56 protein-coding genes, 1 tRNA gene, 1 pseudogene and 1 riboswitch are annotated in these 56,403 nt (G+C 59.4%); of the genes and pseudogenes, 33 read left to right on the forward strand and 25 right to left on the reverse strand.

Annotated features, from left to right (window positions below; genetic code table 11):
• The first annotated feature begins 62 nt into the window (after positions 1-62).
• Positions 63-872, forward strand: a complete 810-nt coding sequence (locus ACA071_RS26225; protein ID WP_497641759.1) for a PP2C family serine/threonine-protein phosphatase — start codon at positions 63-65, stop codon at positions 870-872.
• A 53-nt stretch (positions 873-925) separates the two neighbouring features.
• Here ACA071_RS26225 and ACA071_RS26230 read toward each other — a convergent pair whose 3' ends face one another.
• The 5 genes from ACA071_RS26230 to ACA071_RS26250 all read right to left on the reverse strand — a co-directional run bounded on the left by ACA071_RS26230 (position 926) and on the right by ACA071_RS26250 (position 10,668).
• Positions 926-3,664: a winged helix-turn-helix domain-containing protein gene (locus ACA071_RS26230; RefSeq protein WP_497641760.1), complete on the reverse strand. Its 2,739-nt coding sequence runs from the start codon at positions 3,662-3,664 to the stop codon at positions 926-928.
• A gap of 360 nt (positions 3,665-4,024) precedes the next feature.
• Positions 4,025-5,389, reverse strand: a complete 1,365-nt coding sequence (locus ACA071_RS26235) for a DUF1329 domain-containing protein (protein WP_497641761.1) — start codon at positions 5,387-5,389, stop codon at positions 4,025-4,027.
• A gap of 28 nt (positions 5,390-5,417) precedes the next feature.
• Positions 5,418-7,307, reverse strand: a complete 1,890-nt coding sequence (locus ACA071_RS26240) for a DUF1302 domain-containing protein (protein ID WP_497641762.1) — start codon at positions 7,305-7,307, stop codon at positions 5,418-5,420.
• A gap of 346 nt (positions 7,308-7,653) precedes the next feature.
• Positions 7,654-9,336, reverse strand: a complete 1,683-nt coding sequence (locus tag ACA071_RS26245) for a fatty acid--CoA ligase (RefSeq protein ID WP_497641763.1) — start codon at positions 9,334-9,336, stop codon at positions 7,654-7,656.
• Positions 9,337-9,483: 147 nt separating this feature from the next.
• Entirely contained in the window at positions 9,484-10,668 is a 1,185-nt protein-coding gene (locus ACA071_RS26250; RefSeq protein ID WP_497641764.1) for an MFS transporter, read from the reverse strand.
• Between the two features lie 85 nt (positions 10,669-10,753).
• Between ACA071_RS26250 and ACA071_RS26255 the strand changes: the two genes are divergently transcribed.
• Positions 10,754-11,527, forward strand: a complete 774-nt coding sequence (locus tag ACA071_RS26255) for an AraC family transcriptional regulator (RefSeq protein ID WP_497641765.1) — start codon at positions 10,754-10,756, stop codon at positions 11,525-11,527.
• A 67-nt stretch (positions 11,528-11,594) separates the two neighbouring features.
• Here ACA071_RS26255 and ACA071_RS26260 read toward each other — a convergent pair whose 3' ends face one another.
• On the reverse strand, positions 11,595-12,224 hold the full coding sequence (locus ACA071_RS26260; RefSeq protein ID WP_497641766.1) for a LysE family translocator: 630 nt from the start codon (positions 12,222-12,224) through the stop codon (positions 11,595-11,597).
• A 298-nt stretch (positions 12,225-12,522) separates the two neighbouring features.
• On the opposite strand from ACA071_RS26260, the gene ACA071_RS26265 reads away from it, so the two are divergent.
• The 4 genes from ACA071_RS26265 to ACA071_RS26280 all read left to right on the forward strand — a co-directional run bounded on the left by ACA071_RS26265 (position 12,523) and on the right by ACA071_RS26280 (position 16,013).
• The gene (locus tag ACA071_RS26265) at positions 12,523-13,488 is read left to right on the forward strand and encodes a 2-hydroxyacid dehydrogenase (protein ID WP_497641767.1); all 966 of its coding nucleotides are present in this window, start codon (positions 12,523-12,525) and stop codon (positions 13,486-13,488) included.
• A gap of 33 nt (positions 13,489-13,521) precedes the next feature.
• Entirely contained in the window at positions 13,522-14,520 is a 999-nt protein-coding gene (locus ACA071_RS26270; RefSeq protein WP_054613545.1) for a methyltransferase, read from the forward strand.
• Between the two features lie 39 nt (positions 14,521-14,559).
• A riboswitch (yybP-ykoY riboswitch) is annotated at positions 14,560-14,684 on the forward strand.
• 88 nt (positions 14,685-14,772) lie between these two features.
• On the forward strand, positions 14,773-15,357 hold the full coding sequence (locus tag ACA071_RS26275; protein WP_497641768.1) for a TMEM165/GDT1 family protein: 585 nt from the start codon (positions 14,773-14,775) through the stop codon (positions 15,355-15,357).
• A gap of 146 nt (positions 15,358-15,503) precedes the next feature.
• Positions 15,504-16,013, forward strand: a complete 510-nt coding sequence (locus ACA071_RS26280) for a hypothetical protein (protein ID WP_497641769.1) — start codon at positions 15,504-15,506, stop codon at positions 16,011-16,013.
• Between the two features lie 41 nt (positions 16,014-16,054).
• On the opposite strand, the gene ACA071_RS26285 is transcribed toward ACA071_RS26280, so the two are convergent.
• Positions 16,055-16,873, reverse strand: coding sequence for a M48 family metallopeptidase (locus tag ACA071_RS26285; RefSeq protein ID WP_497641770.1), 819 nt, complete (start codon positions 16,871-16,873; stop codon positions 16,055-16,057).
• 1,355 nt (positions 16,874-18,228) lie between these two features.
• On the opposite strand from ACA071_RS26285, the pseudogene ACA071_RS26290 reads away from it, so the two are divergent.
• A pseudogene (locus tag ACA071_RS26290) lies at positions 18,229-18,426 on the forward strand (HAMP domain-containing protein); the annotation flags it as partial.
• A 111-nt stretch (positions 18,427-18,537) separates the two neighbouring features.
• Positions 18,538-19,281 carry a methyl-accepting chemotaxis protein gene (locus ACA071_RS26295; RefSeq protein ID WP_372242364.1) on the forward strand — a complete coding sequence of 248 codons (744 nt, stop codon included), beginning with the start codon at positions 18,538-18,540 and terminating at the stop codon, positions 19,279-19,281.
• 137 nt (positions 19,282-19,418) lie between these two features.
• Here ACA071_RS26295 and ACA071_RS26300 read toward each other — a convergent pair whose 3' ends face one another.
• Genes ACA071_RS26300 through ACA071_RS26310 form a run of 3 tightly spaced genes read right to left on the reverse strand, consistent with a single transcriptional unit; the run spans position 19,419 to position 20,531 of the window.
• Positions 19,419-20,042, reverse strand: a complete 624-nt coding sequence (locus ACA071_RS26300; protein WP_497641771.1) for an SOS response-associated peptidase — start codon at positions 20,040-20,042, stop codon at positions 19,419-19,421.
• Positions 20,043-20,077: 35 nt separating this feature from the next.
• Entirely contained in the window at positions 20,078-20,338 is a 261-nt protein-coding gene (locus ACA071_RS26305) for a putative signal transducing protein (protein WP_497641772.1), read from the reverse strand.
• Positions 20,339-20,348: 10 nt separating this feature from the next.
• Positions 20,349-20,531 (reverse strand): CPXCG motif-containing cysteine-rich protein, encoded by a 183-nt coding sequence (locus tag ACA071_RS26310; RefSeq protein WP_497641773.1) that lies wholly within the window; start codon positions 20,529-20,531, stop codon positions 20,349-20,351.
• A 142-nt stretch (positions 20,532-20,673) separates the two neighbouring features.
• On the opposite strand from ACA071_RS26310, the gene ACA071_RS26315 reads away from it, so the two are divergent.
• Complete coding sequence (locus ACA071_RS26315) at positions 20,674-21,837, forward strand: 1-acyl-sn-glycerol-3-phosphate acyltransferase (protein ID WP_497641774.1); 1,164 nt, start codon at positions 20,674-20,676, stop codon at positions 21,835-21,837.
• Positions 21,838-21,941: 104 nt separating this feature from the next.
• Here the strand turns inward: ACA071_RS26315 and ACA071_RS26320 are convergent, their stop codons facing one another.
• Positions 21,942-22,226, reverse strand: coding sequence for a hypothetical protein (locus ACA071_RS26320; RefSeq protein WP_497641775.1), 285 nt, complete (start codon positions 22,224-22,226; stop codon positions 21,942-21,944).
• A 174-nt stretch (positions 22,227-22,400) separates the two neighbouring features.
• On the opposite strand from ACA071_RS26320, the gene ACA071_RS26325 reads away from it, so the two are divergent.
• Positions 22,401-22,607: a hypothetical protein gene (locus ACA071_RS26325; protein ID WP_010458215.1), complete on the forward strand. Its 207-nt coding sequence runs from the start codon at positions 22,401-22,403 to the stop codon at positions 22,605-22,607.
• A gap of 185 nt (positions 22,608-22,792) precedes the next feature.
• On the opposite strand, the gene ACA071_RS26330 is transcribed toward ACA071_RS26325, so the two are convergent.
• Positions 22,793-23,377 (reverse strand): YajG family lipoprotein, encoded by a 585-nt coding sequence (locus ACA071_RS26330; RefSeq protein ID WP_123410123.1) that lies wholly within the window; start codon positions 23,375-23,377, stop codon positions 22,793-22,795.
• 204 nt (positions 23,378-23,581) lie between these two features.
• Between ACA071_RS26330 and ACA071_RS26335 the strand changes: the two genes are divergently transcribed.
• Both ACA071_RS26335 and mqo read left to right on the forward strand, forming a co-directional pair.
• Positions 23,582-23,815, forward strand: coding sequence for a hypothetical protein (locus tag ACA071_RS26335; RefSeq protein WP_054045638.1), 234 nt, complete (start codon positions 23,582-23,584; stop codon positions 23,813-23,815).
• 737 nt (positions 23,816-24,552) lie between these two features.
• Positions 24,553-26,061: a malate dehydrogenase (quinone) gene (gene mqo / locus ACA071_RS26340; RefSeq protein WP_497641776.1), complete on the forward strand. Its 1,509-nt coding sequence runs from the start codon at positions 24,553-24,555 to the stop codon at positions 26,059-26,061.
• A 135-nt stretch (positions 26,062-26,196) separates the two neighbouring features.
• On the opposite strand, the gene ACA071_RS26345 is transcribed toward mqo, so the two are convergent.
• The 4 genes from ACA071_RS26345 to ACA071_RS26360 all read right to left on the reverse strand — a co-directional run bounded on the left by ACA071_RS26345 (position 26,197) and on the right by ACA071_RS26360 (position 28,243).
• A complete protein-coding gene (locus ACA071_RS26345; RefSeq protein ID WP_429512428.1) occupies positions 26,197-26,484 on the reverse strand; it encodes a PA4642 family protein in 288 nt (95 codons plus the stop codon).
• 63 nt (positions 26,485-26,547) lie between these two features.
• Positions 26,548-27,033, reverse strand: coding sequence for a hypothetical protein (locus tag ACA071_RS26350; protein ID WP_497641777.1), 486 nt, complete (start codon positions 27,031-27,033; stop codon positions 26,548-26,550).
• Positions 27,034-27,208: 175 nt separating this feature from the next.
• Positions 27,209-27,682, reverse strand: coding sequence for a WbuC family cupin fold metalloprotein (locus tag ACA071_RS26355; protein WP_497641778.1), 474 nt, complete (start codon positions 27,680-27,682; stop codon positions 27,209-27,211).
• A gap of 3 nt (positions 27,683-27,685) precedes the next feature.
• The gene (locus ACA071_RS26360) at positions 27,686-28,243 is read right to left on the reverse strand and encodes a hypoxanthine-guanine phosphoribosyltransferase (RefSeq protein WP_133840271.1); all 558 of its coding nucleotides are present in this window, start codon (positions 28,241-28,243) and stop codon (positions 27,686-27,688) included.
• 164 nt (positions 28,244-28,407) lie between these two features.
• Here ACA071_RS26360 and upp point away from each other — a divergent pair, with 164 nt between their 5' ends.
• Both upp and ACA071_RS26370 read left to right on the forward strand, forming a co-directional pair.
• Positions 28,408-29,046, forward strand: a complete 639-nt coding sequence (gene upp, locus ACA071_RS26365; RefSeq protein ID WP_201193530.1) for a uracil phosphoribosyltransferase — start codon at positions 28,408-28,410, stop codon at positions 29,044-29,046.
• 2 nt (positions 29,047-29,048) lie between these two features.
• Positions 29,049-30,323 carry a uracil-xanthine permease family protein gene (locus ACA071_RS26370; protein WP_121757255.1) on the forward strand — a complete coding sequence of 425 codons (1,275 nt, stop codon included), beginning with the start codon at positions 29,049-29,051 and terminating at the stop codon, positions 30,321-30,323.
• A 117-nt stretch (positions 30,324-30,440) separates the two neighbouring features.
• Here the strand turns inward: ACA071_RS26370 and hemH are convergent, their stop codons facing one another.
• Together hemH and ACA071_RS26380 are read right to left on the reverse strand one after the other, a co-directional pair.
• Positions 30,441-31,466 carry a ferrochelatase gene (hemH, locus tag ACA071_RS26375; RefSeq protein ID WP_497641779.1) on the reverse strand — a complete coding sequence of 342 codons (1,026 nt, stop codon included), beginning with the start codon at positions 31,464-31,466 and terminating at the stop codon, positions 30,441-30,443.
• Between the two features lie 13 nt (positions 31,467-31,479).
• Positions 31,480-32,382, reverse strand: coding sequence for a TIGR01777 family oxidoreductase (locus ACA071_RS26380; RefSeq protein ID WP_497641780.1), 903 nt, complete (start codon positions 32,380-32,382; stop codon positions 31,480-31,482).
• A gap of 196 nt (positions 32,383-32,578) precedes the next feature.
• On the opposite strand from ACA071_RS26380, the gene ACA071_RS26385 reads away from it, so the two are divergent.
• The 11 genes from ACA071_RS26385 to ACA071_RS26435 all read left to right on the forward strand — a co-directional run bounded on the left by ACA071_RS26385 (position 32,579) and on the right by ACA071_RS26435 (position 42,247).
• Complete coding sequence (locus ACA071_RS26385) at positions 32,579-33,565, forward strand: NAD(P)/FAD-dependent oxidoreductase (RefSeq protein ID WP_497641781.1); 987 nt, start codon at positions 32,579-32,581, stop codon at positions 33,563-33,565.
• A complete protein-coding gene (locus ACA071_RS26390) occupies positions 33,562-33,777 on the forward strand; it encodes a TIGR02450 family Trp-rich protein (RefSeq protein ID WP_497641782.1) in 216 nt (71 codons plus the stop codon). The genes ACA071_RS26385 and ACA071_RS26390 overlap by 4 nt, the downstream gene beginning before the upstream one ends.
• A 217-nt stretch (positions 33,778-33,994) precedes the next feature.
• Complete coding sequence (locus ACA071_RS26395) at positions 33,995-34,954, forward strand: YbgA family protein (RefSeq protein ID WP_497641783.1); 960 nt, start codon at positions 33,995-33,997, stop codon at positions 34,952-34,954.
• Complete coding sequence (locus ACA071_RS26400) at positions 34,955-35,896, forward strand: MerR family transcriptional regulator (protein ID WP_497641784.1); 942 nt, start codon at positions 34,955-34,957, stop codon at positions 35,894-35,896.
• 20 nt (positions 35,897-35,916) lie between these two features.
• Positions 35,917-37,362 (forward strand): deoxyribodipyrimidine photo-lyase, encoded by a 1,446-nt coding sequence (gene phrB / locus ACA071_RS26405; RefSeq protein ID WP_497641785.1) that lies wholly within the window; start codon positions 35,917-35,919, stop codon positions 37,360-37,362.
• Positions 37,355-37,777, forward strand: a complete 423-nt coding sequence (locus tag ACA071_RS26410; RefSeq protein ID WP_497641786.1) for a nuclear transport factor 2 family protein — start codon at positions 37,355-37,357, stop codon at positions 37,775-37,777. The genes phrB and ACA071_RS26410 overlap by 8 nt, the downstream gene beginning before the upstream one ends.
• Positions 37,774-38,556 (forward strand): SDR family NAD(P)-dependent oxidoreductase, encoded by a 783-nt coding sequence (locus tag ACA071_RS26415; RefSeq protein ID WP_497641787.1) that lies wholly within the window; start codon positions 37,774-37,776, stop codon positions 38,554-38,556. Before ACA071_RS26410 ends, ACA071_RS26415 begins: the two co-directional genes overlap by 4 nt.
• Entirely contained in the window at positions 38,553-39,800 is a 1,248-nt protein-coding gene (locus ACA071_RS26420) for an NAD(P)/FAD-dependent oxidoreductase (RefSeq protein ID WP_497641788.1), read from the forward strand. Before ACA071_RS26415 ends, ACA071_RS26420 begins: the two co-directional genes overlap by 4 nt.
• Positions 39,797-40,612, forward strand: a complete 816-nt coding sequence (locus ACA071_RS26425; RefSeq protein WP_497641789.1) for a DUF1365 domain-containing protein — start codon at positions 39,797-39,799, stop codon at positions 40,610-40,612. The genes ACA071_RS26420 and ACA071_RS26425 overlap by 4 nt, the downstream gene beginning before the upstream one ends.
• A complete protein-coding gene (locus tag ACA071_RS26430) occupies positions 40,599-41,870 on the forward strand; it encodes a class I SAM-dependent methyltransferase (protein WP_497641790.1) in 1,272 nt (423 codons plus the stop codon). Before ACA071_RS26425 ends, ACA071_RS26430 begins: the two co-directional genes overlap by 14 nt.
• 71 nt (positions 41,871-41,941) lie before the next feature.
• On the forward strand, positions 41,942-42,247 hold the full coding sequence (locus ACA071_RS26435) for a YkgJ family cysteine cluster protein (protein WP_497641791.1): 306 nt from the start codon (positions 41,942-41,944) through the stop codon (positions 42,245-42,247).
• Between the two features lie 99 nt (positions 42,248-42,346).
• On the opposite strand, the gene ACA071_RS26440 is transcribed toward ACA071_RS26435, so the two are convergent.
• The 6 genes from ACA071_RS26440 to hemA all read right to left on the reverse strand — a co-directional run bounded on the left by ACA071_RS26440 (position 42,347) and on the right by hemA (position 47,715).
• Positions 42,347-42,865, reverse strand: coding sequence for an acyloxyacyl hydrolase (locus tag ACA071_RS26440; protein WP_497641792.1), 519 nt, complete (start codon positions 42,863-42,865; stop codon positions 42,347-42,349).
• A gap of 120 nt (positions 42,866-42,985) precedes the next feature.
• Positions 42,986-43,777, reverse strand: a complete 792-nt coding sequence (gene murI, locus ACA071_RS26445) for a glutamate racemase (protein ID WP_497641793.1) — start codon at positions 43,775-43,777, stop codon at positions 42,986-42,988.
• Positions 43,770-44,525 (reverse strand): molybdopterin-synthase adenylyltransferase MoeB, encoded by a 756-nt coding sequence (locus ACA071_RS26450; protein ID WP_497641794.1) that lies wholly within the window; start codon positions 44,523-44,525, stop codon positions 43,770-43,772. The genes murI and ACA071_RS26450 overlap by 8 nt, the downstream gene beginning before the upstream one ends.
• Positions 44,519-45,349 carry a peptide chain release factor N(5)-glutamine methyltransferase gene (gene prmC, locus ACA071_RS26455; protein ID WP_497641795.1) on the reverse strand — a complete coding sequence of 277 codons (831 nt, stop codon included), beginning with the start codon at positions 45,347-45,349 and terminating at the stop codon, positions 44,519-44,521. The genes ACA071_RS26450 and prmC overlap by 7 nt, the downstream gene beginning before the upstream one ends.
• The gene (prfA, locus tag ACA071_RS26460) at positions 45,350-46,432 is read right to left on the reverse strand and encodes a peptide chain release factor 1 (RefSeq protein WP_497641796.1); all 1,083 of its coding nucleotides are present in this window, start codon (positions 46,430-46,432) and stop codon (positions 45,350-45,352) included.
• A complete protein-coding gene (hemA, locus tag ACA071_RS26465; protein WP_497641797.1) occupies positions 46,429-47,715 on the reverse strand; it encodes a glutamyl-tRNA reductase in 1,287 nt (428 codons plus the stop codon). Before hemA ends, prfA begins: the two co-directional genes overlap by 4 nt.
• 182 nt (positions 47,716-47,897) lie before the next feature.
• Between hemA and ACA071_RS26470 the strand changes: the two genes are divergently transcribed.
• From ACA071_RS26470 to ychF, 8 genes are all read left to right on the forward strand, one after another.
• Complete coding sequence (locus tag ACA071_RS26470) at positions 47,898-49,622, forward strand: tetratricopeptide repeat protein (RefSeq protein ID WP_497641798.1); 1,725 nt, start codon at positions 47,898-47,900, stop codon at positions 49,620-49,622.
• A 4-nt stretch (positions 49,623-49,626) separates the two neighbouring features.
• Complete coding sequence (gene lolB / locus ACA071_RS26475) at positions 49,627-50,244, forward strand: lipoprotein insertase outer membrane protein LolB (protein ID WP_497641799.1); 618 nt, start codon at positions 49,627-49,629, stop codon at positions 50,242-50,244.
• Between the two features lie 2 nt (positions 50,245-50,246).
• Positions 50,247-51,098: a 4-(cytidine 5'-diphospho)-2-C-methyl-D-erythritol kinase gene (gene ispE, locus ACA071_RS26480; protein WP_497645389.1), complete on the forward strand. Its 852-nt coding sequence runs from the start codon at positions 50,247-50,249 to the stop codon at positions 51,096-51,098.
• A 36-nt stretch (positions 51,099-51,134) separates the two neighbouring features.
• Positions 51,135-51,209 (forward strand) — tRNA-Gln (locus ACA071_RS26485).
• Positions 51,210-51,255: 46 nt separating this feature from the next.
• Positions 51,256-52,197 (forward strand): ribose-phosphate pyrophosphokinase, encoded by a 942-nt coding sequence (locus ACA071_RS26490; RefSeq protein ID WP_003208392.1) that lies wholly within the window; start codon positions 51,256-51,258, stop codon positions 52,195-52,197.
• A 141-nt stretch (positions 52,198-52,338) separates the two neighbouring features.
• Positions 52,339-52,941, forward strand: a complete 603-nt coding sequence (locus ACA071_RS26495; protein ID WP_497645390.1) for a 50S ribosomal protein L25/general stress protein Ctc — start codon at positions 52,339-52,341, stop codon at positions 52,939-52,941.
• 170 nt (positions 52,942-53,111) lie between these two features.
• A complete protein-coding gene (gene pth / locus ACA071_RS26500) occupies positions 53,112-53,696 on the forward strand; it encodes an aminoacyl-tRNA hydrolase (RefSeq protein ID WP_008153430.1) in 585 nt (194 codons plus the stop codon).
• A gap of 22 nt (positions 53,697-53,718) precedes the next feature.
• Positions 53,719-54,819: a redox-regulated ATPase YchF gene (gene ychF / locus ACA071_RS26505; protein ID WP_497641800.1), complete on the forward strand. Its 1,101-nt coding sequence runs from the start codon at positions 53,719-53,721 to the stop codon at positions 54,817-54,819.
• Positions 54,820-54,902: 83 nt separating this feature from the next.
• Here the strand turns inward: ychF and ACA071_RS26510 are convergent, their stop codons facing one another.
• Positions 54,903-56,120, reverse strand: coding sequence for an MFS transporter (locus tag ACA071_RS26510; RefSeq protein WP_497641801.1), 1,218 nt, complete (start codon positions 56,118-56,120; stop codon positions 54,903-54,905).
• Between the last annotated feature and the right edge of the window lie 283 nt (positions 56,121-56,403).

The raw sequence follows: 56,403 nt of genomic DNA on the forward strand, positions 1-56,403 counted from the left end.
TGCCATGCAAGACGACTATCTCTTTCGCCAGGAAGACCTCGCCGAAAACCCAGGCCTGAACCATGCCTGAGCACCCGATCGACTTCACCTGTAAAACCGCCTGTGCGTTTGTGGCAGGAAGCTCACACCTCAAGACTCAGACACCGTGCCAGGACTATGTCGCGGCCAGAGAGTCGAACGAGGTAACGTGCATTTCATTGGCCGACGGGGCGGGCTCCAGAGCCCGATCCGAAGTCGGTGCCCAGGTCGCGGTCACCGCGACCCTGGCGTTTGTCTGCAAAAACTTTGAAAGCCTCTGGCAAAACATGGACAAACACAACGCGAAGGCAGCCCAACGCCTGGTTAATCGCGGCCTTGACGCGTTCAGACGCAAATCAGCGAAACTCGGCTGCGAGATCAGCGACCTGGCCTGCACTCTGTCGTTCGTCGCTTATTCAAAAGGCCGCTATCTGGCAGGCCATTTGGGCGACGGCATCATCGCAAGCGTTGATCTGGACGGGCAACTACAGACCCTTTCCCCTCCAGAAAACGGCGAGTTCGCCAATACCACGCTGTTTCTGACAGATCCTAAAGCAGCGTCACGGCTCAGGCTGTACCGAGGGCCAATCGAAGCAACGGCTGGCTTTGCGATCATGAGCGACGGCTCCGCAGAAAGCCTTTATCACAAATCCAGCGGCACACCCGCCCCGGCCATTCAGAAACTGCTGGAGTGGAATGCGACGTTACCCAGAAAGAAAATCAAGGATGTGTTGGGCGACAACCTGCGACAGTCCATCGCCAGCAAAACCGGAGATGACTGCTCCATCGGTTTACTGTCGATCCTGAAACGCGACGGACACATACAAAGCGCGGGTATTACCGAAGAGAAGTGAGCGATAGCCTCTGACTCAAGGCCCGCCTTGCACCGGAGGTTTTCAAGCGTTAGTTACTGCAATACCCCTAACGCCTTCGCCCGCGCCACCGCTTGCGTGCGCCGCTCAACCCCAAGTTTGCTATTGATGTGGCTGGCATGGGTCTTCACGGTATGCAGCGAGATAAATAGCTGATCGCTGATCTCCTGGTTAGAACAACCTTGAGCGATCAACTGCAGGACGGCCAGCTCGCGGGTGCTGAGCGTTTCCGCACCTGTGGATAACTCCAATGCCGGACGTGAGGGTGCGACAGGGAGTTTTTCCATGAGGTTTTGCGAAACAGCATTCGGGGCGCTGAGTTGCAGTTGGCCCCGCAACCAATCCGAATGCTCCGCCAACAACCCGTCAAACGGTTGCAGCACGCCACCCGCCGCCGCTTCCAGCGCTTGCGTCAACGCCTTACGCGCCTCGGGCTCACGCCCACCCGCCAGCAATAATGTGATTTTCTGCGTCAGCGCCATCACGCTGAGCATCTGCCGCCCTGTCTGTTGCCCATGCTCCAGCAGTGCATTCAATCGCCCTTCCGCCAGCATCGGTTGCCCCTGGATCACTTCCAGCTGGGCTTGCTGCAATTCAATGTGCAGCGGTAGCTGTGGATGGAATTCCGGTGGGGCTGCCGGGTGTTCGCCATTGTAGGTCTGGCCCAACCGCGCCAGCCACGCTTCGGCCAGATCGATGCGGCCCTGGGCCAGCCAGAGTTCGCATTTGACCAGGGTGATCATTGCCAGATAGTAAATCGGCGGGACGTCCCAGATGTGCATCAGCCGTTCGGCTTCGGCCAGTTCGGCGAAGGCCTTGGCAAACTCGCCGCTGCTGCCCTCGAGCCTGGCGATCACGCAGTGGCCGATCAATACGCTGATATCGCGACAGGCCCGGGCTTCGCCCAAACCGGCTTGCAAACGTAACCGGGCGGCCTGGGGCTGCGAGCGCAGCGCCAGCAAGAAGCCTTCGTACAAGATCAGCCGGGCGCGTACCGCATAAAGCCGTTGCGGCGACAAGCCGTGCAGGCGTTGCAGGCCCTGACGGACTTCATCCAGCGAGCGCAGGATCTCCCCCCGCGCCTGCAACACCCGGGCACGGTCGTAATGGGCCAAGGCTTCGAATAACGGATTGCCGACGCGCTGCGCCAACTCCAGGGACTCACGATTCAACCCCCGGGCACGCCACAGGTCGCCGTCGGCAATGGCCAGGTTGGACAAGGTCGAGAGGCACATCAGGCGCTGGCCGTAACGCTTGGCGGGCAGGCTCTCCAGCGCTTCGGTGCAATAGAGCAGCGTCAGTTCACGATTGCCGCGTCCACGGGCGATGATGCCGCTCAGGGCCAGCCATTGCGCCAGCATGGACTTCTGCGCCGTGGCCGACGGCGCTGGCAGGAAGCGGCTCAAGTGATTGGCCAGTTCCTCGGCCGCGTCCAGTTGGCAGGCCAGCCCTAACGCCCAACTGTAGAGCACGATCAGCCGTGGCGTGCTGATCAGCAGGCTGTCGGGCAAGTCCATTTTCCAGCGCAGCAGCATGCCGACGTTCTGCTCGGCCAGCAGTTGTTCTTCCGAGAGGTTTTGCACCAGGTTCGCCGCGACATCCAGGTGCCCGGCGCGCAAGGCCTGCTCCACCGCTTCATCGAGCAGTCCCTGGGCATTGAACCAGCGGCAGGCGCGCAAATGCAGGCTGGCGGCCGGCACCAGGGCCTGGGTCTTGGGCCGCGTGCGCAGCAAGTCGGAAAACAGGTGGTGATAGCGGTACCAGTGACCGTGCTCATCCAGCGGTACCAGAAAGACCTGATGGGCCAACAGGAAACGCAGGATTTCGGCGCTGTCATGGGCCTCGCGCACGGCGTCGCACAGTTCGCTGCAAAAACGCTCCTGAGGCGCCGTGTCATAGAGGAATGCCTGTACCTCGGCGGGCAAACAGTCGATGACTTCTTCCAGCAGGTAATCGCGGATCAGCCCTTCCCCGCCATGCAGTGACTGCGGCAACGCGCCATCGCTGCCGGCTTCGGAAGCGGCCAGCAGCCAGAAACGCAGGCCGGCCACCCAACCTTCACTTCGCTGGATCAGATTCTCCAGCGCTTCGCCGCGCAATGAACTGCTGTGGCGATCGAGCAGAGTCAAGGCTTCGTCGTGGGTCAGGCGCAGGTCTTGCTCATGCAGTTCGAGCAATTGCCGCGACAGGCGCAGACGCGCCAGGTGCCAGTCCGGACGTTGCCGACTGGTGACCATGACCAACAGGCCATCAGGCAGGTGATTAAGGAAAAATTGCAGACAGCGATCGAGCACCGGCCCTTGGGCCAAGTGGTAGTCATCCAGCACCAGCAACAAGGGCGAACCCGGTGACAGGTGCACGACCAGTTCATCGAGCAAACCGTCCAGCCATTCCTCGAACGCAAAGGGTTGATGGCGTTGACGCATTTTCAGCAGCCCGAGCGCCTTGCTGCCCAACGGCGGAAAATAGTCCTGAAGGCCTTCGAGCAGACGCTCAAGGAAGCGCCCCGGATCATTGTCACGCGGGCTCAACCCCAGCCACAGGCTTTGCCAGTGCGCCGGCAAGCCCTGACAGAACTCCACCGCCAACGAACTCTTGCCGAAGCCTGCCGGAGCACTGACCAACAACAATCGACCACCCAGCCCGGCACTCAGGCGCTCGCACAAGCGCGGCCGCAGCACATGGCCATCAGGCAGCGGTGGCCGAAAGAAACGCCCGTCCAGTGCCGCGACGGCAACGCTTGCAGGACCCGGAAGTGGGGACAGATCAGTCATGGCCGGCTCTTGTTTGAAATGCTGTTGGCGGCGTTACAGATGTCCGCAGACTAGCGGTAAACGGAGCGCTATTGAAGGTTGTTGCTACAAATGGCTACAAAAAGACTACAACCCGATAACCGCACCGAATCTGAATCCCTTGTAGCAGCGCGAGGCTGCGTTCGGCTGTGAAGCAGTCGTGAGACCAGGCGACGCGGTGCATCAGGAAGACCGTGCACTCAGGTTTTACGACTGCTTCGCAGCCGAACGCAGCCTCGCGCTGCTCGGCAGCTGCTACGACAGGCCGTTACGGACTTCCAAAAAAAACGCCCCGAACCAGTCGGGGCGTTTTTCGAGGATGCGGCCTCTGTCTACAGCCTGTTAGCGAACACCATCCTGACGCAGGGCTGCCGGGGTGAAGTCGCTGGTGGTGGCGGTGAAACCGAAGTCATACGCCGATTTTTCTTCGTTCTTCATGCCCAGGGCCAGGTAGCGACCCGATTGCAGGTCATACAGGGTTTCCAGGGCGTACCACGGCACTTGCTTGTCGTAGTAGTTCTCGGCGTGGGCTTCTGCAACGCGCCACAGCTGATTACGACCGTCGTAGTGATCGATCACCGCAGCCTGCCAGGTGTCTTCGTCGATGTAGAAGTCACGCTTGGCATAGATGTGGCGCTGACCTTCCTTCAGGGTTGCAACTACATGCCAGACCCGGCGCAGCTCATAGCGAGCCAGGTCCTGGTTGATGTGGCCGGCCTTGATGATGTCGGCGTATTTCAGCTTCGGATCGTCGAGTTTGTAGCTATCGGAGGCGATGTACATCTCTTTCTTGCCTTCGAGTTTCCAGTCGTAGCGATCCGGCGCACCGTTGTACATGTCAAGGTTGTCGGAGGTACGCAGGCCATCGGCGGCAGTACCCGGCCCGTCATAGGACACTTGCGGGGCACGACGTACACGACGCTGACCGGCGTTGTAGACCCACGCCGAACGCGGTTCCTTCACTTGGTCGAGGGTTTCGTGCACCAGCAGCACACCACCGGCCAGACGTGCCGGCGCGGTCACTTTCTGCTTGAAGTAGAACAGGATGTTGCCCGGGTTTTTCGGGTCGTAATCCTTCATCTTGTCGCGGAACACGAACTGGTCCTGGAAGTACACCAGGCTGTACGAGCCGTTCGGCTGCGGCGTGGCCTGGGTGACCAGGCGGGTCACGCTGCCGCCGCGATAGCGGGTGATGTGGTTCCAGATGACTTCGACACCGGTTTTTGGAATCGGGAACGGTACGGCGGTTTCGAAGTTTTCCAGACCGTTGCCGCCGGACACCAGGTTAGTCGCGGTGGCGTTTTTCTTGATGGCAGCGAACACGTCATCCGGCACGGTGGCACCGCGATGGGACGGGTAGACCGGCATCTTGAAGGTTTCCGGGTAGCGCTTGAACATCGCGTACTGGCCCGGGGCAAGCTTCTCTTTGTACTGGTCGACGTTCTGCGCAGTGATGGTGAACAGCGGTTTTTCACCGGCGTACGGGTCGGACAGGAAGCCCTTGCTATCGACGGTGCCGGCATTTTTCGCCAGGGGTTTCCAGGCCGGGATCGAACCGTCGGCATTGCCCGCCATCTCGGCGCCCATTGGGGTCAGGCTCTTGCCCAGTTTGTCCGCTTCAGCGGCAGGCACCGCCGCCATGACGCTTGTCGCCAACAGCGACAGCCCCAGAACACCGGCGTGGAACAGACTCTTTGTTATTTTCATATGTGTGTTCGTCCTGAAAAAACAGTGCTTAGAAGTTCACGCCGAAGCTGAGCGCAACGAAGTCGCGGTCATCAACGGTGGTGTACTTGCCATCAAAGAAGTTGGTGTAGGCCAGGCTCGCGGTGTAGGTGTTCTGGTATTCGGCATCGACGCCCAGGCTCACCGCTTTACGACCTTCTTCGAAGTTGCCGCCAGGGCCTGGCGAGTAACCGCTCACGTCATGGGACCAGGCCACGTTCGGCTTGAGGTTCACCCCGGCGAACACGTCGTTGTATTCCCAGATGGCACGACCGCGGTAGCCCCACGAGGTGGCCGTGGTGAAGCCTTCATCGTTGCAGTTGCGGCTGCGGTTGTTCTGCGGCGAACCCGGGCCGGCGCCGTTGATGGTGCTGGCGTTGAGGATGTTGGCGCAGGTGTTGGCGCCGCCAGTGGCGGGCAATTCACCCGGGCCGTAGACCGGGTCACGGCCGTAACGGACATCGGACGTGCTTTCCAGGCCGCCGACGTGGGTCACGCCCACTTCGCCCACCAGGGTCAGACGGCTGGCGCCCATGACCTGGTCGAAGAAGTGCGTCAGGGTGGTCTGGAACTGGGTGATTTCCTTGCGGCGATAACCGTGCAGGTCCTGGCCCGGCACGCCGGTCAGCAGCGAAGCATTGGACAGCGCGCCACCGATAGGACGTACGCCAGCGAACAGGATGTCGGTGGAGTTCAGTTGCACCGGTGCGTTCGGACGGTAGCTGATTTCACCGCTCCACGCCGTACCGGTAGGCAGGGTGGTGGAGAAGCTCAAACCGTAGAGACGGATGTCTTCCGGGTATTCAACAAAGTATTCCGAGTTGCCGGCTACCAGCAGCGGTGCGAGTGCCGCGAACGGCCCTGGCAGCGCCCGTGCAGTGTTATAGACCGACTGCGGAGCACCGGTGGCGCTGAAGATCGGTGCACGGCTGTGGTAGTTCATGAAATAGGCGCCGAACTCGGTGTCCAGCGGGTCGAACATGTATTTCAGGGACGCGCCCCACTGGCCGCTGTCACGCGCATCGCGATCGCCACCGCGACGCACCAGTACGCCTTCTTCGTTGACATCGACGCCATTGGCAGCCAATGGGCCCAATGCCACGGCCGGAATCTGCGAACGCTTGTTCAGCACGCGCAGGTTGTTGTCGCAACCGTCGGCAATGATGTCTGCCTGAGAGAAGAATGTGCCGCAGTTATCGACGACGGTCTGGTCCCACTCGAGCTGGTAGAAGGCCTCGGCCGAGAGGCTATCGGTCAGGCTCTGGGACACGTAGAACATGTTGACCGGAATCAGGCCTTCCTTGATCTCGGCACCCGGACGACGGAACGCAGACACGTCGATCGGGTTGATCGAGTTGATACCGCCGCCGATGAAGGTACTTTCACCCCAGCTCACTACTTGTTTGCCCAGACGCACGGAGCCCGGCTGATCGGCAATGGAGTAGTTGTGGTAGACGAAGGCGTCGAGGATCTGCCCACCGGCGGACTTGGCGCCTTCCTTGCGGTTGTTGTCGCTGATGTCCTTGAACTCGCGACTTTCGTCTTTCAGTTCAAAGTCGTACCAGTATTTGCCGCGGACGAAGACTCCGGTATCGCCGTATTTCAATTCGAGGTCGTGGATGCCCTTGAAGATTTTCGAGAAGGTTTCCCCGCTCTTGAAGTTTGCGTGACCGTCATCGGACGTCTGCGACAGGCCGTGGCCGCCATTGTTGACGCCGATGAGGTTCTTGTTGGGACTCTGAGTAGACCAACTGGCACCGATCGACAGGGATGAGTCGAACTGACCTTCGATTTCACCGACGTTGAAACTGACGCCGAATGCAGGCCCGGCGAGCGAAGAGGCGAGACTGACCGCCAGGGGCAGTTTCGCCCGGCGCCAGAACTGGTTTACTGATGTCATCGACGCTACTCCATGTGCATTATTGTTATGGCAGTGAGTACTTTTAAAAACGTTGTGGCTGACCGGGAGCCAAGAGATCCCGACGTCAATCCAAATGTGCATCGCCCCGTTTGTGCGTTTGCTCCGTTCTTAAAAATCCTTGAGCGGACTATAGCCAGCAGGTAGTACTGCTTGATCCCTCTAAAGTGTGATTTGCAGCTGCCGGCCACTCTGGAACAGTCCTTTCGCCAGTCCGACACATGTCGGCACGGCAAGGATGGCTGAAAATTCGGATTTCACAAGCCAAGCGCTTGCTTGGTGGGGCTGGCGTGCCTTTTCGGGCACGCCTGGGGAGGTCAGATCACGCTTAAAGCGTGGAGAGGAAGGTGCTGTTGTTGGCCTGCCATTCAGTGATGTCGAGGCGGATACGCTTCTTGTCGAGCTTGCCGACGCTGGTCTTGGGAATTTCAGTAACAAGGGCGATCTGGCTCGGGATGGCCCACTTGCTCAGGTGCCCCAACTCGACGAACGGCTTGAGGTGTTCCTTGAGTTCACGAGCCCCGATCTCATGCCCTTCGCGGATCACCAGCAGCGCAAATGGCCGCTCGCCCCACTGCGGGTCGGCAATCCCCACCACTGCTACTTCGCGTACCGCTACGTGACGGCTGATCAAATCTTCAAGGTCCAGGGACGAGATCCACTCGCCGCCAGTCTTGATCACGTCCTTGATCCGGTCGCGAATGTCGATCACGCCCATGCTGTCCAGGGTTGCCACGTCGCCGGTGTGCAGCCAGCCGCCGGCCCAGAGCTCGGCGCCCTTCTGCGGCTCGTTGAAATAACCTTCGGTGAGCCACGGCGCACGCAGCACCAGTTCGCCCTGGGTCTCGCCATCGGCAGGCAGGAAGTTGCCGTCGGTGTCGACGATCGCCGCCTCCACCAGTGGCCCCGGCACGCCGGCCTTGATCCGGTAGGTGGTGCGTTCGTCTTCGGTGCCGGCCATCAACTCGTCATTGAGGTGAGCGCAGGACACCAGCGGACCGGTTTCCGACATGCCGTAAGCGGCGGTCAATTGAATGCCCTTGGCCTTGGCGGCTTCGTACAACGCACGGTTCAGCGCACTGCCGCCGATGACGATTTTCCAGCCGCCGAAATCGGTGTTCTGCGCCGCCTTGGCGTTGAGGACCATTTGCAGGATGGTCGGCACGCAGTGGGAGAAGGTGACCTTCTCTTTGCGCCACAACTCCACCAGGTATTCCGGGTCGTAGCGACCGGGATAAACCTGCTTGAGCCCGAGCATCGTTGCCACGTACGGCAAGCCCCAAGCGTGCACATGGAACATCGGAGTGATCGGCATATAGACATCGTTGGTGCCCAACAGCCGCACGCTGTCGATGGCGCCCATGATGGTCGACACTCCCATGGTATGCAGCACCAGTTGCCGATGGGTGAAGTACACGCCTTTGGGATTACCGGTGGTGCCGGTGGTGTAGAAGGTGGTCGCGACCGAATTTTCGTCGAAATCCTGGAAGTCGTACTGCGTGCTCGCAGCGGCCAGCAACTGCTCGTATTCGCCGACAAGGTTCGGCAAATCGGCGGTTTTATCCGGCAGGTCAGTTAGCAGCAGGGTTTTCTGAACCGTGGTCAGGTGCCCGGCGATGGCCTGGTACAGCCCCACAAACTCACTGTTGACCAGCACGAAGCGGTCCTCGGCGTGGTTCATGGTGTAGAGGATCTGTTCCGGTGACAGCCGCACGTTGATGGTGTGGATCACCGCGCCGATCATCGGGATGGCGAACATGCATTCCAGGTAACGATGGCTGTCCCAGTCCATCACCGCCACGGTATCCCCGGCCTTGACCCCGGCCGCCGTCAGCACATTGGCCAGCCGCGCAACCCGTTCGATCAGGGTCGGATAGCTGTAGCGCAGCTGGTCGCGGTACACGATCTCGCGGGTTTTCTCGTAACGAGCGCCGGACATCAGCAGTCGTTTAATCAGCAGCGGATACTGGTAAGCGCCTTCGGCTGGCGGGATAACGCGAGTCTGCAACATAAGAATCCCTTTTCTGACTGCACGGTCTTGGCTTTAAAGATAATTACTCTAGAGCCCTTATACGCCAGCCAAATCAGCCAAAGGAATGATTTGCACAGCCGTACAAATGCTAGCTTTGCGCCAGCATTTGCAGGATTTCGTCACTGGTTATGCCGTTTGTCCTACAGCAGCCTCAGACGGCGTCCGTGGGAAAACCAGTGCCGCCACGAAGGTCAACGCCGCAAAACCCGCCAATATCAGATAAAGCCCTACAAAACCCTGGCGCGGTTCGACGAACGAAATCAGCGGAATCGCGGTCGCACTGGCCCCGAACGATAAACAGTAACGCAGCGCAAAAACCCGGGACTGCCATTGCGGGGCGACGAAGTTGGCGACCATCGCGTCATTCACCGTGACCTGGCCAAACACCACGAACATGAACGCCGCGCCCAGTGCAATCACGGCCCAGCCATCCACATACGCCAACCCGAACAGCAATGGCGCCTGGCACAACGTCAACACAATGAACGGCCATTTCAGACTAAAACGGTGCAACACCCGGCCGATGCTCAGCTGCGCCACGGCACCGAAGGCATACGCCAGGCTGACCACCACGCCAAGGGTTTGTGGAGATGCGAACAAATCATGCAGGCGCTCCTGAAAGAGTTTCGGATAGGTCATGGTCGTGGCGTTGAACACCACGCCGCCAGTCGCGGTGGCCAGGGCCAGCACGCCAAACACCATGACCATGGAAATCCGCTGGCCGGCCGCACCTTTGAGCGGCGTGTGCGGACGCTTGGGGATCGGTTCTTCACGCACCTGCAAGGCGAAACCGATGCCCAATGCAATCGCCACCACCCCCGGCAGAATGAATGCCGAACGCCAGCCAAACTGCGCCACCAGCAACCCGGTGATCAGCGCCGAAAACGCCACGCCGAGGTTGCCCCACATGCCGTTGATGCCGATTTCCCGGCCGCGGTTCTGCGCATAGGCCACCAGCATTGCGGTGCCCACCGGGTGATAAATCGCGGCAAAAACCCCAATCAGTGTCAGGCCGACAACCAGCATCGGCGCGCTGCTGCTCAAACCGGTGAAAATCGCCGAGGCGCCAATGCCGAAGAAAAACACCAGCATCATTTGCCGCCGGCTCCAGTGATCCCCCAGCCAACCGGCCGGTAGCGAACAGGCGCCGAAGGCAATGAAACCGCCGAGGGACAAGCCGATCAGTGCGGCGTAATCCAACGCGAAGGCTTGGGTCATGCCGAGAATGGCGGCGGGGAAAATCAGCATGAACATGTGGTCGATCACATGAGCTGCGTTGATGTAGCGGATAACGTTTCTGGACTGGTTCATCGCGGCACGCTTTACGTTGTAGTGAGCGGCTTATGCTAAGTTGGCGAAAAAGCGCATTCCTGACAACAAAGTCATCGGATCTGACATGTTAATCAGCCACTTCCTGCACGGCCCGGTCAGCGCTTATCCGCGTGATTACATGGATGGCGCGCACCAGGAACTGCATCAACACCGCGAAGCGCAGTTGCTGTATGCCGTCTGCGGCACCATGCGGGTGGTCACGGCGCAAGGCGCCTGGGTGATTCCGCCGACCCGTGCGGTGTGGATTCCGCCGATGGTGGCGCATGAGATTTTCATGTCGGGCGAGGTGCGCATGCGCTCGCTGTTCATTGCCGCCGAACTGTCGCCACCAAGCCTGCATCAGTGCTGCGTGCTGGCCGTCACGCCATTGCTGCGCGAGTTGATCCTGCGCGCGGTGCAAGGCCCGCAACACGCGGAAAACCCGCTGATCCAGAAGCTGATGCTGGAAGAAATCGCCGGCCTGGAAAACCTTCCGCTGCACATTCCGATGCCCGAGGACCGGCGTCTGCAAGGCATCTGTTTGGCGCTGCTGCGTACGCCAGACCATCCCAACACCCTGGAAGACTGGGCACAGCAAGTCGGCGCCAGTTCGCGAACCCTGGCGCGGCTGTTCCAACAACAACTGAAGATGAATTTCAATGCCTGGCGCCAGCAACTGCGCCTGATGGAAGCCCTGCCGCGCCTGCTCGCCGGGGAAAGCGTACAGAGCGTGGCGCGGGATCTGGGCTACGGCAGCGCCCGGGCGTTCAGCGCGATGTTTCGCCGTTTGCTCGGAGAGAATCCCCGGGAGTATCTGAACGCGCTGAACAAACTGAGCGAACTCAATCCGCTTTCGTAGGAGCTGAGCTTGCTCGCGATGGCGATCTCAAGGACGCCATCGCCGGCAAGCAGTGATCCTACAGGCATCAATGCATCTCGGTGAAGGCGAGTTTCACGCCGATGGCGATCAGTACCGCGCCCATGGTCCGGTCGAACCAGTGGCCCATGCGGGCGAAACCGGCGCGTACCCGCTGCTGGCTGAACAGCATCGCCACCAGGCAGAACCAGACCGCCGTCGCTACGGCGAGGTAAATCCCGTAACCGGCTTGTACCGCCAACGGCGTATGCGGGTTGATCACCACGGTGAACAGCGAGAGAAAGAACAGCGTGGCTTTGGGGTTCAGGCCATTGGTGACGAAGCCCGACGTAAACGCGCCACGTGCGGTGCGTTCGCCGACTTCCTTGTGCAGGTCGTCGGATACCGGTTTGGCGGGTTGCGCGCGCAAGGCCTTGAAGCCGATGTACAGCAGGTACGCGGCGGCCGCCCATTTCAAAGCGTTGAACAGCACGATCGACTGGGACACGATCAGGCCGATGCCGAGCAGCGAATAACCGACGTGCAGGAAAATCGCCGTACCCACACCCAGCGCAGTCCAGGTTCCGGCACGCCGACCGTGGGTCACGCTCTCACGTACCACCACGGCGAAGTCCGGGCCGGGGCTGGCGACGGCCAGCAGGTGAATCAGGGCGACGGTCAAGAATTCTGTCCAGTACATGGGGGCTCCTCTGGGGCAGATAAATAAAATAACCGGGAAAAACCACACCCCTTGTAGCAGCTGGCGAAGCCTGCGTTCGGCTGCGCAGCAGTCGTGAATTCAGGTGATGCGGTGCTTCAGAAAAAACGCGTGCTCAGGATTTACGACTGCTGCGCAGCCGAACGCAGGCTGCGCCAGCTGCTACACAGTGCTTGCATCTGCATTAGCCGCACGACTCTGGCGCAGGGCGTAACCATTTGTTTCATCTGGTAGGCTCGGCAGATTACGCCTTCAGTTCATTGCACAAAAGGTACAGTTGATGACGAACTCTCGCCGCGCCGTTTTCCTCGACCACCCGTCCCTGGATCTGGGCGACCTCGACCTGACGCCTTTGCGCGATTGCTTCAGCGACTTGCAGTTGTTCGCCCAGACCTCGCCGGATCAGGTGATCGAGCGCCTCAAGGGCGCCACCGTGGCCATCAGCAACAAGATCCTGATCGACGCCGACGCCATCGCCGCCAGCCCCGAACTCAAGCTGATCCTGATCACCGCTACCGGCACCAACAACGTCGATCTGGCCGCCGCTCGCGCCCACGGGATTACTGTTTGCAACTGCCAGGGCTACGGCACGCCGTCGGTGGCCCAGCACACGATCATGCTGTTGCTCAATCTGGCGACACGCTTGGCGGACTACCAAAAAGCCGTCGGCGAAGGTCGCTGGCAGCAGGCTAAACAGTTCTGTCTATTGGATTACCCGATCGTCGAACTGGAAGGCAAAACCCTCGGCCTGCTCGGCCACGGCGAACTGGGCGGCGCCGTCGCACGGTTGGCCGAAGCCTTCGGCATGCGCGTGTTGCTGGGGCAGATTCCCGGCCGCCCGGCCCGCCCGGATCGCTTGCCATTGAATGAACTGCTGCCGCAAATCGACGCCCTGACGCTGCACTGCCCGCTCAATGAACACACCCGGCACTTTATCGGTGCCCGTGAACTGGCCTCGATGAAACCGGGCGCATTTGTGGTCAACACCGCCCGCGGCGGCCTGATCGACGAACAGGCACTGGCCGATGCCTTGCGCAACGGTCACCTCGGTGGCGCGGCCACGGATGTGCTCAGCGTTGAGCCACCAACAGCGGGCAACCCACTGTTGGCCCACGACATCCCTCGACTGATTGTCACCCCGCACAACGCCTGGGGCAGTCGCGAAGCGCGGCAGCGGATCGTTGGTCAGTTGACCGAAAACGCTCAGGGCTACTTCAGCGGTAAGGCGCTGCGGGTCGTCAGTTGATAAACTGCGGCACTTTTTTTCAGGGAGCAGAGTATGGATCCGCGCAGTGAAGTACTGCTTCGTCAGGCCGAGTTATTCCAGGGTTCGGTGTTGCTGGCCGGTTTGCCCGCCGACGATTTGCTCGGTCGCCTGCCCGATGCCCACGGCTGGTGCTGGCATGCCGGCGATCAAGCGGCGCTCGATGCACGCTTTGCCGAGCGCAGCCAGTTTGGCGTCAATGCGCCCGAGCGCGAGTTCGAGACGGCGGTGGTGTTTCTGCCCAAGTCCAAGGACCTGACCGACTACATCCTCAACGCCCTCGCCTCACGCCTGGCCGGTCGCGAGTTGTACCTGGTCGGCGAAAAACGCAGCGGCATCGAAGGCGCGGCCAAGCAACTGAACCCGTTTGGCAAACCGCGCAAGCTCGACAGCGCGCGGCATTGCCAGTTGTGGCAAGTCACCGTGGCCAACGCGCCAGAAGCCAAGTCGCTGGAAAGCCTGGCCCAGGAATACGAACTGCCATTGGCCGAAGGGCCGCTGAAAGTCATCAGTTTGCCAGGTGTGTTCAGCCACGGTCGCCTCGATCGCGGCAGTGCCCTGCTGCTGGAACATCTGGACAAGTTGCCCAGCGGCCACTTGCTGGACTTCGGTTGCGGTGCCGGGGTGTTGGGTGCGGCCGTCAAACGTCGTTATCCACACAATCAGGTGACGTTGCTCGACGTCGATGCATTTGCCGCTGCCAGCAGTCGCCTGACCTTAGCCGCCAACGGTCTGGAAGCCGAGGTGATTACGGGCGATGGCATCGATGCCGCGCCGATGGGTTTGAGTGCGATTTTGAGCAATCCGCCCTTCCATGTCGGCGTGCACACTGATTATTTCGCCACCGAGAACTTGCTGCGAAAAGCAGCCAAACATCTGAAAAACGGTGGTGAACTGCGCTTGGTCGCTAACAGTTTCCTCAAGTATCAGCCACTGATCGAGGAGCACCTCGGCGTGTGTGCGATCAAGGCTGAAGGTCAGGGTTTCAGAATCTACCGAGCCAAACGCGGCTAGAAATTTGTTCTTGCCCAATCGGATTTGCCTAGGCAGAATCCGCTCCGTCCTAGGGGAGTAGTCTCCCACGAGCGCCATGCTCGTCCGGCATACGTCAACATACTTGGTCAACAGACCATGGCGTATGCGACCCAAGCGTCCGCACAGACGGATCGCCAGGGTTTGACAAGACCTATGACACGAACACCTTACCCGGGGCGGGAAGGCTGTACGTGTCATAGCCGTGTCGACCCGCCCCTTAGGAAAACCCTGATGCTGGATTCTCTTCTCGTTCCCACCGCAATCGTTGCCTTGGCCGAAATCGGCGACAAGACGCAACTGCTCGCGCTCATTCTTGCGGCTCGCTTTCGCAAACCCTGGCCGATCATCGCCGGCATCGTCGCCGCGACCCTGGCCAACCACGCGGCGGCCGGTGCGGTAGGTGCCTGGTTCGGCAGTTTCTTCTCGAATGCGACGTTGCACTGGATCCTCGCCGCGAGCTTCACCGCGACGGCGTTGTGGACCCTGGTGCCAGACAAAATGGACGACGACGAAGCCAGCACCGCCCGCAAGTTCGGGCCGTTCCTGACCACGCTGATTGCGTTCTTCCTCGCCGAGATGGGCGACAAGACCCAGGTCGCCACCGTCATGCTCGCGGCGCAATACCCGGACCTGTGGCTGGTGATCATCGGCACCACCGCCGGGATGTTGATTGCCAACGTGCCCGTGGTATTGGCGGGTAACTTTGCGGCGGACAAACTGCCGTTGACCTTGATTCGTCGACTGGCGGCGTTGGCGTTCCTGGTGCTGGCGATTGTTGCGGTGTACAAGGCGATGCAGAGTAGCGGGTGGGTTTGATCTGGCCCACCTCACAACGATCGGGTAGAGACTAGCTATCAATAACCAACCGCCAATAGCTGTCAAAGTTGACAGCTATTGGCAACTACCCGACACGCCTATATTCGTGGCTTCTGATCTCGCTGCCGACCACAAGGATCGTCACCATGAAGACCCACAGCCCCACCGCTGAAACCGGAACTACTGACATTCCACCCGTACCGTTTAGCCACGACTGTGGCTTTACGGCAACGGTGGATACTATTGACACGAAACGAGTGCATGTTCGTTTAACCGGCCGCACTGAAAAAAGTCTGGACGACCTGGAGTCACTGAGAGGAGAGGCCCAGCTTCATGCCGGAAACGTTGAGGGCCGTTACATTACGTATGCCGACCAATACGAAAGTGATTCACAGAACAGTTACTACTGGACGTTTCCTGCCGTGGGCGAGGAATCACACTTTACCGTTTCGGATGGTGCAGGGAATCCCTTCAGGATTAACTTCGTCAAGCAATCAGGTGCACGGTATTACGAGATCGAGTGTGAGTTCTTTTTCATATTTGGCGAACAATATGATTACAACCCGCGCGCCAATAACATCTTTATTGAGTATCTGATGAAGGACTCGGATGGAATATATAGAGATACATTTGCCACGCCAGAAACAGACAATTGAACATCAAGGCGCTCCTGCAAAACAGGAGCGCCTTTTTCAACTCAAGACTTCGAGGCTTTCTCATAAAGCGGCATGACTTTCGGAATCGCTGCCTGCAACGAAGCAATACGACTGGCCGACGCCGGGTGAGTGCTCATGAACTCCGGCGGCGAACCTTCCGAAGCCTTGCTCATCTTGTTCCACAAGGTGATCGCTGCATTCGGGTTATAGCCGGCGCGGGCCGCCAGTTCCAGGCCGATCAGGTCGGCCTCGTTTTCGTTGGAACGGCTGTTAGGCAGCGTCATGCCGTAGTTGGCCACGGTGTCGGCCAGGGCCAGGCTGTCCTGGCCCAGACCGAACAAGGCACCAGCGCCCTGCTTGGCCATCTCGATGCCGTAGGCCTTGGACATCGCTTCACGACCATGCTCGCGCAGGGCGTGGGCGATTTCATGTCCCATGACTGCGGCGATTTCATCGTCGGTGAGTTTCAGGCTGTCGATCAGCCCTGTATAGAAAATGATCTTGCCGCCAGGACCGCAGTTGGCGTTGAGCTCATCGCTCTTGATCAGATTGACTTCCCACTTCCACTGGGCCGAATCCGGACGGAAGTTCGGTGCCTGGGCAATCAGTCGGTCGGCGATCGCCTGGATGCGCTTGGCATCGGTACTGGTTTTGTCCAGCACCCCTTTGTTCGTCGCCTCGCCTACTGTCTTCTGATAGGACTGGGCATACATCTGGTCGACTTCCTGGCTCGACAGCATGCTGAACATGTACTGCTTGCGCTCAACCCCTACGGCTCCGCCGCTGGTGGTGTTGACCGACTGACAACCGGCGAGCAACAGACCCGCGCTCAATGCACTTGCAACCAATGTCTTGTTCATCAATAAAGCTCCCTGAAAACATGCCGCGTATCCTAGGCGGTGAATTGTATCGGCGCCAGATACAACAGACGTGTAGCACGCACTTTTCAGACAGAATCGACTGCGCAACAGAAAAAAATTCACAAAACCCCGCAGGCCACGCCCTCCCCACGCTTCAGTTGCGACCTTCAGCGCTCCAAAACAGTCATTTCGCCATTACCCGCTCATGGTCCCCGAGGCCCCTGCCGATACAGCAGCGCAGACGTCCTCTTGCGTGCGGAGCACCCATGAAATTCAAGTCGATCCAGTTTTCCGTAGCCGCCCTTGCCGGCGCCATCGTCCTCAGTGTCGTGGCGGCCCTGGTGCTGTATGCACTGTTTTCCGGCGCCCGGACGCAAGACATGGTTCAGGAACGGACCCAGGCGCAGTTCGAGCAAGTCATCGAGCAGCGCCTGACGTCCCTGGCACAAACCCAGGTCAGCCAGATACAGCGCGAACTCGAAGCGCCGCTGCTGATTGCCGGGGGCCTGGTGCGGGTCAACGAACTGATCGGCACCCCGGGCGCTGATGGCCAGCCGCAACTGAACCTCAGCCGTGAGCAGTTGATCAGCCTGATCAAGGAAAACGTCACCAAGAACCCGAAAATCCTCGGCACCTACATCGGCTGGGAAAAAAACGCCCTGGACCATAATGATGCGGCTTACCTCGACACCAAAGTGGTCGGCATCGACGCCGCCAACGGGCGTTTCCTGCCGTGGTGGTTCCGCAACGAGGACGGCAGCCTGGGCCTGGACAAACTGGTGGACGTCGACGACCAGAAAACCCTGTCCACCGGCGTGCGCGCCAGCGAGTACTACCTGTGCTCGAAAGAAACCAGGAAATCCTGCGTGATCGATCCGGCGCCCTACAAGGTCGGCGACAAAATCGTCATGCTCGCCTCCTTTATTGAACCGATCATGCTCAACGGCACCTTTCAGGGCATAGTCGGCGCCGACCTGTCGGTGAACTTCATCCAGGAAATGCTCCTGGGCGCCAACCAGAAACTGTACAGCGGCTCGGGCGTGATGGCGCTGATCGGCGGCAACGGCCGGATCGTCGCCTACACCAAGGACCCGAGCAAATTCGGCGAGAAGGTCAGCGACATCCTCGACAGCCAGCAGATTGCCAACATGGCCAATCTCAAGCGTGGCGAAGTGACCTACACCGTCGATAAAGCCAATGGCCGCATCGAGTTGTACCTGCCGTTCGGCATCGGTCAGACCGACGCCCGCTGGACACTGATGCTGCAATTGCCGCTGAACGCGGTGATGGCCGACCTGCAAAAACTCCAGGGTGATCTGGATAAGCAACGCAAATCCGACACCTTCGGCATGGCCATGGTCGGCTTGCTGATCGCTGGTATCGGCTTGCTGGTGATCTGGCTGGTTGGCCACGGCATCGCCCGTCCGCTCAAGCAAATGGTGGCCATGCTCGACGACATCGCTCAGGGCGAAGGCGATCTCACGCGACGCCTGAGCAGCGACCGCGCCGACGAACTCGGCTCGATCGCCAAAGGCTTCAACACCTTCCTGGCCAAGTTGCAGGCGATGATCACCCAAGTGGTGACGTCGGTGCAGAGCGTCAGTGATTCATCGGAACACACCGCCGACATCGCGATCCGCACCAACATCGGCGTGCACAAACAAATGGCCGAGATTGATCAAGTGGCCACGGCGGTGCATGAAATGACTGCCACCGCCCAGGACGTGGCGCGCAACGCGACCTCGGCGGCGCAAGCTGCCAGCCATGCGGACAAGGCTGCGGCCCAAGGCATGCAAATCGTGCGCGATACTTCGAATTCGATTGGCGTGCTGGCGGTGGAAATCGGCAAAGCGGTGGCCGTGGTGCAAACCCTGGCCAAGGACAGCGAGAACATCAACGCGATCCTCACCGCCATTCGCGGGATCGCCGAGCAAACTAACTTGCTGGCGTTGAACGCCGCGATCGAAGCGGCGCGCGCCGGTGAACAGGGCCGTGGTTTTGCGGTGGTGGCCGATGAGGTGCGCAACCTGGCGCAAAAGACCCAGAAGGCCACCGAAGAAATCCAGACCATGATCCAGCAGTTGCAACAAGGCACCCGCGATGTGGTGCGGGTCATGGAAGACAGCCAGAACCGTACCGACGAAAGTGTGCAGCATGCGGCGAAGGCAGCCGAGGCGCTGGAGACCATTACTCAGGCGGTGTCGGTGATCAATGACATGAACACCCAGATTGCCAGCGCTGCCGAGGAACAGAGTGCGGTGGCGGATGACATCAACCGTAACGTGATCAACATCGGGCAAGTGGCCAATGAAGTGGCTGGCGGGGCGGATGAGTCGAGTGCGGCCAGCGCGGACCTGACCAAGTTGGCGGAACAGCAGCGGCGGTTGATCAATCAGTTCAAGGTTTGAGGTTCAATGATCGTTCCCACGCTCTGCGTGGGAATGCAGCCATGGACGCTCCGCGTCCACTGTGACGCAGAGCGTCACGGGATTCATTCCCACGCAGAGCGTGGGAACGATCATTACGCTCTGCGTGGGAACGATCATCATCCAGGGGTCAAACACTCCGGCCCATTGAGCTTCGGATCATTCACCAGATTCGCCAGCACCCGCTCGCGCAACGCCGCGGGTTCACTGGCCAGCAACCCCTGCAGCACATGCAACGGCGTTTGCGGATCAAGCCACGCCGCCTGCCCCGCCTCATCGAGAATCAACGGCCGACGCTGACTCGCCGCCGGCTGGGTAATCACTGCCGTGCTCAACCACACCTGCTCCTGCACAGGATACGCTTCCCAGATCGCCGCGAAAAACAGCGCCGAGCCCTCCCCCGGCGTCAGCCAATACGGGCGCTTGCGCGTGGTGCCGCGCCATTCGTAGAAGCCATTGGCCGGCAACAGGCAACGGCGCTCGCGCAAGGCCTGGCGAAACATCGGCTGTTCGGCCACGGTTTCGGCCCGGGCATGGGCCGGGGTGCGGGACAAGTCGGTCAGCCACGGCGGCGTCAGGCCCCAGCGGGCACGGGCCAACTCACGCTGGCCGTCCGTGCCGGCACGCAGCATCAACACCGAATCGTTGGGGGAAATATTCCACTGGGCCCGCTGGTCGGCGGGGAAGCCAGGCAGGGCCGCGAAGGCGGGGTTCCAGCGAAACAGGGCATAACGTCCACACATGGGGCAACACGACTCTTGATAAAACGACCGTCAGCCTAACAGACCAGCGTGCCGGGAAAACTTTCCGGTTCATCACCGGGCACCGGCAGCGCGGCATTGTAGGCGGTGATCAGTTCCCGGGCGTACTCGGCCTGATCGTTATCCACTGACAAACCCAGCAAACCGTAGATCGGCAATTCGCCTGTGCCGCCGAGCAAATCCCGCCCCACCAGATGCGCTTCGATGCCCTCGCTGGCCAGCATGCCTTGCAGCAACTCGCCTTCCATCAGGTTTTCCGGTTCGTAGATTCGCTGCATCGGGCGCCCCTCAATCGTTTTCGCTAAAAACTTCGAGATGCCATTCCTCTCCGTCAACCTGCAACACAAACGTTATGGGTCGACAACACACCTGACAGTCCTCGATGTAGGTCTGATCACCACCCGACAGGTCCACGGAAGTCTCAACCTCCTCACCACAATACGGACATTCATACAGTGCGGCTTCCAGCATCGCGGTCTCCCAGGTGACTTGTGCGTATAATCGCCGGTCTATTTGCAGGGCTATTTTTGTCTGGCTACCTTTTCAGACCGTGCCCCGCTGGTTTTCGATCAAAACCTTTACTTACCCTAGCCGTTTCTAACAAGAGAGCATGATGGGCGAATTCGATGCCATCCGACCTTACGACGACAGCGAAGTCCCAGCGGTGCTGGCGCGGCTGCTCGGCGACAAGGCGCTTCTAGATATCCTCATCCACTTCCGCTTCCCGCGTTATGCCGGTGCCTTTGGCTGGATGCTCAAACCTCTTATAGCTCATCGGCTGCGCCGTGAGTTCGCCGGCGTCAACTCGGTGGCCACTTTGCAAGACAAGGTCGAGGTTTACGTCGACCACACCATCGAGCGCGCCACCGACGGTGTCACTTACACCGGCGTCGAGCAATTCAAGTCCGGCAGTGCCTACCTGTTCATCGCCAACCACCGCGACATCGTGATGGACCCGGCCTTCGTCAACTATGCCGTGTACCACGCCGGCCTGCCGACCCCGCGTATCGCCATCGGCGACAACCTGCTGCAAAAGCCGTTTGTCAGCGATCTGATGCGTCTGAACAAGAGCTTCATCGTGCACCGTTCGATCACCGGTCGCCGCGAGAAGATGGCTGCTTACCAATTGCTGTCGGCTTACATCAACCACTCGATCCGCAACGACTGCGCCTCGATCTGGATCGCCCAGGCCGAAGGTCGGGCCAAGGATGGCGACGACCGTACTGAGTCGGCGATCCTCAAGATGTTCCACATGAGCCGCAAGGACGAGCCGTTCGGCGAAGTTATCCAGTCGCTGAACGTCACCCCGGTGTCGATCAGCTACGAATACGACCCGTGCGACCAGGCCAAGGCCCGCGAGCTGTTCATCCGCGCCACCACTGGCAGCTACAGCAAAGTGCCGGGCGAGGACGATGTGAGCATCGCCAAGGGCATCACCGGCTACAAGGGCCGGGTCCACGTGAACTTCGCCTCGCCGATCACCGCACTGTTCGATGACACCAAGCAATTGGCAATCGAAATGGACAAGCAGATCCTCGGCGGTTACCGGTTGTTCCCGGTGCACTATCTGGCTTACGCGCAGTGGAAGGATGCTGATCCGCAGTTGCAGGTGCCGAAAGCCGCCGAGGTGTTTGCGGCGGATGAACTGGCCAAGGCTCAGGAAGAATGGCAGCGTCGGCTGGAGGCTTGCCCTGAGGAACATCGGCCGTTCATGGTGTTGCAATATGCGACGCCGGTGCGCAATCAGTACCGTGTGAAGGCCGGGTTGCCGCTTTAAGCGGCAAGAAGATCAAAAGATCGCAGCCTTCCGCAGCTCCTACTGGGTGAACACAAATCCCATGTGGAGCTGCCGAAGGCTGCGATTTTTTGCTTTTTAGCGATTCAAAACCGTGTACTGATCCACGAAACGATCAGCGCTACACCCAGGCACGCAAAACCGAATCGATAGAAAAACCGGTTCATGCGCTGGGTGGCGCCATCGAGCATCAACATCGCGTCATCGACACGACGGCTCTGGGTATGCGCTTCAAGCACGGCCAGCGCACGCTGTTCGCGGCGACGGGTGGCATGCAGCAGCCAGCAGCCCGGGAAGGCAATCAGCAAGGCCAGCAGGTTGATCAACTTGGCGGGATGGTTGGTAAACAACGAAATCAAATGCAACGACATCACGGACCTCGGGCAAAACTAACGTGGCAGGCGCCGGACCGACGACCGCGGCGCGGATTCTACCGAAAGCTTGCAACAAATAACGAACCATTGGGCCGATTACTGTCTTGTGTCATGGCGTCGTCATCTGAATGCGCCAGTCTGTCGCCCCTCGAAACCGACACAGAGCACAGCATGCTGCACGCCGAAAACCAGGACCGCCTCTACCTCATCGCCCAAAGCGACGAACAGCAGAATCTCGTTGGCAGCCTCGCCTTCAACGTCCAGGACCGCCACTGGTTGGTGTATTGCGCCCTCGGCGGGCATCAACACGCGGACCTGCCAGAGACGGATTTGCTCACAGGCGTGAGCGTGTTGGATTTCTACTCGCAAGCCGCCTGACCCCGCCCCCGCAGGAGCAAAGCTTGCTCGCGATGGCGGTGCCTCAGTCAGTCAGTCAGCATCAATGTTGAATGTTGAGCCGCTATCGCGAGCACGCTTCGCTCCTACAGGTGATAGGTAATCGGCGGGCATGAAAAAGCCCGGGGCCATCACTGGCACCGGGCTTTTTTGCAACTCGCGAAAGCTTATTCGCCGAGAATCTGACCCACTGTCGGGTCCTTGAACAACCGCGTCAGTGCATCGCTCAACACATCGCTGACCAGCTTGGTGTTGGTTTCCTGATTCGGCGCCATACCAAAACGCTGATCCAGGGAGGCACCGTAACGACCGCTGTAACGGCGGTTGGCATTCTGCACATCGGAGCGGAAGGTCGCGCCGATGGTCGCTTCCGTCACGTACATGCCTTCTTTAGGCGACTGGTACTTCAGCTCAGCCAGGGTCACGGTCAACTGCGGCGCATTCATGCCGTTGGACACCGGGGTAAAACCGAGCAAACGCACGGCCGCCTCGGCCTGGGCCTGCAACTTCGGCAGGATCTGCGCGCCCTGCACGGTGATCGCGCTGGTCTCAGGGTACAGACCACCACGGGTCCCCAGGGTTGGCGACGGACGACCGTCCACCACCCGCACCACAACCTGCTGGCCATGGCCAACCGGCGCCAGTTGAGTGGTCAGCTTTGGCTCCGGGTTCAGTTGTTGCGGGCTGTGGGCGCAGCCAACCAGGGTCAAACTGGTCACAGTGATCAAACCGAACAACAGGCGTTGCAACATGCTCTTCTCTCCAGAATCAGGCACAAACAGGCCGGCAGTATAGCGGTGGGCCACTGCGGTGAACTAGGGGACTTCAACGATTACTGAAATCTCTGACAAACCCTTCGGAAACCGGTTCCTGTCACACATCTGTCATCGCCCATACACTTTCACGTCACGGCCTGATGGCAACCTTCACAGCAGTCACCCACAAGGTACTTCGCCATGCGTTATCTGATCTCGTTGTTCGCGCCCCGCCCGCTGCACCGCAGTTTTGCCCTGCTTGATCGCAACGGCCATTGCCAGGCCTTCAAGCAATGCAGCCTGCAGCCCATGGGCGATGGCTGGGTCGAAATCGAAGAAATCCGCCTCAACTGGTTGCACCATCCCCTGCCCCCGAGCGCCCGCGTCAGGCAGCATCAGCCTCGCTCACGAGTGCAGGCGCTGTTGTCCATCTGACCAGACGCCTAATAAAAGTCATTAAACACGACCATTTCCCTGCGTTTCTTAGATACAATCTCCCCCCGATTATAAGGACGTCTCCTGATCGGGCCTCGCAGCACCGTCAATGCCCCGGTATTGGCACCCCGCACCGCCCACAGAGAGCCGCCCACACAGATCGAGTGAAGCTGGCGCGCTTGCTGTTCCTTGAGCAAAACCCCCACTTTTCGCGAATCTGCAGAGCTGTCATTACGCTCGGTTACTGAGCTGTTTGCCCGTTTTGCCTGTCATGTATCCCATGGCGGCAATCCATCCGGGCACGGTGCCAGGCTGGGACAGCCCTTTTTTGAGGTTCACGTCTTCAAAAGAGCGTGAAAAAAACGGGTTTTCACAACTTCACAAGAGTGTGGCGAGCAAATGAATAGTTTTGCGTCTGAACATGCACCATTAGCGTCTGAAACAGCCCAACGACACAGGACCGGGTACGCCTCAAATACCGGAGCCTGAAGCCTGTCCGCTACGGATTTGGTTGCACAAACGGATGTCTCGACCATAAGTCGAATTGCCAGTCGTGTGCTGAAATGAGTTCATATCACTCATAGGCCCGGCCGGTAGCGTCCGTCGAAGTTGCGAAAAATTGCGAAGATTCGGACATGGCGACACTGCCATGGGTACTTGGGGCATCACTGACACGCCCCTGAACACCTGGCAGCCATGCCGACAATTTGGTGCTGCAGATTTTGGAGACGCGTTAAATGGCGCATAACGAAGCAGTCGACGTAGTACTCGTAGGGGCCGGCATCATGAGTGCCACCCTCGCTGTACTGCTCAAAGAGCTCGACCCCGCGATCAAGCTGGAAGTCGTCGAGCTGATGGATTCGGGTGCCGCGGAGAGTTCCAACCCGTGGAACAACGCCGGTACCGGTCACGCCGGGCTGTGTGAGCTCAACTACACGCCGCAGGCCGCCGACGGCACCGTCGACATCAAGAAAGCCGTGCACATCAACACCCAGTTCGAGGTGTCGAAGCAGTTCTGGTCGTATCTGACCAAAAAAGGCACGTTCGGCTCGTGCAAATCCTTCATCAGCCCGGTGCCGCACCTGAGCTTCGTGCAAGGCGATAGCGGCGTGTCGTTCCTCAAGTCACGCTTCAACGTGTTGAGCAAGCACCACGCCTTCTCCGACATGGAATACACCGAAGACAAGGCCAAGATGGCCGAGTGGATGCCGCTGATGATGCCGGGCCGCTCGCCCGACGAAGTCCTCGCTGCCACTCGCGTGATGAACGGCACCGACGTCAATTTCGGCGCCCTGACCAATCAACTGCTCAAGCACCTGACCAGCGCACCCGATGCCCAGGTCAAGTACTGCAAGCGCGTCACTGGCCTGAAACGTAACGGCAGCGGCTGGACCGTCAGCATCAAGGACGTCAACAGCGGCAACACCCGTGAAGTCGACGCCAAGTTCGTCTTCCTCGGCGCTGGCGGCGCGGCATTGCCGCTGTTGCAGGCCTCGGGCATCGAAGAAAGCAAAGGCTTCGGCGGCTTCCCGATCAGTGGCCAATGGCTGCGTTGCGACAACCCGGAAGTGGTCAAGCATCACCAGGCCAAGGTCTACAGCCAGGCTGCCGTGGGTTCGCCACCGATGTCGGTGCCGCACCTGGACACCCGCGTCGTCGATGGCAACAAGTCGCTGCTGTTCGGGCCATACGCCGGTTTCACCACCAAGTTCCTCAAACACGGTTCCTTCATGGACCTGCCGCTGTCGGTTCGCGCCGGCAACATCGGCCCAATGCTGGCCGTGGCGAAAAACAACATGGACCTGACCAAGTACCTGGTCAGCGAAGTGATGCAGTCGATGGAACAGCGCCTGGAATCCCTGCGTCGCTTCTACCCGGAAGCGAAAGCCGAAGACTGGCGCCTGGAAGTGGCCGGCCAACGGGTTCAGATCATTAAGAAAGACCCGAAAAAGGGCGGCGTTCTGCAGTTCGGCACCGAATTGGTCGCGGCCAAGGACGGTTCGCTTGCTGCCCTGCTTGGCGCTTCGCCAGGTGCTTCGGTGACGGTTTCGATCATGCTGGAACTGATCGAGAAGTGCTTCCCGAACAAAGCATCCAGTGAGTGGGCTGCCAAACTGGCGGAAATCTTCCCGGCTAGGGAAAAGGTCCTGGAAACCGACGCGGCGCTGTATCGCAAGATCAACGCGCACAACAACGTCGCACTGGAACTGGTTGAAGCCAGTAACGAGACCGAAAGCTACGCTTGATTCGGTCCCATAAAAAACGCCCCGTTCTCATTGAGAGCGGGGCGTTTTTTTATGCCTTTGAAAGATCGCAGCCTCGTTTCACTCTGTAGGAGCTGTCGAGCGCAGCGAGGCTGCGATCTTTTGATCTTAAGATCTTTAACCGCGAGCCTTGGCGATCAGCTCGATGTACTCGGCCGCATTACGCTGATCCTTGATCACCGCAACGAAATCATTGCCGTGCTCATCCTTGCCGTCCAGGTCAAACCCGGCCGCGACGAAAAACGTCAGGAAGCGCTCGAAATCATCGATGCGCAGGCCGCGATAGGCCTTGATCAGTTTGTGCAGCGACGGTGAAGTGGCGTCGACCGGTTCAAAATCGAGGAACAGTTTGATTTGCTCATCGCCGATCTCGTCACCAATCACTTGCTTCTTATCTTTACGCATTGCCGACTCCAGCTCGCAGACATTTCACGGGGCGGGCAGTTTACCCCTCGATTGACGCCGGGCTCAACGCGCACGAACGCTGCCGGTATGCAGATCGGCCCAGACATGACCGTTGGCATAGCTGAGGAACTGGCAATACACCGTGTCGTTGCGCAGCAAATCGATCACCACCCGATATTGAGACACCGGGTAATAGAGCGTCAGGGTTTTACTCTTTTCGTCGTAGATCGGTTTTTTCAGGCTTTTGCTTTCGCCATCGAAGTTCACCAGCACCTGATTGATGGTCGCGCCCTTGTTCAAGGATTTGCCCTTGAGGCGGATCAGCAGCGGTGACGTCACCGGGATCGGTTGTTGAGTGGATTGGCGCTGGCTCCCCACCACCACCGAATAGTCGGTGACCTGCAACAGCTGCTGTTGCTCCGGCTCGGCATCACGCAGGGTCAGGTCGTCCGGCGGCAGGAACTGCGCGTGCATCGGCGCCGGCGCGGCGGCCAGGGGCAGGCTGAGGGTCAGCAACAGGGCGGCGCAGCTGCGGATCAAAAGGCTCATGACAGGCTCCGGAGGGCGGGGCGGGGCCGGGCACTGTAGCAGCTGCCGAAGGCTGCGTCCGGCTGCGAAGCAGCCGAGGGATCAGGCACCGCGGTTGTCAGTTAAAACCGTCGATTCAGGATTTACGACGGCTTCGCCGCCGAACGCAGCCTCCGGCAGCTGCTACAGGTACGTGTCAATCAAACTGCGCGTGCATCCAGGCCTGATACTCGGCCACACCCGCCTCGCCTTCACGCGGCGCCCAGTGAGCCAGCTCACCTTCTCCAACCGGGCGATAAGGACCGGCCTTGCACTCGAACATCAGGCTGTCGGCTTCCAGCACCACCAGGCCATGATAGATGCCCACCGGCAGGTCCACGCCCAGGCAATCGCCGCCGGCCTGCAGGACACGCTTGTCAGTGACCTGACCCGCGTCGTCGAAGATCAGCACACCGAGACGGCCGCGCAGCACCAGCAAGGTTTCCGCCTTGTCGGCGCTCAGGTGCCGGTGAGGCGGGATATACGTGCTCGGCTGCAACCCCACCGCCATCCGGTGGCAGGGCTCTTCCATCTGGTGGAAGTTGTGATGCTGCCGGCCACGCGGATTGGCCGCCGCTTTCTCGGCCAATTGCGTAAACAGCGTTTGATCGAAAAAGCCCGGCGTGGTCATCGATTACATCCCTTTAACAGCAAAAATCCCGTTGGCATTACGCCAGTAGCCTTTGTAGTCCATGCCGTAACCGAAGATGTAGCGATCAATGCACGGCAGGCCGACGAAATCGGCTTTCAGGTCCGGGCGAGCCTTGCGGTCGTGGTCCTTGTCGATCAGTACGGCGGTGTGCACGGCGCGGGCGCCAGCATGTTTGCAGTAGTCGATGATCGCGCCCAGGGTGTGACCTTCATCGAGGATGTCGTCGATGATCAGCACGTCACGGTCGAGGAACGAGACTTCCGGCTTGGCTTTCCAGAACAGGTCGCCGCCGCTGGTTTCGTTGCGATAACGGGTGGCGTGCAGGTAGGACGCTTCTAGCGGGAAGTGCAGATGGGTGAGCAGCTTGCCGGCAAAAATCAGCCCGCCGTTCATCACACAGAACACCACTGGGTTAGTGTCAGCCAGCTGTTCGTTGATGTGTGCACCGACACGGGCGATGGCCGCCTCGACTTCAGCTTCGGTGTACAGGCAGTCAGCCTCTCGCATGATTTGACGGATATGCTCGAGATCAGCAGGCATGGCGCTCTCCAGGAGGGACGGATTCGGGAAAAGCGGGCAAAGGTACGCATCCAGCACGGCCGAATCAAGCGTTTGTGGACTAACGTACTGTATGTCTATAGGACAACACCCTCGGATAGATTAATCTAGGCCGGTTTTTTTGCCCGCCGCCGGAGCCTTTCCCCATGCCCATCCAAGAGATCCGCCATCCGCTGATCCGTCATAAACTTGGCCTTATGCGCCGCGCAGACATTAGCACGAAGAATTTCCGTGAGCTCGCTCAGGAAGTCGGTGCCCTGCTGACCTATGAAGCCACCAAAGACCTGCCGCTGGAAACCTACGATATTGAAGGTTGGTGCGGCACCGTGTCGGTGGAGAAAATCGCCGGCAAGAAGATTACCGTGGTGCCGATCCTGCGCGCCGGTATCGGCATGCTCGAAGGCGTGCTGAGCCTGATCCCGGGTGCCAAAGTCAGCGCCGTGGGCGTGGCCCGCAACGAACAGACCCTGCAGGCCCACACCTACCTGGAAAAACTGGTTCCGGAAATCAACGAACGCCTGGCAATGATCATCGACCCGATGCTTGCCACCGGCAGCTCCATGGTCGCGACCATCGACCTGCTGAAAAAGGCTGGATGCCGGGATATCCGCGCCATGGTGCTGGTAGCCGCCCCTGAAGGCATCGCCGCCGTAGGAAAAGCTCACCCGGACGTGATGATCTACACCGCCTCCATTGACGAAAAACTCAACGAACACGGTTACATCATTCCGGGCCTGGGCGATGCCGGTGACAAGATCTTCGGCACCAAGCAGAAGGACGCTTGAGCATGCAGGAGGAGTTCAACGATCCGCTCTGGCGCACAGTGCTGTCGGGTGCACAGATGCTGTTCGTGGCGTTCGGCGCCCTGGTGTTGATGCCGCTGATTACTGGCCTCGATCCGAACGTGGCGCTGTTCACCGCAGGTCTGGGGACGATTCTGTTTCAGATCGTCACCGGGCGTCAGGTGCCGGTGTTCCTGGCCTCGAGCTTTGCCTTCATCACCCCGATCATCCTCGCCAAGGGCCAGTTCGGCCTCGCGGCGACCATGGGCGGCGTAATGGCGGCGGGTTTCGTCTACACCTTCCTCGGCCTGGCCGTGAAGATCAAAGGCACCGGGTTCATTGACCGTTTGCTGCCACCGGTGGTGATTGGTCCGGTGATCATCTCCATCGGCCTGGCCATGGCGCCGATTGCCGCCAACATGGCGATGGGCAAGGCTGGCGACGGCTCCGAGTTGATTCATTACCAGACCGCCATGCTGATCTCGATGCCCGCGCTGCTGACCACGCTGATCGTCGCAGTATTCGGTAAAGGTATCTTCCGCCTGGTGCCGATCATCTCCGGCGTGCTGGTGGGTTTTGCGATGGCGTTCTATTTCGGTGTCGTTGATACCGCGAAGATTGCCGCTGCTCCCTGGTTTGCAATTCCGCACTTCACGGCGCCGGAATTCAACTGGCAGGCAATTCTGTTCATTGTTCCAGTGGCGCTGGCCCCGGCCATCGAGCATATCGGCGGCGTGATTGCGGTCGGTAGCGTGACCGGCCGCGATTACCTGAAGAAACCCGGCCTGCACCGCACCTTGCTCGGCGATGGCATTGCCACCACCGCCGCCGGTTTGTTCGGCGGCCCGCCTAATACCACCTACGCCGAAGTGACGGGCGCGGTGATGCTGACCAAGAACTACAACCCGAAAATCATGACCTGGGCGGCGATCTTCGCCATCAGCCTGGCGTTCGTCGGCAAATTCGGTGCGCTGCTGCAAAGCATCCCGGTGCCGGTGATGGGCGGGATTCTGTGTCTGTTGTTCGGCTCGATTGCGGCAGTGGGCATGAACACGCTGATTCGCCACAAGATCGACTTGGGCGAGGCGCGCAATCTGGTGATTGTCTCGGTAACCCTGGTGTTCGGGATTGGCGGTGTGCTGGTCGGCACCGGTACTGGCCCGGACGACTTCGGCCTCAAAGGCATCGCGCTGTGTGCGGTGGTGGCGATTGCGCTGAACCTGTTGCTGCCGGGCAATGACAGCTGGAAGCACAAGAAGGCGGATGAGCCATTGTTGTAAGCAGGCTGAATGATCGTTCCCACGCTCCGCGTGGGAATGCCTCAAGGGACGCTCCGCGTTCCAATGGGACGCAGAGCGTCCCGGGCTGCATTCCCACGGGTCGCGTGGGAACGATCATTACAACGCCAACGGCGCTCGCTCACACAACGCATTCAACGCCTTCGCCCACTGCGGGTCATCGTTAAGGCACGGCACCAGCACCAACTCCTCCCCTCCCGCTTCGCGGAACTGCTCCAACCCACGATCCCCGATCTCTTCCAGTGTCTCGATGCAATCGGCGACGAACGCCGGGCACATCACCAGAATCTTCTTCGCCCCGCTTTTGCCCAACTCATCGAGGCGTGCTTCGGTGTAGGGTTCGATCCACTTCGCTCGCCCCAGACGCGACTGAAACGACACCGACCACTTGCCATCCGGCAAGCCCATGCGCTTGGCGAACTCAGAGGCTGTGCGCAGGCATTGGGCGCGGTAGCACGTCGCCAAAACTGCCGGTGAAGCATTCTTGCAGCAATCCTCGTTTTTGAAGCAATGCTGACCGGTGGGATCGAGCTTGGTCAGGTGCCGTTCCGGCAAACCATGGAAACTCAACAGCAGGTGATCGTAACCCTGCTCCAGATAAGGTCTGGCACTGGCCACCAACGCATCGAGGTATTCCGGCTGATCGTAGAACGGCTGCAGAATCGAGAGCTGCACGTCGAGTTTCTTCTCGCGCACCACCCGTTTGGCTTCCTCGATCACCGTGGTCACCGTGCTATCGGCAAACTGTGGATAAAGTGGCGCGAGGGTAATGCGCTTGTGGCCCTGGGCGGTCAGTTGCAGCAGTTTCGCTTCAATCGACGGCTCGCCGTAACGCATCGCCAGCTCGACGGGACCGTGGGTCCACCGGGTGGTCATGGCCTGTTGCAGACGTTTGCTGAGCACCACCAGTGGCGAGCCCTCCTCCCACCAGATCGAGGCGTAGGCGTGGGCCGACTGCTCCGGACGCTTGAACAGGATCAGCGATACCAGCAAGCGTCGCACCGGCCACGGCAGGTCGATCACATACGGGTCCATCAGAAATTGATTGAGGTAGCTGCGCACATCCGCCACCGAGGTGGAGGCAGGTGAGCCCAGGTTGACCAGAAGCAACGCGTGATCGGTCATGCAACGTCCTATTTCAGAGGCGGCTGGACAGATCGTCCAGGGCCGCGCGTAAATCAGTGAACTGGAATGTGAAACCCGCTTCCAGCAAGCGCGCCGGCACAGCCTTCTGGCCGCCCAGCAACAGCAATGACATTTCGCCCAGCCCCACTTTCAACGCCAGCGCCGGCATGGGCATGAACGCCGGGCGGTGCAACACGCTGCCCAGCGTCTTGGCAAATTCGCGATTGCGCACCGGTTTGGGCGCGCAGGCATTATATGGACCGCTGGCGTCATTGCGATGCAGAAGAAAATCAATCAGGGCGATTTGATCCTTGATATGAACCCACGGCATCCACTGCCGACCATTACCGATCGGCCCGCCCAGCCCCAGTTTGAACGGCAGCAACAGCCGCGACAAAAAGCCGCCCTCGGCGGACACCACCAACCCGGTGCGCACCAGAATCACCCGAATGCCCAAGGCCTCGGCGCGCTGGGCGGTTTCCTCCCAGGCGATGCACAACTGGCTGGCGAAATCATCGATCACCGGCGGCGAATCCTCGGTCAACTCGCGCTCGCCCCCATCGCCATACCAGCCCACCGCCGAACCCGAAATCAGCACCTCGGGTTTCTGCTCGCGGGTTTCGAGCCAGGCCAGCAGAGATTCAGTCAGGGAGATGCGACTGCTCCACAGCAGCGCCTTGCGCCGGGTCGTCCACCAATGATCGCCAATCGGTGCGCCCGCCAGATTGATAATGGCATCGAGCGGTTCCTCGCCGAGGTCTTCGAGACGGGCAATCCCTCGCACCTGAGCACCACAGATTTTGCCGACTTTTGCAGGCGTGCGACTCCAGACCGTCAGCTGATGCCCTTGGCTCAACCAGTGATGGCAGAGCTGACGTCCTATCAAACCAGTACCGCCGGTCAGCAATATGTGCATGACTTCTTCCTCGCGTGGCGTTTTACCTTGATCACTAGTCTATTTTTATAAGCAGGGATCTTTGGTATCGGGCAGGGTCTGTGTTTAACAATAGGCCAAGCTGTCAGAACGAGAACGCTAAAAGTTATACCAAAAAACAATATTGTACAGGTTTAAACCACGGCGTAGTCTGTACAGAAAGGTAAACGAGGCCCCTATGACTGTACCTATCGCAATCATCGGCACCGGCATCGCCGGGCTCTCAGCCGCCCAGGCCCTAACGGAGGCCGGGCATGTCGTTCAACTTTTCGATAAAAGCCGTGGCAGCGGCGGACGCATGTCGAGCAAGCGCAGTGACGCTGGTGCCCTGGACATGGGTGCGCAGTATTTCACGGCCCGTGACCGGCGCTTCGTCACCGAAGTGCAGCGCTGGCAAGCCAATGGCTGGGTCGCCGAATGGACGCCGCAGCTCTATACGTTCCAGGGCGGCCAGCTCAATCTTTCGCCGGATGAGCAAACACGCTGGGTCGGCACCCCCCGCATGAGCGCCATCACCCGCGCGCTGCTCGGCGACCTGGAAGTGCATTTCGCCTGCCGGATCACCGAGGTCTATCGCGGTGAAGAGCATTGGCATTTGCAAGATGCCGAAGGCTTCACCCATGGTCCGTTCAGTCATGTGGTGATTGCCACGCCGGCGCCTCAGGCCACCGCGTTGCTGGCCTCGGCACCGAAGCTCGCGGGGGCCGCCGCCGGGGTCAAAATGGACCCGACCTGGGCCATCGCCCTCGCCTTCGACAAACCGTTGGATACACCCATGGAAGGCTGTTTCGTGCAAGACAGCCCGCTCGACTGGCTGGCCCGCAACCGCAGCAAGCCCGGGCGCGACAACACCCTCGACACCTGGGTCCTGCACGCCACCAGCAACTGGAGCCGACAACACATCGACCTGCCCAAAGAGGCCGTGATCGAGCAACTGCATGGTGCTTTCGCCGAACTGCTGCACAGCGCAATGCCCGCGCCGACCTTCAGCCTCGCCCACCGCTGGCTTTATGCACGCCCAGCAGCCAGCCATGAATGGGGGGTGTTGGCCGATGCCGACCTGGGCCTGTACGTGTGTGGCGACTGGTGCCTGTCCGGTCGCGTCGAAGGGGCCTGGCTCAGCGGCCAGGAAGCCGCCCGCCGCTTGCACGCGCACCTGCAGTGAACCGTATCAATCCCGCTAAATTGCTGCTGTCGAAATGGACAGCAGCCCAGCCGAAAAACCGCGAAAAACATTTTCTGGTGACGGAACTGTTCCGAGATGAGGACGGCACGGTGCTGGAAGTTGAATTGCAGGCGGTGTTGACTCAGCGCAGTGAGCGATTGGATTGGCGAACCCTGAAAGATAGCGACACCTGGGTGTTGGGCTGGAACTGATCGTTCCCACGCTCTGCGTGGGAATGCAGCCCGTGACGCTGCGCGTCACTGGACGCGAAGCGTCCCTAGAGTCATTCCCACGCGGAGCGGGGGGAACGATCTATCCCTCGCAAAAAAACCTATACAAATAATTTGACTTGTACAGCCTCGAATCTATGATGAAGATTATGTTGTACAGAGCCAACTCTCTGTACAGGTTTAGATTCGAGGTGCTTCGATGTCCATCGCCCCCGCCAAACCGAAAATCGCGATCAGTGCCTGCCTGATGGGTGCCGAGGTGCGCTTCAATGGCGGGCACAAGGAATCGCGGCTGTGCAGTCACATCCTCACTGACTATTTCGATTTCGTACCGGTCTGCCCGGAAGTTGCGATCGGCCTTGGTATTCCTCGCGAACCGATCCGCCTGGTGGGCGATCCCGACCGCCCCGAAGCCGTCGGCACGGTGAACCACGAGATCAACGTCACCCAAGCGCTCTCCGAGTACGGCCAGAAAATGGCCGCCGAACTGGGCGACATCTGCGGCTACATCTTCATGCAGAAATCGCCTTCGTGCGGGTTGTTGCGAGTCAAGGTCTATCACGCCAACGGCGTCCCGGTGGACGGCGGTGGTCGCGGCATCTACGCCCAGGCTTTCTGCGAACAACACCCAGACTTGCCGGTGGAAGAAGACGGCCGTCTGAACGACCCGGTGCTGCGGGAAAATTTCCTCACGCGAGTATTCGCCTACAGCGCCTGGCAGCAATTGCTGCAGGAAGGCCTGACCCGACGCGGCCTGATCGACTTTCACTCGCGCTACAAATACCTGCTGATGGCCCACAACCCGGTGCAGTACAAAACCCTCGGCAACCTGCTGGGCAACATGGGCCAGACCGATCCGAAAGCGCTCGGTCCGCGTTATTTCAGCGAGCTGATGGAGGCGCTGAAAAAATGCGCCACCCGCCGCACCCACACCAACGTCCTGCAACACATCAGTGGTTATCTCAAACAGGCCATCAGCGCTGAAGACAAACAGGAAATGCAACACGTCATCGGCCAATACCTCCACGGCATTGTGCCGTTGGTGGTGCCACTGACGCTGCTCAAGCATTACTTCCGCCAACACCCGGATCCGTACATCGCGCAACAGGTTTACCTGCAACCGCACCCGGAAAACCTCAGCCTGCGAAATGCGATCTAAATGAAAAGCCCACTCGACAGCAGCGCCAGCGAAGACCTCGGCGCCGACTTCAAGAAAGCCCTGGACGAAGGCTGGCTGCCGATTCGTGAAGTCGCGCGCCAGACCGGGGTCAACGCCATCACCCTGCGGGCCTGGGAACGGCGCTACGGCCTGATCGTGCCGCAACGCACACCCAAGGGTCATCGGTTGTTCTCAGCCGAACACGTACAACGAATCCTGACAATTCTCACCTGGCTCAATCGCGGCGTGGCCGTCAGCCAGGTCAAGCAACTGCTCGATACCCCACAAGCCTTCACCGATTCAGTCGAAAACGATTGGCAACGGCTGCGCCATGCCCTGCTGCAAGCGATCACGCAACTGGCCGAGCGCACCCTCGATGACACCATTAATCAGGCCATGGCGCTGTACCCGCCACGGACCTTGTGCAAACAACTGCTGATGCCGCTATTGACCGAGCTGGAACAACGCTGGCAAGGCCAGTTCGGCGCACACATGGAGCGCGTGTTCTTTTATTCCTGGTTACGCAGCAAATTCGGCGCGCGCATCTACCATAACAATCGTCAATTGCGCACTGCACCGCTGCTGTTGATCAATCATTCGGATTTACCTTTGGAACCCCACCTGTGGCTCACCGCATGGCTGGTCAGCAGCGCCGATTGCCCGGTGGAAGTCTTCGATTGGCCATTGCCGATCGGTGAGCTCGCACTGGCGGTCGAACATCTGCAGGCCCGTGGCGTACTGCTGTATTCCAGCAAAGCCATGAATCTTGCGCAGTTGCCGAAACTTTTGAATGGCGTCAGTTGCCCAAAAATGATTGTCGGACCAACGGTGTGCATCCACCACGCCGAGTTACCCGTAAAAACTACTGAAATTGCTGATTTGTTCCTGGCCGAAGATCCCTTGTCGGCCCATCAGGACCTGGTTCAGCGTGGGTTAATTTAATGTTGAATGCGGACACCACCATGCAATTGATCTGGCTGCGCAGCGACTTGCGCCTACATGACAACAGCGCCCTTTCAGCCGCCGCCGCGCGCGGCCCGACGGTGGCGGTGTATCTGCTGAGCCCGGAGCAATGGCGCGCGCATGACGACGCGCCGTGCAAAGTGGATTTCTGGCTGCGCAACCTGAGCGAATTAAGCCAGGCGCTGGGCAAGCTCAACATTCCCCTGCTGATCCGCACGGCCTCACGCTGGGATGACGCCCCCAGGGTTGTGCTCGATCTGTGCCAGCAGTTAAAGATCGACGCGGTGCACGTCAACGAGGAGTACGGCATTCACGAAACCCGCCGTGATCAGGCAGTGGGTCAAGCCCTGAAGGCCGAGGGCATCGACTTTTTCAGCTACCTCGATCAACTGCTGTTCGCGCCGGGTACGGTGCTGACCAAGACCGGGACTTATTTCCAGGTGTTCAGTCAGTTCCGCAAAGTCTGCTACAACCGCCTGCACCATTCGCTGCCGAGGCTGGTAAGCGCACCGGGTAGTCAAGCGCGGTTGGACATCGACAGTGATGGAGTCCCTCCCGGTGTCGAAGGTTTCGAAACGCCCACTGACAACTTGAAAACGCTCTGGCCCGCCGGTGAAGCCGAAGCCCGACGCCGCCTCGACACCTTCGCCGACGCGCAAATCGACTATTACCAGAGCGAACGCGATTTCCCGGCCAAACCCGGCACCAGTCAGCTGTCGGCCTATCTCGCCGCCGGGGTGATTTCCCCACGCCAGTGTTTGCACGCGGCACTGCGAAGCAATCAGGGCGAATTCGAAAGCGGCAAGGTCGGCGCCGTCACCTGGATCAACGAGCTGCTGTGGCGTGAGTTCTACAAACACATCCTGGTGGGTTACCCACGGGTCTCACGCCACCGTGCCTTCCGCCCGGAAACCGAAGCCCTGGCCTGGCGCGAAGCGCCCGATGAACTGGCTGCGTGGAAAGAAGCCCGCACCGGCCTGCCGATCATCGACGCGGCCATGCGCCAATTGCTCGAAACCGGTTGGATGCACAACCGCCTGCGCATGGTGGTGGCGATGTTCCTGACCAAGAATCTGCTGATCGACTGGCGTGAAGGCGAGCGCTTTTTCATGCAGCATTTGATTGATGGCGACCTGGCGGCGAACAACGGTGGCTGGCAGTGGAGCTCGTCCACCGGTACCGATTCGGCGCCCTACTTCCGCATTTTCAACCCGCTCAGCCAATCGGAAAAATTCGATGCCGAAGGCGTGTTCATCAAGCACTGGCTGCCGGAACTGGCCGGGCTGAGTAAAAAAGAAGTACACAACCCGGCAAACCTCGGCGGTTTGTTCGGCGTTACCGATTACCCATCGCCCATCGTCAATCTCAGTACCTCTCGCGAGCGAGCCCTGACCGCGTTCAAAAACCTGCCATCGCGACAAATCGCCGGAGGTGGTTATGAGTGACTTTCTACGGCGTTTCGCCCGAAAATTCGCGGACCTGAACAAAGACAACCTGCAACGTCTCGACGATTTGTACACCGACGATGTGCACTTCACCGACCCGCTGCACGAAGTACAGGGCTTAAGCCAGTTACGTGGCTATTTCGCCGAGCTTTATGCCAACGTCAGCGAACTGCGTTTCGACTTTCACAGCTTCGACCAGATCGCTGAAGGCGAAGGCTATCTGCGCTGGGTCATGAGCTACCGCCATCCGCGCCTGGCCGGTGGCCGGTTGATTAGGGTCGACGGCTGCTCGCACCTGCTCTGGCGCGACAAGGTTTATCGCCACCGGGACTATTTCGATGCCGGGGCACTCCTTTATGAACATTTACCCGTATTGGGCCGGGCGATTGCCTGGCTGAAAAGGAGAATGGGATGAGTCTTACTCCTCCACGGCGGTACTGGTTGACGGGCGCCAGCAGCGGCATTGGCGCCGCGCTGGCCGAAGAAATCCTGAAAACCGGTGCGCATCTGGCGGTCAGTTCACGCTCGGTTGTGCCACTCAAAATCCTGTCCCAGCGGTATCCGGGGCAAGTGATGGTGGTCGCTGGTGACCTGACCAACAGCCAGACGGTACGAGAAATCGGCGAGCGGATCGCCGAAGACTGGGGCTCTCTGGACACGGTAATTCTCAACGCCGGCACCTGCGAATACGTCGATGCCAAGCAATTCGATGCGTCGATTGTCGAGCATGTGGTGCGCACCAATCTGCTCGCCAGCAGCTACTGCATCGAAGCGGCCCTGCCTTTACTTCGGGCAGGCATCGCGCCGCACTTGGTGGGCGTCGCCAGTTCGGTGACCTACCTGCCGTTGCCACGGGCCGAAGCCTATGGCGCCTCCAAGGCCGGGTTGCGCTACTTGTTCGAATCCTTGCGCATCGACCTGGCGCCAGAAGGCATCGAAGTCACCGTGGTCAGCCCCGGTTTTGTCGACACGCCACTGACGGCGAAAAACGACTTCCCGATGCCGCTCAGTTGGCCTGTGGATAAAGCCGCACGGCACATCTTCGCCAAACTCAAGAACCGGCCGCTGGAAATCGCTTTCCCGGCGCTGTTCATGGCCGCCCTCTGGCCGCTGTCGAAAATGCCCGATCAAGTGAAGCTGGCGATCGGCAAACGCATGGTGCGCAGCAATCCACCGATCAAGGACCACCCGTGAACATCGCCATTATCGGCAGCGGTATCTCGGGGCTGACCAGCGCCTACCTGCTCAATCGCAGCCACGAGATCACCCTGTTCGAAGCCAGCGACTGGGTCGGCGGGCATACCCACACGATAGAGGTGACCGTCGATGGCCAGCGCTATGCGGTGGACACCGGGTTTATCGTGTTCAACAACTGGACCTACCCGAATTTCATTCGCCTGCTGGGCCAACTGGGCGTGGGATTCAAACCCACCGAAATGAGTTTTTCGGTCACCGACCCGGACTCAGGTCTTGAGTACAACGGCAACAACCTCAACAGCCTGTTCGCCCAGCGCCGCAATCTGCTGTCGCCGGGGTTCTGGGGCATGCTGCGCGATATCCTGCGCTTCAACAAAGAGGCCCTGCGAGATCTGGAGGAACAACGGATCGGCGCCGAACTCACCCTCGATCAATACCTCAAGGCCGGCGGCTACGGTGAACGCTTCGTCCTGCACTACATCGTGCCGATGGGCGCGGCGATCTGGTCGATGTCCATGGCCGACATGCTCGGTTTTCCGCTGCAGTTCTTCGTACGGTTTTTCAGGAATCACGGCTTGCTGTCCGTCAGCGATCGTCCGCAATGGTGTGTGATCGAGGGCGGCTCCAGCGCTTATATCGCGCCGCTGAGCGCATCCTTCAAAGAGAAGATTCGCCTTAACTGCCCGGTCACCCGTGTCGAACGCGATGCAGACGGCATCGTTATCCACAGCTCCGCCGGCAGCGAGCGTTTTGACAAAGTGGTGTTCGCCTGCCACAGCGATCAGGCCCTGAACCTGTTGGCCGAGCCGAGCGATGCCGAACAGTCGATCCTCGGCGCCCTGCCCTACGCCGACAACGACGTGGTGCTGCACACCGATACACGCCTGCTACCCGAGCAAAAACTTGCCTGGGCCAGCTGGAATTATCGCCTCGGTGGCGCCGGACACACGCGTGCCGCCGTCACCTATGACATGAACATCCTGCAAGGCATCCAGAGTGAGACCACATTCTGCGTCAGCCTCAACCAGAGCGCCGGCATCAACCCGTTCAAGGTGCTCGCCAAATACACCTATGCCCATCCGCAATTCAGCCTGAAGGCCGTGGCCGCGCAGGAGCGCTGGGAAGAATTGAACGGCGCGCAGCACACGTATTATTGCGGCGCCTACTGGGCCAACGGCTTTCACGAAGACGGGGTGGTCAGTGCCTTGCGCGTTGCCCGGTCGTTCGGTGAAGCGCTGTGAACAGCGCCCTCTACAGCGGCTGGATCGCCCATCGGCGGTTTGCTCCGAGAGCCCATGACTTCCGCTACCGGATCGGCCTGCTGTACCTGGACCTCGACGAACAGGATGCCGTGCTCGGTTTGTCGCCGTTGTCGGGCAACAACCGCTTTGCGCCATTTTCGTTTCGCGAAAGCGACTACCTGAAAGCCTTCACCGGCAACGGTATGCGTTTGATCGACGCGGTGCGCCTGCAAGTCGGCCAAGCCATCGGCCATGAGCCCTCGGGTTCGATCTGCCTGCTGACCCAGGCCCGCAGTTGGGGCCTGACATTCAACCCGGTAAGTTTTTTCTATTGCCACGAAGCCGATGGCCAACTGGCGGCGATTCTCTGTGAAGTCACCAACACCCCGTGGCGCGAGCGTTTTCACTACGTGCTGCCGGCCAAATCGGCCGAGTCGTTACAAGGTCAACATCAGCATTTCGCCGTGGCCAAGGCGTTTCATGTGTCGCCGTTTCTGCCGCGAGATCTCGAGTACCGCATGAGCTTCAGCCCCGCCGCGCAAAAGCTTGGCGTGCACATGGCGGACTGGCAGGGCGAACTGAAACTGTTCGACGCCACGCTCAACCTGCAGCGCGAAGCGTTGGACCGCCACAGCTTGCACCGTTACTTGCGGCGCTTCCCGTGGATGACCGCGAAAACCTGCCTGGCGATCTACTGGCAGGCCGTGCGCCTGCTGCTCAAGCGAGCACCGATTTTTGCTCATCAGGCTGCCGATGGCAGCTTTCAAACCGCCGCAGTCGCCCCACAGGATCGCCACCATGAAGTCCTCTAGCGTTTCGGCGAAAGCCAACCTGCTCAGCACCAATGGCTGGTCCGGCTCGCTGTTGCGTCGGGGCGTGCTCCGCCAACTGGCGCACCTCAAACACGGGCAATTGGTGGTGGTCGAGGACGGCGAACGGCAGGTTTTCGGCACGGCCGGCGATCATCTGCGGGGGGAAATTCATATTCTTGATGCTTCGGTCTGGGGGCTGGTGGCGAGCAACGGGTCGATTGGTGCCGGTGAAGCGTTCATCCACGGTTACTGGACCTCGCCGGATCTGACGGCGGTGATTCGGGTGTTCGTCAGCAACCTTGAAGTGCTGGATGCACTGGAAGGTGGCCTGGCCAAACTCGGCCGGCCTTTCGTCCAAGGCCTGCACTGGCTCAATCGCAATACACGCACGGGCTCGCAGAAAAATATCGCCGCCCACTACGACCTGGGCAATGACCTGTTCGAACAGTTTCTCGACCCTACGATGATGTATTCGGCGGCACAGTTCCTCAGCCCGAAAGACACCCTGGAACAGGCGCAGCTGAACAAACTCGAACGGATTTGCCAGAAGCTCGACCTGAAGCCTGGCGATCACCTGCTGGAAATTGGCACCGGCTGGGGCAGCATGGCGATCTACGCCGCACAGCACTACGGCTGCAAGGTCACCACCACCACGCTCTCCAAAGAGCAGTTCGCCTTCACCGCACAGCGAATCGAAGCCCTGGGCCTGCAAGAACAGGTCACCTTGCTGCTGTCGGATTACCGCGACCTCACCGGGCAGTACGACAAACTGGTGTCGATCGAGATGATCGAAGCCGTCGGCCATCGCTTCCTGCCGACCTATTTCAAGCAATGCGCGCACCTGCTCAAGAGCAACGGTTTGATGCTGTTACAAGCGATCACCATCCGCGAGCAGCGCTACGAACAAGCCAGGACCAGCGTCGATTTCATCCAGCGCTACATCTTCCCCGGTGGCGCCTTGCCCTGCGTGCAGAAGATGCTGGAGATCGTCAGCCGCGACACCGACATGAACCTGCTGCACATGGAGGACTTCGGCCTGCACTACGCCCGAACCCTGCGCCTGTGGCATGAGAATTTTCGCCGAGCCCACGGTCGCTTGAGCGAATTGGGCTACGACGATGCTTTCCTGCGGCTGTGGGAATTTTACTTGTGCTACTGCGAAGGCGGTTTTCTGGAGCGCACCATCGGCACCGCACAATTGCTGCTGGCCAAGCCGGCGGCGATGCCGGCGCCCCTGCTCGGCCGTTTCGATGCTTGAATGCCTGACCGGCAACTAGCGTCCGTCAGGCCTTTCACACAGCACCGGCCCACTGCCTTACACTGCGCCCCATGAAAACCATCCCCCACACGCAAATCGCCGATCCGGCGGTCACTTGCTCGACCTGTTCAGCTTGCTGCTGCCAGCTCGAAGTCATGCTGATCACCGAAACGGGCGTGCCCGAACGTTTTATCGATACCGATGACTGGGGCGGGGAAGTCATGTTGCGTCTGGATGATGGCTGGTGCGCGGCGCTGGATCGCAACACGATGATGTGCACCATCTACGAAAAACGCCCGCTGATCTGCCGGGAGTTCGAGATGGGTTCGCCGGAATGCATCGAAGAGCGGCAGGGGATTGTGTCGGTTTACCGGTAAAACTGTATTGACTGAAATTACGCCATCGCGGGCAAGCCTTGCTCCTACAGGTTAGGTGATACCCCATAGGAGCGAGGCTTGCCCGCGAAGCTTTTGACGTTACAACGGCATCGTGTAGTGCAGCGAGTAGCTTTCCACACCATCGTTATCACTGCTCAAACCGGCATTGGAATAGTGCGTCGCACGAATCCCGACTTCATGCCCGCCGGCAAAGTGCAGACCAAAACCGAAGCGATCTTCAAACTGAAAAGCGCCGCCCAGTTTGTTGTTTTCAAGTTCGGTATGGGAAAACAGCGCCACACCAATCCCCGCCTCTACGTAAGGTTTGACGGTCTGCCCGGCAAACTCGTAAACAAACACCGGCGAGAACGACAGGCTGTTATTGCTCGACGTCTTGTCGCCTTCCCAATAGGTGTAGGCACCGCTCCAGTAACCGGTCAAACGGCCGACGTCACTTTGCAGCCAACTCTTGTCCCAATTGAATTGCATGCCCAACCGGTAGGTCATGGTCGAATCGCTGGTCTGACCGACCCCGAACTCCACGCCAGCCGCCTGTGCGGTCAAACTTTGCCCCATCAACGCGGCCGCAATCGCGGCCAAACAGAATAGTCGCTTCATTAGAAACATCCTTTTCCGAACGATTTCGTGTGGTTTCTTTTTGTTGCTCACAGACAGAGCTATAGAAGTCGACGCTTAATCAGAAGTTCACCCCAATTATTCGCGTGCCCCGGCTTTTTTCTAGTACTTGAAGCTTTGCACAATGCCAGCGGAATTCCACAGTACCGGAAGGATATTTCTAAAATGTTCCGGATCGGCACTGGTCCAGAATTGCGCGGCGCGAACAGGTCCCTGGGCGAGCAATTCACGCTCGGCTAACAGACGTTGCAGTTGTCGCGCCACGGCGGCGCCGGTGTCGATGAGGCTGATGTCCTCCGGGATCATCTGCCTAAGCATCGGCTTTAGAAAGGGGTAATGCGTGCAGCCGAGAATTATCGTGTCAACGCCTGCAGCCAGCAGCGGCTCGACGTAGCCGTGGAGCAACTGACGCAGGATTGGGCTGTGCAAATCGCCGCTTTCAATCAGCTCGACCAATCCGGGACAAGGCTGGGTGATCACCCGCACATCCGCGGCAAAACGGTCGAGCAATGCAGCGAACTTGGCGCTCTGCAAAGTGCCAGTGGTGGCGAGGACACCGACCACGCCACTGCGGGTGGCAGCAGCGGCCGGTTTAACCGCCGGCTCCATGCCGACGATGGGCCACTCAGGATAATCGCGGCGCAAATTCGCGACGCCGGCCACAGTGGCCGTGTTGCACGCCAGGACCAGGGCCTTGGCGCCCTGCTGCTGGAAGAACCCGGCGATGGCGCTGCAACGTTGCTGGATGAATTCCGGGGTTTTCTCGCCGTAGGGAATATTCCCGCAATCGGCGACGTACAACAGCGACTCGTTGGGCAACAAACGCTGGATCTCGGCCAGCACCGATAGCCCACCGACGCCGGAGTCGAATACGCCAATTGGCGCTTCACGCATGTTTGGAACCACAGACACTGCATCCCGGATCACGCTTGACCCGCAATTCACGGAAGCGTGTGCCCAAGGCATCGATCAACAGCAAGCGCCCCACCAATGGCTCGCCGAAACCGGCCAGCAACTTCAGCGCTTCGAGGGCTTGCAGGCTGCCGACCAGGCCCACCAGCGGGCCGATCACCCCGGCTTCGCTGCACGTCAGCTCGGCCTCGCTGCCGTGCCCGTATAAACAGTGGTAGCACGGGCTTTCCGGGCGACGCGGGTCAAACACCGACAACTGCCCTTCCAGGCGAATCGCCGCGCCGCTGACCAAGGGCTTGCTCGCCGCCACACACGCGGCGTTGACCGCTTCGCGAGTGGAAAAATTATCGGAGCAGTCCAGCACCAGATCCACCGCCGCCACGGCAGCGGCCAGGGAATCTTCATCCAGCGCCGCACGATGGGCGACCAGTTGAATCTCGGGATTGATTGCGCTCAAACGGCGGATCGCCGAATCAACCTTGCTCACGCCGACGCTGTCGGTGTCGTGAATGATCTGGCGTTGCAGGTTGGTCAGGTCGACCGTGTCGAAGTCCGCCAGATGCAGCTCACCAACACCGGCCGCCGCCAGGTACAGCGCCACCGGCGAACCGAGGCCGCCGAGGCCGACGATCAGCACACGGCTTTGTTTGAGCCGCAATTGGCCGTCGATGTCGACGTGTTGCAACAGAATCTGTCGGCTGTAGCGCAACAATTCCTGATCATTCAGCACGGCAGGCGCCCCAGACTGATGCGTTCGTGACCGCCCAGATCGGTGCGGCTGTGGACTTGTTCAAAACCACGGGTCAGCAGCAAATCGCGCACCGCGCCGGCTTGATCGTAACCGTGTTCCAGCATCAACCAACCACCGGCCTCGAGGTAATCCGGGGCCTGGGCGACGATCAAACGCAGATCGTCGAGCCCGTCGACACCGGCGATCAAAGCACTGGCCGGCTCGAAACGCACGTCGCCTTCCACCAGGTGTGGATCGGCAGAAGCAATGTAGGGCGGGTTGCTGATGATCAGTTGAAAACGCTGACCTTCCAGAGCGCTGAACCAATGGCTGCTCAATACGGTGGCGTTGTTCAGGTGCAGCCGCTGGCGATTGCGCTCAGCCAGCGCCACGGCTTCGATCACACGATCCACAGCGGTGACTGTCCAGGCTGGACGCTCACTGGCCAGGGCCAACGCAATCGCGCCGCTGCCGGTGCCGAGGTCGAGCACCTTGGCGGGGGTAGCGGGCAACAGTTCCAGCGCGGCTTCGACCAACAACTCGGTGTCCGGGCGTGGGATTAGCGTGTGCGGCGCGACTTCCAGATCAAGCTTCCAGAAACCCTGCTGGCCGAGGATGTAAGCCACCGGCTCACCGCCGCGACGACGTTGCAAATAATTGGCGAAGGTCAGCGCCGCTTCACTCGGCACGATGCGCTCGGGCCAGGTGTGCAGGAAACTGCGGGACTTGCCCAACGCAGCGGCCAGCAACAGTTCGGCATCCAGGCGCGCCGTCGGCGAGTCGGGTAGATCGGCAGCACGCAACAAACTGGCAATGATCGTCATTTACTCACCTATCGCCGCCAATTGGTCGGCCTGGAACTCGGCCAACAACGGCTCGATCACCGCATCGACGCCACCGGCGAGGATTTCGTCGAGGGAATACAGCGTCAGGTTGACCCGGTGGTCGGTGACCCGGCCCTGGGCAAAGTTGTAAGTGCGGATCCGCTCGGAGCGATCACCCGAACCCACCAGCAGTTTACGCTCGCTGGCGATGGCATTCGCGGCGGCGCTGGTCTGTTGGTCATTGAGCTTGGCCGACAGCCAGGACATCGCCCGGGCGCGGTTCTTGTGCTGGGAACGTTCTTCCTGGCACTCCACGACAATACCGGACGGCAAGTGCGTGATGCGGATTGCCGAGTCAGTCTTGTTGACGTGTTGACCACCGGCCCCGGAGGACTTGTAGGTGTCGATGCGCAAGTCGGACGGGTTGATCTCGATGGCTTCCTGCTCGTCCGGTTCTGGCAACACCGCCACGGTGCAGGCCGAGGTGTGGATACGGCCCTGGGATTCGGTGGCCGGTACCCGTTGCACGCGGTGCGCGCCGGATTCGAATTTCAGCTTGCCGTAGACGCTATCGCCTTCAACTCGAGCGATGACTTCTTTATAGCCACCGTGCTCGCCGATGTTCTCCGAGAGGATTTCCACCCGCCAGCCACGCCGCTCGGCGTAACGCGAATACATGCGGAACAGGTCGCCGGAGAAGATCGCCGCCTCGTCGCCGCCGGTGCCGGCACGGATTTCGAGGAACACGTTGCGCCCGTCGTTCGGGTCCCTGGGCAGCAACATGCGCTGCAGCCGGGCTTCGATTTCGATCAGTTGCTCTTTGGCTTCGCGGACTTCTTCCACGGCCATTTCGCGCATGTCCGGGTCGCTGTCCTTGAGCAATGCCTGGGCACCTTCAAGGTCGCCTTGCACTTTAAGCAGCTGGTTATAGGTTTGGACAATCGGTTCAACCTCCGCGTATTCCTTGGAATAGGCGCGGAATTTGGTCTGATCGGAAATGACTTCGCCATCGCCAAGCAGAGCGGTCAATTCCTCGAATCGGTCCTGGAGGATGTCCAGCTTATTGAGCAGTGACGCTTTCATTGCGGTTTTTTATCCGAGCTATCCGACGAGCCCTCATTGAGGGCAAAGAGTTCCTGGGCCATGGCCAGCGCATCGAGGCGGCCTTCGGCAGTCAACTTTTTCAACTGCACGCTAGGCGCGTGCAGCAATTTGTTAGTCAGGCCACGGGCCAGTTGCACCAGCACGTCTTCAGCGCTGCTGCCGTTGGCCAGCATGCGCTGGGCCTTGAGCAATTCTTCGTCGCGCATGCGTTCGCTTTGCTGACGGTAGGCCTTGAGCACATCCACCGCCGCCAGTTCGCGCAGGCGCACCATGAAGTCGTCGGCGCCGATCGACACCATCTCTTCCGCCGCTTGGGCAGCGCCTTGGCGGCTCTTGAGGTTCTCGGCGACCACTTCGTGGAGATCGTCGACGCTATACAGGTAAACGTCGTCGAGTTCGCCGACTTCAGGCTCGATATCCCGCGGTACGGCGATGTCCACCATGAAAATCGGCTTGTGCTTGCGCAGCTTCAGGGCACTTTCCACCGCGCCTTTACCGAGGATCGGCAACTGGCTGGCAGTGGAACTGATGACGATGTCGCTGCGCACCAGTTCGGCAGGGATGTCCGACAGCAGCACCGCGTGGGCGCCGAACTGTTCGGCCAGAATGCTCGCGCGCTCCAGGGTACGGTTGGCGACGACGATGCGCTTGACACCCAGCTCGTGCAGATGACGGGCGACCAGGGTGATGGTCTCGCCGGCGCCGATCAGCAAGGCCTGGCTGCGTTGCAAGTCGCTGAAAATCTGTTTCGCCAGGCTGACTGCGGCGAACGCCACGGACACCGGGTTTTCGCCGATGGCGGTATCGGTGCGCACCTGCTTGGCCGCATTGAACGTCGCCTGGAACAACCTGCCGAGCAGCGGACCGATGGTGCCGGCCTCCCGCGCCACGGCGTAGGCCGATTTCATCTGGCCGAGAATTTGCGGTTCGCCCAACACCAGCGAGTCGAGCCCGGAGGCGACCCGCATCATGTGACGAACTGCCGCATCATCTTCGTGCACATAAGCGCTCGCGCGCAGCTCTTCGAGGCTCAAATGGTGATAATCGGCGAGCCAGCGCAGGATGACATCAGACGAAAGGTGATCCTGTTCTATATACAGTTCACTGCGATTGCAGGTGGAAAGGATCGCAGCTTCGCGGCTGTCGGTGAGTCGGCAGAGCTGTTGCAAGGCCTCCACCAACTGCTCAGGGGTAAAGGCCACGCGCTCGCGGACGTCTACTGAAGCAGTCTTGTGGTTAATACCGAGTGCAAGAAAGGCCATTCAAGGTCGCTGATGGTGACGTGAAGCCGGCAATTGTCCTACTTCGACACAGACAGAACAACTACCGCTGACTATTGTCCCAATCACTTGCCTCTATAAAGGCATCAATTGAGACTCGGTTATGTTTGGCCGAAGGCTTGTGTCATGATGATCCGACCGCAGGTTAGTCGTCCTTCTCCTATATGAATAGATCTTCCGCGTTGCTCCTCGCTTTTGTCTTCCTCAGCGGCTGCCAGGCTATGGCGCCCGTTTCGTCGGACGGTTCGCCGCCGGTCGAAGACAGCACTCCGGCCCCTGAAAAGCCCAAGGTCTACAGCTCCTTCAGTGAAGAAACAGTCTTCAGTCTGTTGAGTGCCGAACTGGCTGGCCAACGCAATCGTTTCGACATTGCGCTGGACAACTACGTGACCCAGGCCATCAACACCCAGGATCCGGGCATCTCCGAGCGGGCCTTCCGCATCGCCGAATACCTGGGCGCCGATCAGGCGGCCCTGGACACTGCGCTGATCTGGGCGAAAAACGCCCCGGACGACCTCGAAGCGCAACGGGCGGCTGCCGTACAACTGGCTCGCGCCGGACGGTATGACGACTCCATGGTCTATATGGAGAAAGTCCTGCTGGGCAAAGGCGACACGCATTTCGACTTTCTCGCCCTGTCTGCGGCTGACACCGACCAGGACACCCGCAACGGCCTGATGAAAAGTTTTGACCGCTTGTTGCAGCGCCATCCGAAGAACAGCCAGCTGATTTTCGGCAAGGCATTGTTGATGCAACAGGACGGCGACTCGAAAGGCGCATTGACCCTGCTGGAAGACAATCCGCCGGATGCCGGCGAAATCGCCCCGATTCTGCTGCGCGCGCGCCTGCTGCAAACCCTCAACCGTGGCGATGAAGCCCTGCCGCTGTTGCAAAAAAGCATCAAGAAATACCCGGACGACAAACGCCTGCGCCTGACCTATGCGCGCATGCTGGTCGAGCAGGACCGCATGGACGACGCCAAGGTCGAGTTCTCCAGCCTGGTTCAGCAGTATCCGGAAGACGACGAATTGCGCTATTCCCTGGCGCTGGTGTGTCTGGAAGCCAAGGCCTGGGATGAGGCCAAGGGTTACCTGGAAGACTTGATCGCCCGGGAAAGCCATGTGGATTCGGCGCACCTGAACCTCGGCCGTATCGCTGAAGAGCGCAACGACCCGCAAGGTGCACTGATCGAGTACGCCCAGGTCGGCCCCGGCAACGACTACCTGCCGGCGCAATTGCGTCAGGCCGATATTCTGATGAACAACGGCAAGACCGCCGAAGCCCAGAGCAAGCTGGTGGCCGAGCGCGATGCGCAACCCGACTACGCGATTCAGCTGTACCTGATCGAAGCCGAAACCCTGTCCGCCAACAACCAGGGCGACAAGGCCTGGGGCGTGTTGCAGAAAGCGTTGCTGCAATACCCGGACGACCTGAACCTGCTCTACACCCGGGCCATGCTCGCGGAAAAACGCAATGACCTGGCGCAGATGGAAAAAGACCTGCGCCTGATCATCAAGCGCGACCCGGACAATGCGATGGCGTTGAACGCCCTCGGCTACACCCTGTCCGACCGCACCACCCGTTATGAAGAAGCCAAGGCCCTGATCGAACACGCGCATCAGCTCAATCCGGAAGACCCTGCGGTCCTCGACAGCCTCGGCTGGGTGAATTTCCGCTTGGGCAATCTCGATGAGGCCGAGCGTTTGCTGCGCAAGGCCTTGGAGCGTTTCCCCGATCAGGAGGTCGCTGCGCACCTGGGCGAAGTCCTGTGGGCCAACGGCAAACAACGGGAAGCCAAACAAATCTGGGGCAAGTTCCTCAAGGACCAACCCGACAGCCCTACCCTGCGCGGCACCATCAAGCGCCTGACCGGATCAGAGACTCTTTAAGATTATGTTTTTGCGCCACGTTATCGTCTTCAGTTTCATTGCCCTGCTCGCCGGCTGCGCGGGTTTCGGCGCCCGCGAATCGGTCCAGGGTCAAGGCAACCCGGCCCAATGGCGCGTGTATAAAGAGCAAATGACCAGCCTCGACGGTTGGCAAATCAACGGCAAGATCGGCATTCGTGCGCCCAAGGATTCGGGCAGCGGCACGTTGTTCTGGCTGCAGCGACAGGATTACTACGACATCCGCCTCTCCGGCCCTCTGGGTCGCGGCGCTGCTCGCTTGACCGGTCGCCCGGGCAAAGTGTCGCTGGAAGTCGCCAATCAGGGTCGCTACGACGCTACGACGCCTGAAGCGCTGCTCGAAGAACAGCTGGGCTGGAAGCTGCCGGTATCCAATCTGGCCTGGTGGGTTCGCGGACTCCCGGCCCCGGACAGCAAAAGTCGCCTGACCCTGGACGCCGACAGCCATCTGGCCAATCTTGAACAGGATGGCTGGCAGGTCGAGTACTTGAGCTATGCCGAGCAAAACGGCTATTGGCTGCCCGAGCGGATCAAACTGCACGGCACCGACCTTGATGTCACGCTGGTGATCAAGGAATGGCAACCACGCAAACTGGGGCAGTGAACATGACTGCTCCGCGCTTGACGCTACCCTCGCCTGCCAAACTCAATCTGATGCTGCACATTCTGGGTCGCCGTGAAGACGGTTACCACGAGTTGCAGACGATTTTTCAGTTTCTCGATTACGGTGATGAAATCACTTTCGCCGTGCGCGATGACGGCGTGATTCGTTTGCACACCGAATTTGATGGCGTGCCTCACGATAGCAATCTGATTGTTCGAGCCGCAAAACAACTTCAGGAACAATCCGGTTGTGCGCTCGGCATTGATATCTGGATCGAAAAAATCCTGCCCATGGGGGGCGGCATCGGTGGCGGCAGTTCAAATGCCGCGACGACCTTGCTCGGTCTCAATCACCTGTGGCAACTGGGATGGGATGAAGATCGACTGGCCGTGTTGGGCCTGACACTGGGCGCTGACGTCCCGGTTTTCGTGCGTGGGCACGCGGCTTTCGCCGAGGGCGTGGGGGAGAAACTCACCCCTGTAGACCCCGAAGAACCGTGGTATCTCGTGCTGGTGCCGCAAGTATCTGTAAGTACAGCAGAAATTTTTTCAGATCCGTTGTTGACACGTAACTCTTCTGCCATTAAAGTGCGCCCCGTTCCCAAGGGAAACAGTCGAAATGACTGCTTACCGGTAGTAGCAAGGCGTTATCCAGAGGTACGTAACGCATTGAATTTGTTAGGTAAATTTACCGAAGCAAAACTCACCGGCACTGGAAGTTGTGTGTTTGGGGGCTTCCCAAGCAAAGCTGAAGCTGATAAAGTCTCGGCCCTTCTTACAGAGACCCTTACAGGGTTTGTAGCAAAGGGAAGCAACGTTTCGATGTTGCATCGCAAGCTGCAAAATCTGCTCTAAAGGAATCGATTACTGGGTAATCGTTGCAACAGATACAGGGGCGTCGCCAAGCGGTAAGGCAGCAGGTTTTGATCCTGCCATGCGTTGGTTCGAATCCAGCCGCCCCTGCCATTTTCCTAAACTCATCCAGGTTACCCTCAGCCTTCAGGTACTGCGCGTGTCCAAGATGATGGTCTTTACGGGGAACGCTAACCCCGATCTGGCTCGGCGTGTTGTACGTCAGCTGCATATCCCTCTCGGTGACATCTCTGTCGGTAAGTTTTCCGACGGCGAAATTACTGCCGAGATCAATGAAAACGTCCGCGGTAAAGATGTCTTCATTATTCAGCCGACTTGCGCTCCGACCAACGATAACCTGATGGAACTGGTAGTGATGGCTGATGCCTTCCGCCGCTCCTCGGCTACTCGTATCACTGCTGTTATTCCTTACTTTGGTTATGCCCGTCAGGATCGCCGTCCGCGTTCCGCACGTGTGGCTATCAGCGCGAAAGTCGTTGCTGACATGCTTACCGTAGTCGGCATCGATCGTGTTCTCACGGTTGATCTGCATGCTGACCAAATCCAGGGTTTCTTCGATATTCCGGTAGATAACATCTACGGCTCCCCAGTATTGGTGGATGACATTGAAGATCAGCGCTTCGAAAACCTGATGATCGTGTCCCCGGACATTGGTGGCGTCGTGCGTGCACGGGCTGTTGCCAAATCCCTGGGCGTGGATCTCGGGATCATCGACAAACGCCGTGAGAAAGCTAATCACTCTGAAGTGATGCATATCATCGGTGATGTCGAAGGGCGTACCTGTATTCTGGTCGATGACATGGTCGATACCGCCGGCACTCTGTGCCATGCGGCGAAGGCCCTGAAAGAGCATGGCGCTGCCAAGGTTTTCGCTTACTGCACGCACCCTGTGCTGTCCGGTCGAGCGATCGAAAACATTGAAAATTCCATGCTGGACGAACTGGTGGTGACTAACACCATCCCGTTGTCCGCTGCTGCTCAAGCCTGCTCGCGTATCCGTCAACTGGATATCGCGCCGGTAGTTGCCGAGGCGGTCCGCCGCATCAGCAATGAAGAATCGATCAGCGCGATGTTCCGTTAAGGGCCCTGCCCTTCTCGAATGTCTCGTTGACGAAAAGCGCCCCGCCCCGGCATTCCTGTCGGGGCGGGGCTTTTTTGCCCATATCGCCTTTAGCGCTGGTCGCAACCGCTGGGGCGAATGTGGTTATTTTGGAGATACAACATGAACGAATTTACTCTGAATGCTGAAGTGCGTTCCGACCTGGGGAAAGGTGCGAGCCGCCGCCTGCGTCGTCTCGCAAGCCTGGTACCAGCTGTAGTTTACGGTGGCGAAAAAGCCCCTGAATCCATCAGCATGCTGGCTAAAGAAGTTGCCAAACTGCTCGAAAACGAAGCGGCTTACAGCCACATCATCGAGCTGAACGTTGGCGGCACCAAGCAAAACGTAATCATCAAAGCTCTGCAGCGCCACCCGGCTAAAGGCCACGTGCTGCACGCTGACTTCGTACGCGTAGTAGCCGGCCAGAAACTGACCGCTATCGTGCCTGTACACTTCGTTGGCGAAGAAGCTCCGATCAAGAAAGGCGGCGAAGTTTCGCACGTTGTTGCTGAAATCGAAGTGACCTGCCTGCCAAAAGACCTGCCTGAATTCATCGAAGTTGACCTGGCTAACGCCGAAGTCGGCTCGATCATTCACTTGTCCGACCTCAAAGCCCCTAAAGGCGTTGAGTTTGTTGCTCTGGCACACGGTGATGACAAGGCAGTTGCCAACGTCCACGCTCCACGTGTTGCTCCAGAAGCTACCGAAGAAGGCGCAGCAGAGTAATTCACTCTGTGATGCCGGAGTGATCAAGTAACATCGCGGACTGGAACGTAGCGAGAAAGCGGGCGAGAACGCGGAGTTTACATAATGGTAAATGAGCACTTGTCGTCCACTTTCGCCGCACTCCCTGATTGCGGCGATGTTATCCACCACTCCAAGGAAGGGCCCCTATCGTGACTGCCATCAAACTGATCGTTGGCCTGGGAAATCCAGGCGCTGAATACGAACAGACCCGGCATAACGCAGGGGCCCTTTTTGTTGAGCGCATCGCGAACGCACAAGGCGTAAACCTTGTGGCCGATCGCAAATATTTCGGCCTGACCGGGCGCTATTCGCACCAGGGTCAGGATGTTCGTCTGCTGATTCCCACCACGTACATGAACCGCAGCGGCCAGGCCGTGGCGGCACTCGCTGGTTTCTTCCGCATCACGCCTGAAGAAATCCTCGTGGCGCATGACGAACTCGACCTGCCTCCGGGCGTTGCCAAGCTCAAACAGGGCGGCGGCCATGGCGGTCACAACGGGTTGCGCGACATCATCGCGCAGCTGGGCAATCAGAATACCTTTCATCGCTTGCGGCTTGGCATTGGCCACCCGGGCGTTGCCAGTATGGTTTCAAATTTCGTCCTGGGTCGTGCGCCACGCGCCGAACAGGAAAAACTCGATGCCAGCATCGACTTTGCCCTCGGCGTGCTGCCGGATATCCTCGCCGGGGAATGGAACCGCGCGATGAAAAACCTGCACAGCCAGAAGGCCTGACTCTAATCCGAGGGGATACACCATGGGATTCAATTGCGGCATCGTCGGCCTGCCTAACGTCGGCAAGTCCACCCTATTCAACGCCCTGACCAAATCCGGGATCGCGGCCGAGAACTTCCCCTTCTGCACCATCGAGCCGAATACCGGTATCGTGCCGATGCCGGATTCGCGTCTGGAAGCCCTGGCGGCCATCGTCAATCCAAAGCGCATCCTGCCGACCACCATGGAATTCGTCGACATCGCGGGCCTGGTTGCCGGCGCCTCGAAAGGTGAAGGCCTGGGCAACAAGTTCCTCGCCAACATCCGCGAGACCGATGCCATCGCCCACGTGGTCCGCTGCTTCGAAGACGAGAACGTGATTCACGTCTCCAACAGCGTCGACCCGAAACGCGACATCGAGATCATCGACCTGGAACTGATCTTCGCTGACCTCGACAGCTGCGAGAAGCAACTGCAGAAAGTCGCCCGAAACGCCAAGGGTGGTGACAAGGACGCCGTGGTCCAGAAAGGCCTGCTGGAACAACTGATCGCTCACTTCACCCTCGGCAAGCCTGCGCGCACCCTGATGAAGACCATGGGTGTCGACGACAAGGCAGTGATTCGTGGCTTCCACCTGCTGACCACCAAACCGGTCATGTACATCGCCAACGTCGCTGAAGACGGTTTCGAGAACAACCCGCTGCTGGACATCGTCAAGGCCATCGCCGAAGAAGAAGGCGCCATGGTGGTTCCGGTCTGCAACAAGATCGAAGCCGAAATTGCCGAACTGGACGACGGCGAAGAGAAAGACATGTTCCTCGAAGCCCTGGGCCTGGAAGAGCCTGGCCTGAACCGCGTGATCCGCGCTGGCTACGAGATGCTGCACCTGCAGACCTACTTCACCGCCGGTGTCGAAGAAGTCCGCGCCTGGACCGTCCGCGTCGGTGCTACCGCGCCACAAGCCGCTGGCGTGATCCACACCGACTTCGAAAAAGGCTTCATCCGCGCCGAAGTTATCGCCTACGACGACTTCATCCAGTACAAAGGCGAAGCCGGCACCAAAGAAGCCGGTAAATGGCGTCTGGAAGGCAAGGACTACATCGTTAAAGACGGCGACGTGATGCACTTCCGTTTCAACGTGTAAAACATCTGTTCACGAAAAAGCCGCGTTTGATACGCGGCTTTTTTGTGCCTGAAATTCGGCCAATACCTGCGGGCCGGTGGGATTCAGGCCTTTTTGGTTCTTGGCAGGAAGATCGCCAACACCCCAAACAACGGCAGGAACGAACACAGGAAGTACACGTATTCAATCCCGTGAACATCCGCCAGATGCCCCAGCAGCGCCGCGCCAATCCCGCCAAAACCGAACATCAAGCCAAAGAACACCCCGGCAATCATCCCGACATTGCCCGGCACCAACTCTTGCGCGTAGACCACGATGGCGGAAAACGCCGAGGCTAGAATGAAGCCGATCACTACGCTGAGAATGCTGGTCCAGAACAGGTCGACATGGGGCAGGATCAAGGTGAACGGTGCAACGCCGAGGATCGAGAACCAGATCACCGCCTTACGCCCGATCTTGTCGCCAATCGGCCCACCGAAGAAGGTCCCCGCCGCCACCGCGCCCAGGAACAGGAACAAGTGCAATTGCGAACTGGCCACCGACAGGTCGAACTTCTCGATCAGGTAGAAGGTGAAGTAGCTGGTGAAACTCGCCATGTAGAAATACTTGGAGAACACCAGTAAACCGAGCACCACCAGCGCGCTGATCACCCGGTTTTTCGACAACCCGTGGGTCGCTGCCTGACCTTGCTTGAGCTTGAACAGGTTCAAGTGATTGGCGTACCAACGACTGATGCGATAGAGCACGAACAGCGCAAACACCGCGAACAGCCCGAACCACGCGACATGACCCTGACCGTAGGGAATGATGATCGCCGCAGCCAGCAATGGACCGAACGCCGAGCCTGCGTTACCACCGACCTGGAAGGTCGATTGCGCCAGGCCGAAACGCCCGCCCGATGCCAGTCGCGCCACGCGAGAAGCTTCCGGGTGAAACGTTGAAGAGCCGATGCCGATCAATCCCGCCGCCAGCAGAATCATCGGGAAGCTGCCCACCTGCGACATCATCAAAATACCGATCAATGTGCACACCGTCCCGGCCGGCAGAAGCCACGGCTTGGGATGGCGATCGGTGTAATAACCGACCCACGGTTGCAGCAGCGAAGCCGTCAGCTGAAACGTCAGGGTGATCAGGCCGACCTGGGTAAAGGTCAGGCCATAGTTGGCCTTGAGCATCGGGTAAATTGACGGCAGCACTGACTGAATCAAGTCGTTGATCAAATGCGCCAGCGCCACAGCGCCGATGATGCGCATGACCAGCGGGCTGCTTTGTGGAGTCGCGGATGCCGGCGTCGCGCCGGTTTGGGCATTGCTGATAGCCATGGGAATTTCCGTACTACAGATGGGTGCACACGGGCAGGTGCGTCAATGTGCCATTTTTCAGTGCAGCAGCGCCATCCCCTTAGCCTGCTAACGACCTCGACGCTCATCGAAGATCGGGTGATAGCGCAACGCCATGGTCTAAATCTTGCCTTGTTTATCCCCTTCAACGCGGCCCCCTTACAAAGGGGATCGAGAATGGGAAGTTTCGCTACAGAGTCGGCCTACAGAGCTGGCGAGGGTGAACTTTCGAGGCCTTTTAAAGGGGCACAAGTCGCGGTCGCAA

The organism is Pseudomonas sp. LBUM1646 (assembly GCF_059716165.1).

Coding starts and splice junctions, on each gene's coding strand:
- ACA071_RS26225 (WP_497641759.1), top strand. CDS start 63: ATGCCTGAGCACCCGATCGACTTCACCTGTAAAACCGCCTGTGCGTTT.
- ACA071_RS26230 (WP_497641760.1), bottom strand. CDS start 3,664: ATGACTGATCTGTCCCCACTTCCGGGTCCTGCAAGCGTTGCCGTCGCG.
- ACA071_RS26235 (WP_497641761.1), bottom strand. CDS start 5,389: ATGAAAATAACAAAGAGTCTGTTCCACGCCGGTGTTCTGGGGCTGTCG.
- ACA071_RS26240 (WP_497641762.1), bottom strand. CDS start 7,307: ATGACATCAGTAAACCAGTTCTGGCGCCGGGCGAAACTGCCCCTGGCG.
- ACA071_RS26245 (WP_497641763.1), bottom strand. CDS start 9,336: ATGTTGCAGACTCGCGTTATCCCGCCAGCCGAAGGCGCTTACCAGTAT.
- ACA071_RS26250 (WP_497641764.1), bottom strand. CDS start 10,668: ATGAACCAGTCCAGAAACGTTATCCGCTACATCAACGCAGCTCATGTG.
- ACA071_RS26255 (WP_497641765.1), top strand. CDS start 10,754: ATGTTAATCAGCCACTTCCTGCACGGCCCGGTCAGCGCTTATCCGCGT.
- ACA071_RS26260 (WP_497641766.1), bottom strand. CDS start 12,224: ATGTACTGGACAGAATTCTTGACCGTCGCCCTGATTCACCTGCTGGCC.
- ACA071_RS26265 (WP_497641767.1), top strand. CDS start 12,523: ATGACGAACTCTCGCCGCGCCGTTTTCCTCGACCACCCGTCCCTGGAT.
- ACA071_RS26270 (WP_054613545.1), top strand. CDS start 13,522: ATGGATCCGCGCAGTGAAGTACTGCTTCGTCAGGCCGAGTTATTCCAG.
- ACA071_RS26275 (WP_497641768.1), top strand. CDS start 14,773: ATGCTGGATTCTCTTCTCGTTCCCACCGCAATCGTTGCCTTGGCCGAA.
- ACA071_RS26280 (WP_497641769.1), top strand. CDS start 15,504: ATGAAGACCCACAGCCCCACCGCTGAAACCGGAACTACTGACATTCCA.
- ACA071_RS26285 (WP_497641770.1), bottom strand. CDS start 16,873: ATGAACAAGACATTGGTTGCAAGTGCATTGAGCGCGGGTCTGTTGCTC.
- ACA071_RS26295 (WP_372242364.1), top strand. CDS start 18,538: ATGGCCGAGATTGATCAAGTGGCCACGGCGGTGCATGAAATGACTGCC.
- ACA071_RS26300 (WP_497641771.1), bottom strand. CDS start 20,042: ATGTGTGGACGTTATGCCCTGTTTCGCTGGAACCCCGCCTTCGCGGCC.
- ACA071_RS26305 (WP_497641772.1), bottom strand. CDS start 20,338: ATGCAGCGAATCTACGAACCGGAAAACCTGATGGAAGGCGAGTTGCTG.
- ACA071_RS26310 (WP_497641773.1), bottom strand. CDS start 20,531: ATGCTGGAAGCCGCACTGTATGAATGTCCGTATTGTGGTGAGGAGGTT.
- ACA071_RS26315 (WP_497641774.1), top strand. CDS start 20,674: ATGGGCGAATTCGATGCCATCCGACCTTACGACGACAGCGAAGTCCCA.
- ACA071_RS26320 (WP_497641775.1), bottom strand. CDS start 22,226: ATGTCGTTGCATTTGATTTCGTTGTTTACCAACCATCCCGCCAAGTTG.
- ACA071_RS26325 (WP_010458215.1), top strand. CDS start 22,401: ATGCTGCACGCCGAAAACCAGGACCGCCTCTACCTCATCGCCCAAAGC.
- ACA071_RS26330 (WP_123410123.1), bottom strand. CDS start 23,377: ATGTTGCAACGCCTGTTGTTCGGTTTGATCACTGTGACCAGTTTGACC.
- ACA071_RS26335 (WP_054045638.1), top strand. CDS start 23,582: ATGCGTTATCTGATCTCGTTGTTCGCGCCCCGCCCGCTGCACCGCAGT.
- mqo (WP_497641776.1), top strand. CDS start 24,553: ATGGCGCATAACGAAGCAGTCGACGTAGTACTCGTAGGGGCCGGCATC.
- ACA071_RS26345 (WP_429512428.1), bottom strand. CDS start 26,484: ATGCGTAAAGATAAGAAGCAAGTGATTGGTGACGAGATCGGCGATGAG.
- ACA071_RS26350 (WP_497641777.1), bottom strand. CDS start 27,033: ATGAGCCTTTTGATCCGCAGCTGCGCCGCCCTGTTGCTGACCCTCAGC.
- ACA071_RS26355 (WP_497641778.1), bottom strand. CDS start 27,682: ATGACCACGCCGGGCTTTTTCGATCAAACGCTGTTTACGCAATTGGCC.
- ACA071_RS26360 (WP_133840271.1), bottom strand. CDS start 28,243: ATGCCTGCTGATCTCGAGCATATCCGTCAAATCATGCGAGAGGCTGAC.
- upp (WP_201193530.1), top strand. CDS start 28,408: ATGCCCATCCAAGAGATCCGCCATCCGCTGATCCGTCATAAACTTGGC.
- ACA071_RS26370 (WP_121757255.1), top strand. CDS start 29,049: ATGCAGGAGGAGTTCAACGATCCGCTCTGGCGCACAGTGCTGTCGGGT.
- hemH (WP_497641779.1), bottom strand. CDS start 31,466: ATGACCGATCACGCGTTGCTTCTGGTCAACCTGGGCTCACCTGCCTCC.
- ACA071_RS26380 (WP_497641780.1), bottom strand. CDS start 32,382: ATGCACATATTGCTGACCGGCGGTACTGGTTTGATAGGACGTCAGCTC.
- ACA071_RS26385 (WP_497641781.1), top strand. CDS start 32,579: ATGACTGTACCTATCGCAATCATCGGCACCGGCATCGCCGGGCTCTCA.
- ACA071_RS26395 (WP_497641783.1), top strand. CDS start 33,995: ATGTCCATCGCCCCCGCCAAACCGAAAATCGCGATCAGTGCCTGCCTG.
- ACA071_RS26400 (WP_497641784.1), top strand. CDS start 34,955: ATGAAAAGCCCACTCGACAGCAGCGCCAGCGAAGACCTCGGCGCCGAC.
- phrB (WP_497641785.1), top strand. CDS start 35,917: ATGCAATTGATCTGGCTGCGCAGCGACTTGCGCCTACATGACAACAGC.
- ACA071_RS26410 (WP_497641786.1), top strand. CDS start 37,355: ATGAGTGACTTTCTACGGCGTTTCGCCCGAAAATTCGCGGACCTGAAC.
- ACA071_RS26415 (WP_497641787.1), top strand. CDS start 37,774: ATGAGTCTTACTCCTCCACGGCGGTACTGGTTGACGGGCGCCAGCAGC.
- ACA071_RS26430 (WP_497641790.1), top strand. CDS start 40,599: ATGAAGTCCTCTAGCGTTTCGGCGAAAGCCAACCTGCTCAGCACCAAT.
- ACA071_RS26435 (WP_497641791.1), top strand. CDS start 41,942: ATGAAAACCATCCCCCACACGCAAATCGCCGATCCGGCGGTCACTTGC.
- ACA071_RS26440 (WP_497641792.1), bottom strand. CDS start 42,865: ATGAAGCGACTATTCTGTTTGGCCGCGATTGCGGCCGCGTTGATGGGG.
- murI (WP_497641793.1), bottom strand. CDS start 43,777: ATGCGTGAAGCGCCAATTGGCGTATTCGACTCCGGCGTCGGTGGGCTA.
- prmC (WP_497641795.1), bottom strand. CDS start 45,349: ATGACGATCATTGCCAGTTTGTTGCGTGCTGCCGATCTACCCGACTCG.
- prfA (WP_497641796.1), bottom strand. CDS start 46,432: ATGAAAGCGTCACTGCTCAATAAGCTGGACATCCTCCAGGACCGATTC.
- hemA (WP_497641797.1), bottom strand. CDS start 47,715: ATGGCCTTTCTTGCACTCGGTATTAACCACAAGACTGCTTCAGTAGAC.
- ACA071_RS26470 (WP_497641798.1), top strand. CDS start 47,898: ATGAATAGATCTTCCGCGTTGCTCCTCGCTTTTGTCTTCCTCAGCGGC.
- lolB (WP_497641799.1), top strand. CDS start 49,627: ATGTTTTTGCGCCACGTTATCGTCTTCAGTTTCATTGCCCTGCTCGCC.
- ispE (WP_497645389.1), top strand. CDS start 50,247: ATGACTGCTCCGCGCTTGACGCTACCCTCGCCTGCCAAACTCAATCTG.
- ACA071_RS26495 (WP_497645390.1), top strand. CDS start 52,339: ATGAACGAATTTACTCTGAATGCTGAAGTGCGTTCCGACCTGGGGAAA.
- ychF (WP_497641800.1), top strand. CDS start 53,719: ATGGGATTCAATTGCGGCATCGTCGGCCTGCCTAACGTCGGCAAGTCC.
- ACA071_RS26510 (WP_497641801.1), bottom strand. CDS start 56,120: ATGGCTATCAGCAATGCCCAAACCGGCGCGACGCCGGCATCCGCGACT.